The organism is Sphingomonas sp. 10B4, from assembly GCF_035019905.1.
GTDB classification, from domain to species: Bacteria; Pseudomonadota; Alphaproteobacteria; order Sphingomonadales; family Sphingomonadaceae; genus Sphingomonas; species Sphingomonas glacialis.
The window spans coordinates 1-56,407 of the sequence record NZ_JASJVC010000019.1 but is presented as its reverse complement, the minus strand read 5'-3'; the positions used below and the strand labels follow the sequence as shown (position 1 = coordinate 56,407).

Sequence of the window (56,407 nt, the reverse complement as noted above, 5' to 3'; positions counted from 1 at the left end):
TGCGAAGTGTGCCGGCGGCCGGTCGCGGCGGATGCGTCGGTCGCGGCGCTGCTCGGGTTCGAGCCGGGTGCGATCGTCTATCAGGCGGTCGGTTGCGAGCAGTGCCAGGGGACGGGCTATAAGGGCCGCGTCGGCGTCTATGAGGCGATCCGCATCGACGAGACGGTGCGGCGGCTGATCAACGATGGCGGCGACGAAGCGCTGATCGCGCGGCATGCGTTCCTGCATGCGCCGACGCTGGGGTCGGCGGCGCGGCAGTTGGTGCGCGACGGGGTGACGACGGCGGAGGAAGCGGTACGCGTTTCCAGGCGCGACATGGCCGATGCCGAGGCGCCGATGGTCGTGCCGGAGGTGGCGGGTGAGTAAATCCCTCTCCCTGTGGGAGAGGGAGGGAGCCGCCGTCAGGCGGCGGAAGGGTGAGGGCAGCCCACGCCGGTTGGCCGCGCTGCCCTCACCCGTCCTCGCTTCGCTCGGCCACCTTCTCCCGATGGGAGAGGGGTAGAAGATGCCTGACTTCGATTACCTCGCGATCGACACCAAGGGCCGCGAAACCCGCGGAGCGATCGCCGCACCGTCGATCGATGCCGCGCGCGTGCTGCTCGACCGTCGCCGGCTCTATGTCGTCAAGGTCGAACCCGGCTCGGGGCGCCAGCCCAAGGGCAAGCCGCTCCTCTCCGACCTCCGCCTGGGCTCGAAGAAAATGAGCACCAAGCAGCTCACGCTCTTCACCCGCCAGCTCGCCACGCTCAACCGCGTCTCGCCGCTTGAGGAATCGCTGCGCACGATCTCGCGCCAGACCGAGCAGCCGCATGTCCGCGCGATCGTCGAATCGGTCCATTCAGGCGTCGTTGAGGGTCGCCGCCTGCACGAGGCGATGGCGCGCGAGGGCAAGAGTTTCCCCTCGCTCTACCGCGCGATGGTGTCGGCGGGCGAGAGCTCGGGCTCGCTCCCCGTCATTCTCGAACGCCTCTCGGTGCTGCTCGAGCGCCAGGCCGAGATCAACGGCAAGATCATCACGACGCTTGCTTACCCCGCGGTGCTCGCGGTGGTGGCGATGGCGGTCGTCACCGCGCTGATGGTGTTCGTCGTCCCGCAGGTGGTCGAGCAGTTCGACACCGTCGGGCAGCAGCTCCCGTTCCTCACGCGCGTCGTTATGGGGCTCTCGAACTTTATGGTCGGCTATTGGTGGGCGATCCTGCTCGTCATCCTGCTCGCCGGCTTCGGATCGTGGCGCGCGCTCAAGAATCCGCGGATCAAGCTCGGCTTCGACACCTGGATCCTCAAGCTGCCGCTACTCGGCCGCCTGTTCCGCGATCTCCACGCCGCGCGCATGGCGCGCACGCTCGCGACGATGGTGGCGAGCCGCCTGCCGCTGCTCGAAGGGCTGACGCTAACCGGCAGTACGATCCACAACCTCCGCCTCAAACAAGCATCGGACGAGATCATCGAATCGATTCGTGGCGGCGGCAGCCTGTCGGCGGCGATGCGCCGTGCGGGCGTCTTTCCGCCGCTGCTGACGTATCTGGCTGCATCGGGCGAGACCGCGGGGCAGCTCGACGACATGCTCGAACGCGCGGCGGAGTATCTCGAGCGCGAGTTCGATCGTTTCACCACGACCGCGCTGTCGCTGCTCGAGCCGATCATCATCGTCGTGATGGGGGGTGTCGTCGCGACGATCGTGCTATCGATCCTGCTGCCGATCCTGCAGCTCAACACGCTTGCCGGACAATGAGGTTTGTTATGTCTGAAGTTTCCCAAGCCCCCGTCACCCCGGACTTGATGCGGGGTCCAGGCGAGACCGCCGACGTTGCGCTCGACGCCGAGCGTCTCGCGTCGATGCCGGATCACGTCCGGCATGACGACGACGGGGAATCGGGCTTCACGCTGATCGAGCTGATGGTGGTGATCGTCATCATCGGGCTGCTCGCCGCGATCGTCACCTACAACGTCCTGCCGCTCGGCGACAAAGGCAAGATCGTCAAGGCCAAGGCCGACATCTCGACGATCGAGGGCGCGCTCGATCTCTACAAGCTGCAGAACGATTCGTACCCCTCGACCACCGATGGCCTGCAGGCGCTGGTCTCGGCCCCCGCGGACGCCGATGCGTCGAAGTACCAGCGCGGCGGCTATATCAAGAAGCTGCCGGTCGATCCGTGGGGCAAGCCGTATCTCTATGCGGCGCCCGGCGCACATGGCGAGGCCGATGTCTGGACGCTCGGCGCGGACAAGAAGGAAGGCGGCGAGGGCGTCAATGCCGATATCGGCAGCTGGCAGTAATCGCCGGAAGGGCGAGCGCGGCTTCACGCTGATCGAGCTGATGGTCGTCGTCACGATCATCGGCCTCGCCAGTGCAGCCGTCGTGTTCGCGCTGCCCGATCCGCGCGGTCGTCTCGCCGACGAGGCCGCGCGCTTCGCGACGCGGACCAGCGCCGCGCGCGATCTTGCCGTGGTCGGGGCCAAGCCGATCAGCGTGTGGGTCTCGCAGGGCGGCTACGGGTTCGACGAGCGGGTGGACGGCGCATGGGTCGCGATGGCCGAGAAGCCGCTGCGCGTGACGCAGTGGGGCAAGGGCACGCACGCGCTGCCGAGCGGCGACGGAACGCGCGACCGCATCCTGTTCGATTCGACCGGCGGGACCGATCGCCCGCTCGACGTGACGCTCGAGCGCAGCGGACAGAGTGTCGTCGTCCATGTCGGCAATGACGGCAAGGTCCGCATCGGTGGCTAAGCCCCGCGGCTTCACGCTGATCGAAATGATGGTCGCGCTCGCGGTGTTCAGCCTCGCCGCGCTCGCGCTGATCCGGCTCGAGGGCGCGACGATCCGCGGCGCCTCGACGCTCGACACGACGCTGCTCGCACAGACGGTCGCACGCAATGTCGCGATCGAGGCGATGACCGACGCCAAGCCTCCGACGATCGGCGCGGCGAGCGGTGTCGAGAGCAATGGCGGGCGCGCGTGGAGCTGGACTCGCAGCGTCCAGCCGACCGGCGACATCCGCGTGCTGCGGATCGACGTCACCGTGCGCGATCCGGCGGGGCGGCAGGCTGGGCATCTGACCGTGGTGCGCGACGGGACGCGCGCGCCATGACGCCCGCGACCGACGATGCCGGCTTCACGCTGGTCGAGGTGATGATCTCGCTGCTGATCTTCGGCTTGCTCGCCGCGGCGGGGGTGGCGCTGTTGTCGTTCTCGGTCCGCGCGCAGACCGCGACGGGCGTGAAACTCGACGACGTCTCGGCGATGAACCGGCTCGGCGCGATCCTCACTGCCGATCTCGCGCAAGCGACGCCGCGCCCGACGCGCGGCGAGGATGGCCGCGTCCTCGCGCCCTTCACCGGCGAAGCGGGAGCGGCGGCAGCGCCGATGCTGCGGCTGGTGCGCAGCGGCTGGAGCAATCTCGACGGCACGCCGCGCGCGAGCGTGCAGAAGGTCGAATATGGCGTGGTCGACGGCGCGCTCGTGCGGACCGCCTATCCGATGCTCGACGGCGCGCCGCCGCTCCCGCCGACGCCGCTGCTGGCGCACGTCCGCCAGGTCGCGCTGCGCTACCGCGTCAAGGGCGCGTGGAGCGACCGCTGGACCGGCAGCCCGCAATCGCCGCTGCCCGACGCGCTCGAACTGCGCGTGGTGCGCGACAGCGGGATCGCGACGCGCCAGCTCTTCCTCGTCGGCACCGGCTATGGGAGGCGCGTCGATGACCGCGTCGGTTGAGCGCAAACCCTCCGAGCGCGGCGCCGCGCTGCTCACGGTGTTGCTGCTCGTCGCGGTGATCGCGGTGCTTGCCGGGACCGCGCTCGAGCGTTTGCGACTCGCCACGCGGCTCGGCGGCAACGCGGTCGCGCTCGACCAGGCGCGCGCCTATTCGTTCGCGGCCGAGACGCTCGCGGTCGTCAGGGTCAGCGAGTTGCTGCGCAAGAGCCCCGACAAGGTGACGCTGCAGGGCGGCTGGAGCGGCACGCCGTACCCGCTGCCGATCCCGAACGGCACCGCGACGGCAACGGTCGTCGACGGCGGCAATTGCTTCAATCTCAACAGCCTCGTGACCGAGACGCCCGCGAAAAGCGGCAGCTATTTCGCCTACACGCCAGCGCAACTCCAGTTTGCGCGACTGATTCGGCTGGTCGATCCCGCAGCGGCATCGCCCGAGGCGATCGCCGCTGCCACCGCCGACTGGATCGACAGCGACGATTCGCCGATCACCGGCGGCGCCGAGGACCGCGACTATCGTGGTGGCGCGCAGCCCTATCGCACCGCGAACACGCTGATGAGCGACCCGAGCGAGTTGCGCGCGGTGCGCGGCGTGACGCGCAGCGATTATGACAAGCTCCGCCCGTGGCTGTGCACCTTGCCCGTCGCCGCGCTGTCGCGGATCAACGTCAACACTCTGCTGCCGGAGCAGGCGCCGCTGATCGCGATGCTGCGGATCGGGCTTTCGCCCGAGGCGGTGCGGCAAGTCCTGCTCCAGCGCCCGCCTTTGGGCTTCGCGACGACGACGGCCTTCTGGGCGCAAAGTGCGGTGCGCAGCAGCACCGGCGACGATGCGCCGTCGCAGACCGACGTAAAGACGACATGGTTCTCGCTCAAGGTGCGCGTCGCGCTCGGCGGGGCCACGCTTGAGCAAACCGGACTGATCGACGCAACGGCGCTTCCCGCGCGGCTCGTATCGCGGCAATGGGGCGAGCCATCATGACACAAACGCTCGTCCTCTTCTTGCCCGCCCCCGATCTGCCGTGGCGCTGGCTGCGCATCGCGGGCGACACCGTCGCGGCGCGCGGCGAGGGCTTTCCGCTGCTCGCCGCCGATACGATGCTGGCGTGTGTCGCTGTCGCGCCGGCTGACGCGGTGACGCTGCATTGGGCCGAACTGCCCGATCGCTCGCTTGCCCAGTCGGTCACTGCCGCACGCATGCTCGCGGCGGATGCAAGTGCGGGCCCGATCGGCGATCTGCACGTCGCGGTCGGGCGCGAGGGGGAGGTCGTCGAGCGGCCGATCGGCGTCGTTGGCGCGCTGCAGATGCGCGCATGGCTCGATCTGCTGGCCGAGAACGGCGTCGATCCCGATGCGATCTTGCCCGCGCCGCTGCTGCTGCCACGGCCCGAGACGGGCTATCTGCGCGCCGATCTCGGCGGCGAGGGCGTGGTGCGCGGGGTCACGAGCGGGTTCGCCGATGAAGCTCGGCTGACCGAGCTTGTCACGGGCAGCGTCGCGCCGGTGGTCCTGTCGCGCGATGCGCTCGAGACCGCGATCGTTGCGGCGGTGGCGGCGCCGTCGCTCGATCTTCGCCAGGGCGCGTTTGCGCGCAAGACGCGCCGCGCGGTCGATTGGGCGCTTGTCCGCCGGCTCGGCTGGCTGAGCGCGGCGATCCTCGGCGTGACGCTGCTCATCACGATCGTCCAGCTGGTCAAATATTCGACCGCAGCGGATGATCTTGAACGCCGCACCGAACTGCTCGCGCGGACCGGGCTTGCGCGCGGCGAGGCGGTGAGCGACGCCGATCGCCAGTTGACCGCGCGGCTCGACCGGCTGCGCGGCGGCGGGCTGGGCTTCAGCCGGAGCACGGCGGCGGTGTTCGCGGCGATCCGCGCGACGCCGGGAAGCGAAGCGCACACGCTCGCCTTCGATCCGAATGGCACGGTGCGCGTCGGCGTCGGCGTCCAGAATGAGGGGCAGATCCTCGACCTGCAACGCCAGCTTGGCGCGAGCGGGTTCGACGCTACGCCGCAAGGCCAGTTCCAGGCGGTGAACGGCCGGCTCTCGGGGGAACTGACGGTGAAGCCACGATGACCGAGCGCGTCCTCATGTGGTTTCGCGCGCGCACGCAGCGCGAACAATATCTACTGCTGACCGGCGCGGTGCTCACGCTGCTGGTGCTGTGCTATTTTCTCGTCGTGCCGCTCGGCGATGCGCTCGAGTCGGCGAAGGCGCGGCATGCCGATGCGGTGATCGCGCTCGGCGAGACGCAGATCCGCGTCGATGCGGTCAAGGCGGCACAGACGCTGCGCGTCGCTCCGCTCGATGCTCCGCTCGAATCGGTGATTCGCGCGCGCGCCAACGATGCCGGCTTCGCGCTGGCGAGCGTCACGCCGCAGGGCAGCGACCGAGTCGAGATCGCGATCGGCTCGGCGCGACCCGGCGCGCTGGTCGCGTGGATTGCCGAACTCGAGGCGGCGGGGATTCTCGTCGACCGGCTCGCCACCACTGCTGGCGCCGACCGTACCGTGTCGGTGCAAATGACGTTGAAGGCGAAGGGCCAATGACGCGCTTTCGGTTGAAGACCGGCCCCGTCGCGCTGTTCGGCGCGGTGTTCGTCGTCGCGCTGCTCGTGCTGTTGCCGTTGCGCTTCGTGCTCGGGGCGTTCGAGCTCGAGCAAACGCGAGTCGCCGCGCGCGAGGCGAGCGGCAGCGTGTGGTTCGGGCATCTGCGAGAGGCGCAGGTCGGCAGCATCGCGCTCGGCGATCTGAGCGCATCGCTGTCGCCTTGGGCGTTGCTCGCCGGCCGGGCGCGCGTCGATCTCGCGAGTCCGGCGACGGGTGCGGACGCGACTCGCGCGATCCACGGCGCGATCAGCGTTTCGCGGCACGGCATCGGGCTCGACGACATGACCGCGAGCGTGCCCGCCGGTGCGGTGTTCGCGCCGCTGCCGGTTAGCGGGATCGATCTCGACGCCGTCACCATCCATTTCGTCAACGGCACGTGTGAGAGTGCTGAGGGGCGCGTCAAGGCGACGCTCGGCGCCGATATTGCAGGGATCAGCCTGGGGCAGGGGCTCACCGGCACCGCGCGCTGCGACGCAGGTGCTTTGCTGCTGCCGCTCGCGAGCCAGGCGGGGACCGAGCAGATCGCGTTGCGGCTGTGGCTGAACGGGCGGTTCCGCGCGGACCTCACGGTCAAGCCGAGCGACCCGAGCGCGGCGCAGAAACTCGAGCTGAGCGGCTTTCAACCGAGCCCGTCGGGGCATCGGCTGTCGATTGACGGTAAATTCTGAACGATCCATTCTTGACGCTGGCCCCTCGACCCCGCTAGGGGCGCTTCCTCTGCGGCGATCGTAGTTCAATTGGTTAGAGCGTCGGCTTGTGATGCCGGATGTTGCGGGTTCAAGTCCCGTCGGTCGCCCCACTTCTTTCAACAGCCAGGAATTTGTCCGTGACCACCGGCTGGGGCTTCCCCGATTTTGATGATCATGAGGGCGTGCACCTCTTCACCGATCCCGCTTCGGGGCTTCGCGCGGTCATTGCGGTTCATTCGACCAAGCTCGGGCCGGCGGCTGGCGGCGTGCGCTTCTGGCACTATGCCGATAGCGACCGCGCGATCACCGATGCGCTGCGCCTGTCGCGCGGGATGAGCTTCAAGAACGCGATGGCCGATCTCCCGATGGGCGGCGGCAAGGGCGTCGTGCTCGCGGCCAACCCTGGTGACAGCATCAGCCATGCTCAGCTCGAGGCGTTCGGCCGCGCGGTCGAATCGCTCGGTGGGCGCTATGTGACCGCCGAAGACGTCGGCATGTCCGAAGCGAGCATGAAGACGATCGCGACGATGACCAAGCATGTCTCGGGCCTCCCCGTCGCAGCCGGCAGCGCTGGCGGCGATCCCGGGCCGTACACCGCAATGGGCGTCTATCTCGGCGTCAAGGCAGCCGCACAGCGCGGGCTGGGCGCTACCGACATGAAGGGCGTGCGCGTCGCGATCCAGGGCGTCGGTAGTGTCGGCGGCGGGCTCGCCCGCTTGCTCGCCAAGGACGGCGCGGTGCTCACGCTCGCCGACGTCAATGCCGACCGCGCGAAGGCGCTTGCCGAAGAGCTCGGCGCGCAGACCGCTGGTGCCGACGAGATTCTCGGCGTCGAGGCCGACATCGTCAGCCCCAACGCGCTCGGCGCGATCCTGACTCCGGCATCGATCGCTGCGCTTCGCACCACGATCGTCGCAGGCGGCGCGAACAACCAGCTCGAGACCAAGGCCGAGGGTGCGGCCCTCCAGGCGCGCGGCATCCTGTACGCGCCCGATTACGTCATCAACGCCGGCGGCATCATCAACGTCGCGCTCGAATATCTCGGCCACGGCGACCAGGCCGAAGTCGAGACGCGTATCGCTCGCATTCCCGACCGGCTGGTCCAGGTGTGGGACGAGGCCGAGCGCACCGGCGCGCCGATTTCCGACGTTGCCGACACGATCGCACAGCGTCTAATCGGCCGCGCTTGAAGGCCGCCCACGCGGACGCCCTCGGGCGTCCGCTGAGGGGCGGTCTGGCATTGGCGCGACGGGCGTTATCGGTCAGAAGGGCCGGATGCCACAGCGTCTCGCCCTGACCTCGCTACTCGTTGCGGATTATGATCTCGCCATTGCCTTCTTCGTCAATGCGCTCGGGTTCGAGCTTCGCGAGGATACTGCGCTCGGCGATCAGAAGCGCTGGGTCGTCGTTGCGCCGCCGGGTAGTGCAAACGGGCTGCTGCTGGCGCGAGCCGTTGGCGAGGCACAAGTCAGCGCGGTCGGCAATCAGAGCGGCGGACGCGTGTTCCTGTTTCTTGAGACCGATGATTTTGCCCGCGACCATCATGCCTATACGCAGCGCGGCGTCCAGTTCGTCGAGCCGCTGCGACACGAGCCGTACGGTATTGTCGCGGTCTTCGAGGATCTGTGCGGAAACCGCTGGGATCTGATCCAGCCGATACGTTCTGGCCACTGACCCGTGGGTGTAGCGCCCGTGAAGCGGCGGCGCGCCCGCGCTTGTGCTTAGACCCCGCACTTGTGCTTAGACCCCGCACTTGTGCTTAGACGTCGCGCGCAATTCCCGTACAGCAGCCTGATGAACGCAAAGCAGACGCAATGAGTGGCTGGATCGGTTTGGCGCTGATCGGCGTCGTGGCCGCCGCAGCCTTATGGGCCAGCGGCGTGTCGCGCTCGCTGTGGACGCTGGTCGGCGCTGCCGTGATGCTCGGGGCTGCCGGATATGCGCTTCAGCAACGCGCCGGGCTTGGCGAACATCTGGCGGCGTCGGATGCGATCCCCGTGGCGGTCGCGCCGGAAATGGTCGAGCTGCGCGACGCGATGCTCGGTCGCTTTACCGGCGACGGCGCATATCTGATCGCGTCGGACGCGCTGATGCGCGCGGGCAGCCGGCGTAGCGGCGTCAATGTCATCCTGCTCGGCCTCAACCATTATCCGCGCAGCCTGACGCTGTGGACCGGGCTGGGGACTGCGATGGCGCAGCACGACGCCGCGATGTCCCCCGCGGCGCGGCTCGCGTTCGAGCAGGCGACCCGGCTCGCGCCAGACCATCCCGCACCAGCATTTTTTGAAGGGCTCGCCTACGCGCAGGCCAGGGACTATCGCACCGCGCGTCGCTATTGGGCGCGGGCGCTCAGCCTGGCGCCCGCTGGCACCTCGTATCGTCGCGAGATCGCGTTGCGCTTGGCGGCGCTCGACATGGTCCTCGCGCAGCTTGACGCAGCGGGCACGAAAAAGGGCGCCTTCCGCTAGGAAGGCGCCCCAAATCTTCAGATCCGGGCCGAAGCCCAGTGATCTTAGTTGGCAGCCTTGGCGACGTTGTCGGCCTTGGCTTCGCCCGCGTCACGGACGTTGTCGGCAGCGTCATGCAGTTCGTCGGCCTTGTTTGCCAGGACGTCCGAAGCAACCGCGTTCGAGGTGTTCGAAGCCATGTCGTCGATCATCGAAGCGTTGTTGTCGATGCCGTCGGCGATGACGTCAGCATTGTTTTCGATTGCAGCAGCTTCAGGGTTCTTGTTGCAAGCGGCGAGCGAGACCAGGCCGGCGGCGACGAGAACAAGGGCGATCTTCTTCATGCAATTGCTCCCAAGCAAATTAGCGCTTCGCAGCCGGCCCTATGCCGCCCGCGAAGGTCGGAGTCATAGCGCCCCGCTGCGGTGCGTCAATCGCAAATCGGCCATAGACGGGCGCTTCTGCCACCTTTCGGCCATATTTGCGACGAAGCGAGCGCGGGCTATTTCTTTGGCGTAACCGGGCCGATTGCCTCGGGCGCATCGGCGACGATCGCGAGCATTGTCGTCCAAGCCGCTACATTCTGACGCAATTGTTGCGGATCGATCCGCTCGAGCGTGTCCTCTGGCGTGTGGTGGTAATCGAAATAGCGCGTGCCGTCCTGGTTGAGGTCGATCGCGGCAACGCCGGTCGCCAGAGTCGGGCCGACATCGGTCCCGTCGCCCCCGATTCCGCTGCCGCGAACGATTCCGAGCGGCGCGAGCGCGGCGCCGAGGCGATCGCCGACGGCTTTGGCGGTCGCGGGGAGGTTGGTTTCGAATCGCCAGACGCGGTCGGCGCCGAAGTCGGATTCGGCCGCCAGTGCGTGCGTCTCGCCGGCATGTGCCTTGGCATAGGCGAGCCCGCCGAACCCACCGGTCTCCTCATCGCCGAACCAGACGACGCGGATCGTGCGGCGATGCCGGCCGCTGTCCATCACCCGCTTGGCGGCGGCGGTGGTGATCGCGACGCCCGAGGCGTCATCGATCGCGCCGGTGCCGAGATCCCAGCTGTCGAGATGCCCGCCGATCAGGATCGTGCCTGCCGTGGGATCGGTGCCGGGGACTTCGGCGACGACATTGCCCGACATGCGGGTCGGCACGAAGGTCGGCGTGAGGGTGAGGTGGAGCGTGACGGGCTTGCCGCGCTTGATCATCCGCTCGAGGTTGGCTGCATCGGAGACCGAGAGCGCGGCAGCCGGGATCGGGGCGACGCCCAGCGCGAAATTGGTGACGCCGGCGTGGGGGCCACGGCCGTGGTCCGATCCGATCGAGCGGATCACGATCGCGCTTGCGCCCTTCTGCGCAGCGATGCTCGGGCCAGCGCGACGCGCCTGGCCTTCGGGGCCATAGGCCGATCCGTCCTGATTGGCCTGCATCGCGTTCGAGACGAAGGCGATCTTGCCCTTAAGACTCCCATCGGGCGCTGCACGCAGGTCCGCGAGCGAGGGGAAGAAGGCGACCGGGAGCGTCAGCCCCTCGGCGGGCGTCGCGCCCGAATTGCCGAGCGCGGTCAGCCGCAGCGGCTGCGCGAACGGCGCGACCACCTCCGCCGTCTCGACGCCGCGGACCCAGACATTCTGCAGTTCATACGGTTCGATCCGCACATTCTTGAAGCCGAGGCTCTTGAGCTTCGTCACCGCCCATAGCCGCGCGCGCTCTTCCTGCGGCGAGCCGTCGGGGCGGGGGCCGACCTCGGTGGTGAGCCCCTCGACGATGTCATAGGCGATGTCGTCGCCCAGCGCCTTGTCGCGCAGCGCAGCGACTGCGGGATCGACCAGCGGGGCAGGGCGCTGGGCGAGCGCCGGGCCGGTGAGCAGGGTCGAGGCGAGCAGCAGGCAAGGGGCGAGGGCGCGAAGCTTGGTCAAGAAGGAGTCCCGTCTGTTTGCAAGGGGTTGATGGCGGCGACACCGAGCGAGGCGGCAGCGCGGACTTGGCGGATGTCGGTCGAGACGAGTGTAAGCCCGAGGCGTCCGGCAGTGGCAATGTGAATCGCGTCGGGAAGGCGCAAACCGAGTTGGAAGCGCAGCATGTAGCCCGTCGCGACATCGATATCGGATGGCGCGACAGTGGCGCGGGCCCAATCGGGAAGACGCGTGGGGAAATCGAGTAGCAGCGTCTGTGCTTTGGTAGGATCCAATTGCTGCATCCGGACCCGCCGACCGACCGCCGAGGCAAGCTCCCCAAAGCCGAAGTCGCTATAGCTGAGGCTGGGCTTGGTCGTCTCGATCCAATGCCGCACGCTGATCCAATCGGTATCGCGGAACACAAGCGTGCCCATCACGCTGGCATCGCAATAGTGGCTCAATGATCGTCCTCGTCCCGCATTTCGCGGAGCAGTTCGCCCCAGCTCTTCTCGAAACGCGGCATCGGGTGTTCAGCGTGGAAGCGCTCGAGTTCCGCGATGTCGATAGGCTGCGGTTCGCGAGCCGAGACGTCTGGCTCCCGCGCGGCAACGGTCGCCACCACCACGCCATCGCGCACGATCTCCACCGCGCCGTCGCGCTCGACCGCTTCGACCAGATCCGCGACGCGGCGATCATCCGAGATGTCGATCCGTTCCATCGCAACAGGCTACCGCACCCCGCCCACGTTGCCAACGCCCCCGCGCATCGCTATCTGCCACGCCAACAATCCACCATCTTTAACCCCGGAGTCCGCAGCCGATGGCCGTGCAGTACAGCTATGTGATGAAGGGCCTGACCAAGACCTTCCCCGGCGCCCCCAAGCCGGTGCTCAACAACATCTCGCTCCAGTTCCTGCCCGACGCCAAGATCGCGATCATCGGGCCGAACGGCTCGGGCAAGTCGACGCTGATGAAGATCATGGGCGGGATCGACCCCGAATTCACCGGCGAGGCGTGGGCGGCCGAGGGCATCAAGGTCGGCTATCTGCCGCAGGAGCCCAAGCTCGACGAGACCAAGGACGTGATCGGCAACGTGCGCGCCGGCGCGGGCCCAATCGGCGGGATGGTCGATCGCTATAACGAGATCGTCGCGATCATGGGCGATCCGCCCGAGGATTGTGATTTCGACGCATTGCTCGCCGAAATGGGCGACCTGCAGGAGAAGATCGACGCGGTCGACGGCTGGAGCCTCGACAACCAGCTCGAGATCGCGATGGAGGCACTGCGTTGCCCACCGGGCGACAGTTCGGTCACGAACCTGTCGGGCGGTGAGAAGCGTCGAGTCGCCTTGTGCAAGCTGCTGCTCGAAAAGCCCAACATCCTGCTGCTCGACGAGCCGACCAACCATCTCGACGCCGAAAGCGTCGCCTGGCTCGAGAACTACCTGCGCGATTATGTCGGCAACGTCATCCTCGTCACCCACGATCGCTACTTCCTCGATAACGTCGTGAACTGGGTGCTCGAGCTCGATCGCGGGCGCTATTACACCTACGAATCCAACTATTCGGGCTATCTCGAAAAGAAGGTCAAGCGGCTCGAGCAGGAGGATCGCGAGGAGCAGGGCAAGGCCAAGGCGATCTCGGACGAGCTCGCCTGGATGCGCCAGACCCCCAAGGCGCGCCAGACCAAGTCGAAGGCGCGTATCCGTGCGTTCGACGAGCTGATGGAGAAGCAGGAGAACCGCAGCGTCGGCAAGGCGCAGATCCTGATCCAGCTGCCCGAGCGTCTCGGTGGCAAGGTGATCGAGGCCAAGGGCCTGACCAAGGCTTACGGCGACAAATTGCTGTTCGACAATCTCGACTTCGTGCTGCCGCCAGGCGGCATCGTCGGCGTGATCGGGCCGAACGGCGCGGGCAAGTCGACGCTGTTCAAGCTGATCACCGGCCAGGAACAGCCCGATGGCGGTTCGATCGAGGTCGGCCAGACCGTCAAGCTCGGCTATGTCGATCAGTCGCGCGATGACCTGACGCCGTCGAACACGGTGTGGGAGGAAGTCTCCGACAAGCTCGAAGTGTTCCGCTTCGGCAAGCAGGAGCTCGGCACGCGCGCTTATGTCGGCGCGTTCAACTTCAAGGGCCAGGACCAGCAGAAGAAGGTCGGCCAGCTGTCGGGCGGTGAGCGCAACCGCGTCCATCTCGCCAAGATGCTCAAGGAGGGTGGCAACGTCCTCCTGCTCGACGAGCCGACCAACGATCTCGACGTCGAGACGCTGCGCGCGCTCGAGGAAGCGCTCGAGAGCTTCGCGGGCTGCGCCGTGGTCATCAGCCACGATCGCTTCTTCCTCGATCGCCTCGCGACGCACATCCTTGCGTTCGAGGGTGACAGCCATGTCGAATGGTTCGAGGGCAATTTCGAATCGTACGAGGAAGACAAGCGCCGTCGCCTCGGCGATGCGGCCGACCGCCCGACGCGGCTGGCCTACAAGAAGCTGACGCGCTGATCAGCGCGGTCGATGCGGCGGGCCCTAGAGGCTCGCCGTATCGACGCTCAACCCGACGATCGTCGCCGCTGCGATGACATCGCCGAACGCGACAGCGCAACGTTCGGCATAGAGGTCGCCGGTGGGCGACCACATCTGGTGGATCGTGCGCGCCTTGATATCGACCACCCAATATTCGGGCATCGCGGCGCGGGCATAGCTCGCGACCTTGCGGCGGATGTCGCTGCGCATCGTCGTGTCGGATACTTCGATGACGAGGTGCACCGATAGGAGCGGGACGAAGCCTTCGCCGCGCGGCTCGCTCGTCAGCACGATGTCGGGCTCTGGCACGTCGTGCCCCGACAGCGCGATGCTCGCCTCGACCAGCGGGCGCAGCGGCGAGCTGATCGCCCGCAGCGCCGCGCGGATCGCATCATACAATTCGATCTTGGCGAGCGCGTGCGGTCGATGCTGTGCGTTCACGAAATACACCCCCCCGTCGATCAACTCGGTGCGAGTGTAGGGGGCGAATGCTCCTGCTTGGTGAAGCAGCAGATAATCCTCGGCCCGCAGCCGGACTGGCAGCGGCGCGGTATTGAGGGGCGGCGCATCGCTCATGCGCCTAGAATAACACTGCTATAGGTTAAGTGCAGTTGCGAAATTGGCCCCGTTTCGGTGCAGTCCGCTAGGCGGTGAAGCGCTTGGTAAAGCCCTTTGGCGCGCGCTCGTCGGCGGGAAGCGTCTCGACATGGTCGACGCGCGAATGTTCGGATCCCTCGCGGCACGCCTCGGCCATCGCGACGACCGCTTCATCCTCGCCGACGACGAGCAATTCGACTCGCCCGTCGGTCAAATTGCGGACCCAGCCGGTGAGGCCCAGCTCCTGCGCCTTGCGCACTGCCCAATCGCGATACCCCGTCCGCTGAACCTTACCACTCACGAACACGCGTTGCATCGTCATTGTCTTGTACTGCTCCCGACACGGCGCGCTGGAATGACGCACGCCGGACCGGCGCTATAGCCGCGTCGATCGCGCAACGCACGACCATCGATCGCACGGCGCGCAATATTCGTCGCACGCCGCGCTTCACATCTTAGAGCGGCGCGCATCCAAGCTGATCGGGCCGGCTCCGGCCGCGGCGAGATACAGGAAGACGAAGCAATACAGCATCGCCGCTTCGCCACCGTTGGCGGCCGGAAAGACGCTCTTGGGGAAATGCGCGATGAAATAGGCGGCGGCCGACATGCCCGACAGCACGAACGCCACCGGCCGAGTGAACAGCCCGACCAGGATCAGCGCGCCCCCGCCGAGCTCGAGCACGCCGGCCACGGTCAGCAAGGGATTGAGCGGCATGGGGAAGGGCGGGATGCCGAAGAATTTGGAGCAGCCATGCTGGACGAAGCCGAGCCCGACGATGATCCGCAGCAAGCTGAGCAAGCGGGGCGACCAGAGAGGGGGGAGCGGCATCGGCAAGGGTCCTTTGATGGTCAGGGCCCAACCGTGTGCGGCGCACCACCCAGCGTCAATCGCCGGGGATGAAACGCTCGGTTGCCGGGTAGGTGATTGCCACCACTTCATACGCGCGCTCGCCCGCCGGCAGCAGTACGCGCCGCAGATCGCCGACCGCCGCGCCGCGGAGCGCCCGCGCGATCGGCGCGTTCCACCCGATCTTGCCCGCCGCGGCATCGGTCTCGTCGTCGCCGACCAGCGTCAGCACGCGCTCGACATCGTCGTCATCGACGATCGTCACGGTCGCGCCGAACCAGATTCGCGCGCGATCGGGCTGCTGGGCGGGGTCGATCACCTTGGCGGCTTTCATCCGCCGCGCGAGGAAGCCGAGCCGCCGGTCGATCTCGCGCAGCCGTTTGCGGCCGTAGATGTAATCGCCATTCTCCGAGCGATCGCCATTGCCCGCCGCCCAGGAGATGACGTCGACGAGCTTTGGCCGCTCCTCGCCGAGCAACTGGCGATATTCGGCGCTGAGCACGGCGTAGCCCGCGGGGGTGATGTAATTGGGTCGGTCGGTCATCAGGAAGGGTCTGTGAGCGGCGATCGGACTCGCTTGACCAACACGCTGCCGTTGCGCCGCTCTACGACAAATCCCGGGACTGTATCAATAAGGTCGGAAAGTCGCGAGAAACCATAGTTCCGCGCGTCGAAACTCGACCGGTTGCTGGCGCGCTGGCCAACCTCGCTGAGCGAGGCGAACCCCTGGGCGTCGCGTTTGGAGGCCTCATACGCGTCGATAAGCAGCCGCGTGAGACTCGTGTCGATCGAGGACTTGCCTTCCTTGGGCAGGATCGCCGGCGGGAGCGGCATCGGCATCTCGGCGACGGTCTTCTCTAGCGTTTCGACATCGATGAAGCGGTTGCACGCTTGCCGAAAGCCCTCCGGCGTGTTGGCGCGACCGAAGCCGTAGACTTGAAGCCCCTGCTGACGGATGCGTGTCACCAACGGACTTTGCTCCAATTGCCGTAGATCCGCCGGATGTTGACGGTGCCAAGATCTGCGAGCGCGGTCAGGACGGGGTCTATCGCTGTGTGGCTGGCGTTGTCAGCATCAATCAGCAGTGCAACGTTACCAGTGGGAATAAGGTCATTCATCGTACTATTCTAGACGCTTGCCATCGGCTGGGCCAGCCTCCGCGCTCAGCCTGGGATGCGCTTGCCCAGATACCAGCTGATCCGGTTCGACCCCGACGAGCGCGAGCGCGTGGGGTTCATCAGATCGTACACCACGGCATTCTCGAGCACGCGCTGGACGTAGTTGCGCGTCTCGTAGATCGGGATCGCCTCGATCCAGTCGAGCATGTCGACGCCGCCGCTGCGCGGGTCGCCATTCGCGCGGAGCCATTTGTTCACGTTGCCCGGGCCAGCATTGTACGCCGCGACCGCGAGCGGATAGCTGCCGTAGATGTCGTAGATGTGCCGGAAATAGGTTGATCCGACCATGATGTTATAGTCGGTATCGGTCGTCAGCGCCGCGGCATTGTATGCCAGGCCGAGCTTGCCAGCCTGGTCGCGCGCGGTGCCGGGCATCAGCTGCATCAGCCCGCGCGCGCCGGCATGGCTGATCGCGGCGCGGTCGAACTGGCTTTCCTGGCGCGCGATCGCATGGATCATCGTCCAGTCGTCCTGGCTCGCCACGGGCACGCGGACATTGGGGAAGCCGACGGTCGAATATTCGCTGAGGCCGTTCTGCAGCGCGCTGCGCCCGACCATCACGCCGAGATCGGGCCGCCCGAGCGTGCGCGACAGTTCGGTCGCCAGGACATGGTCGCTGTCGGTCTTGGCATCGAGCGCGATCTGGCGGACGAACGCGGTCTGGTCTTCCCAATTGCCGACCGTGCCGAGATATTGCGCCGCGCGCACCGTTTCGCGCGCGTAGAACGCCCCGCGCGTCGACGGGTCGACCGGGCGCAGCACCGGATCGCCCGGCGCGACGAGCGGCTGGCCGATCCGCTCGGCGGCGAGCTGACCGTAGAACAGATCGCGGAACGCCGCGGCGCGCGCGTAATAGCCGTTCGCCTCGTCGCGACGCCCGGCGGCCTCGGCGGCGCGACCGGCCCAATACAGGCCCTTCGATTGCGTCGTCGGGGTCTTCGAGGCGGCGGCGTAACTGACGAACAGCGGCACTGCATCCGCCGGGCGGGCGAGCTGCTTCAGTGCGGTGCGGCCCGCGAGCCAGGCAAGACTCGTATAATCGTCGCGCTCGCCATACGGCCGCGTGCTGACGTCGGTGCCGATCGGATAGGCATCGCCGAGCTTGCGCGCGATGTCATAGGCGAGCGAATTCTGCCCGTCATTGGCGGCGGCGCGCGCGTTGGTCAGCAGCACTTCGAACCATTGCTCGGCGCTGCCCGGCACGACTGCGAGCGCGGGGCGCTGTGCAAGCGAATTGCGCGCGCTGGCCGAGGCGCCGGTGTTGCGATACCAGATCGCCCGGTCGGCGATCCAGCCGGGATCGGTCGCGCCATAGGCCTGCGTCGCGATCAGCCGGTCGCCCGCATCGGGCGCGCTGGTGCGGAAGGCGAGCCGCGCGGCGAACACGCTTTGCCGCGCCGGGCTGGTCAGCATCAGCTGGCGCTGTGCCGCGGCGGTCGCGCCCTGCCACAGCAGCATGTCCATCCGCGCATCGTGATCGGCGGGCGACAGGGCACCGGGGAAGGTCGCGAGGATCTTGCTCTCGTCGGTGCTCGACAGCGTTCCCGACACCCAGGCGGCGCGCGCCGCGCTCGCCGCTTCGCCTTGCTGCCCCGTCGCGGCGAGCGCCTCGGCAAAGCGCGTCTTGCCCGCGCCGGTCAACGCGGGGAAGCGCCGGAAGAACGCGACCACGGTCGAGGGCGACCAGCCGCCAGAATCGAGCGCCTTCTCCGCCATCCGCCGCATCGCGGTCTCGCCGGGCCAGCCGGGGTGCGCGAGCAGGAAGCGGGCGTAGCTGTCGAAGCCGTAGCTCGACGATTGCTGGAGCGATTTCCACTCGGCGATCGACGCGGCGAGCGCGCTGTTGGTGGCGGTCGTGCCGGTCAGCACCTGCGTCGCGCGACCCCAGCCGAGCTGATCCTGCGCGTCGCCAGAGGTAACGGCGAGGGTCGAAATGCCCGCGAGCAGAACACCGGATTTGAAGAGCCATGCAATCATGTGGACAGACTATGCCTCCGGTCCGTATTTGTCCCGCGCATTACACCTCAAATGCGACGAAATTCGGTTCGCAGGAGCAATTCGCTATGTTTTCGGGATCGATCCCGGCGTTGGTCACGCCGTTCGCCGCTGACGGCAGTTTCGACGAGCGCGCCTATCGCGATTTCATCGAGTGGCAGATCGCCGAGGGCTCGGCCGGGCTGGTGCCGTGCGGCACGACGGGCGAGGCAGCGACGCTGACCGCCGAGGAGCATTTCGCGATCGTCGCGGTCTGCGTCGACCAAGCGCGCGGCCGCGTGCCGGTGTTGGCGGGCGCGGGGTCGAACGACACGCGCGTCGCGATCCACAACATCAAGGCCGCCAAGGCGGCAGGTGCCGACGCGGCGCTGATGGTCCCGCCCTATTACAACCGGCCCAATCAGGAGGGCATCTTCCGGCATTTCGAAGCGGTGGCGGGGTCGTGCGACCTGCCGATCGTGCTGTACAACGTGCCGGGCCGCACCGTGACCGACATTGCGGTCGAGACCGTCGCGCGGATTGCGCACGCCATGCCGAGCGTGATCGGCATCAAGGATGCGACGGGCGTGATCCAGCGCGTGTCGGCGCAGCGCGCGGCGTGCCCCGAGGGGTTCGAGCAGCTTTCGGGCAATGACGACATGGCGCTCGCGTTCAATGCGACGGGCGGGATCGGGTGCATCTCGGTGACGGCGAACGTCGCGCCGCGGTTGTGCGCGGAGTTCCAGGCGGCGTGCGGGGCAGGGGACTATACGCTCGCGCTCGAACTGCACGACCGGCTGTTCGCGCTGCACGTGTCGCTCTTCACCGATGCCTCGCCCGGGCCGGTGAAATATGCGGTGAACAAGGTCCGCCCGGATTTCCCGACGGCGCTGCGCCTGCCGATGACTTGGCCGAGCGAAGCGAGCCAGCGTGTGGTCGATGCAGGGTTGGCTGCGGCCGGGATCTAACGCCTCACACGATTGTCACCCCGGCCTTGTGCCGGGGTCCACCGTGCGGCAACGTTCACCGCATTACGATCGAGCGAACCCCGTGCGTCTATATTCTGGCGTCCCGGTACAACGGGTCGGTCTATGTCGGCGTGACGTCGAATCTAATTGGTCGCGTGCTCCAACATCGCTCCGGTACTTTCGACGGGCACACGAAGAGGTATGGGATACTCCGGCTCGTGTACTTTGAGGTCGCGGGAACGATGGAATCCGCGATCATGCGCGAGAAACAACTCAAGCGCTATCGCCGAGATTGGAAGCGGAACCTCATCGAATCTGAGAACCCTGCTTGGAACGATCTCGCGGTTGGCTTCGGTCTCGATCCACTACCGGCATGACGCCCGGCCCGGTGGACCCCGGCACGAGGCCGGGGTGACGGTGGGGGGTGTGGGCTCGAGCTCTTACGAAAAAGCCTCAATCCTTGGCGAAGAACCGGTCGATCACGCCCTGCGCCAGCCTTGCCGGGCGCATCGTCTCGACGTTGAGGCAGCACCAGCTCGACTTGACTTCGGCGAGCACGTCCTCGCCGCGCTTGATCACCGTCTCGTAGAAAGCGCGCGCGCCCTGCACCTTTTCGAGCAGCACCGTCGCGATCACCTCGTCGTCGAGGAAGGTCGGCTTGCGATAAGTGATCTCGTGCTTGAGCGCGACCCAGGCGTGCGTCGCCACCGCCTCGCTCGGCGCGAAGCGCTGCCAGTGGCTGACCACCGCGTCCTGCACCCATTTGAGATACGAGGCATTGTTGACGTGGCCCATGAAATCAATGTCGGCAGCGTCGATCGCGATCGGGAAGCTGTGGGTCGCGAATTTGGGAGCGGCGAAATCGGACATAGCGAAACTCTACACTGGATCGGGCAATCACGCGAGCGGCCATTGCACCCAAACCTTAAGATAGGGGCTTCGCGCGCGCTTTGCTTGCGCGCGTCGGCTAAATTGTCCGCATGGCTTTTGTTTCGTCGCGGCAACGCCTACATCGCGGCTCCCATGGCACGTCCGAAACCCCCGCTCTTCGAAAAGACCAAGATCGTCGCCGAGAACCGGCGCGCACGGTACGATTATTACATCGAGACGGTGTACGAAGCGGGAATCGCGCTGACGGGTACCGAGGTGAAGTCGCTGCGCAGCGGCACCGGCTCGATCGCCGAGAGCTATGCCGAGGTGAAGGACGGCGAGGTCTGGCTGATCAATTCGAACGTGCCGGAATTCAGCCACGGCAACCGCTACAACCATGAGCCCAAGCGCGTCCGCAAATTGCTTCTCAAGGAGCGCGAAATCAACAAGATGCACGGCGCGGTCAACCGCGAGGGCATGACGCTCGTGCCGCTGATGGTCTATTTCAACTCGAAGGGCCGCGCCAAGATCGAGCTCGCGCTCGCCAAGGGCAAGAAGGATCACGACAAGCGCGACTCGATCAAAGAGCGCGACTGGAAGCGTGAGCAGGGCCGGATCATGCGCGACCGTGGCTGATCGCGTGGCGCGCGGCGGACCCGTTGCCCGTGCGACGGGCTGGGCGCGCCGTCATGTGCCGACGCGCGACAGTATCGAGGCGAATCGCTTTCTCCGCCCCGTCTCGCACCGCATCCTTGCACCGTCGCTGTGGCGCTTCACGCGCCGCTCGGTGCCGCGCGGCGTCGCGCTCGGGCTGTTCACCGGCATCCTCTTTCCCCTGGCGCATATGCCGCTTGCCGCGCTGACCGCGCTACCGGTGCGCGCGAACGTGCCCGTGGCAGTCGGCACGACGCTGCTCCACAATCCGCTGACCACCGTCCCGCTGTTCTGGAGCGCGTACGAGATCGGCCATTGGGTGCTGCGGCTCGACCGCGATGTTCCCGGCGCGCCGATCGCGAGCAACGTCGCGGCGAATGCGAGCTGGCTGCACTGGCTGGTGTCGCATGGCGGCCCCGCGACCATCGTCGGGCTGGTGATCCTGGCGATCGGGCTCTCGGTGGCGGGTTACGGCGTGACGAGCCTCGTCTGGCGGCTGCGGATCGCACGGAAATGGCGCGCGCGCGCGCATCGCGGCGGGGCGACAAGAACGATTTGACTGGCCGTGTCATAGCGGTACAACACGCGGCAATACGGTTCAGGAAGGATACATTTGTATGCGGTTTTCGCTCCTAACACTCTCGCTGCTGGCATCGGCCGCTGCGGGGGGCGTAACCTACGCCCAGACGAGCAAGCCCAAGCCTGTCGTTGCGCCGAGCGCAAGCACCGGCGCCGAGATCGGTAGCTTCGGCATCGATACCGCCGGCATGGATAGCGCAGTAAAGCCCGGCGACGATTTCGCCAAATATGCCGGCGGCGCGTGGGAAGCCAAGACGCAGATCCCCGACGACAAGGCGACCTACGGGATGTTCAACGCGCTGGCCGATCGCTCGCTCGAGCGGACGCGCATCATCCTCGACAAGGCGACGCAGACGCCGGGCAACAAGATTGGCGATTTCTACGCGAGCTTCATGGACGAAGCCGCGGTCAACGCGAAGGGCATCGCGCCGATCCAGCCATGGATCGGCGAAATCAAGGCCGCCAAGGACAAGGCCGCACTCGCGACCGAGATGGCCAAGCTCCAGCAGCGTGGCGTCGGCGGCCTGTTCGGCGTCGGCGTCGGGCAGGACGACAAGGCTCCCGAGAACTATATCGTCCATGTCTATCAGGGCGGCCTCGGTCTCCCCGACCGCGATTATTATCTCAAGGACGACCCCAAGCTCGCCGACACGCGCACCAAATATCAAGCGTATCAGGCAACGATGCTCGGCCTTGCCGGGCAGGACAATGCCGCACAGCGCGCCGCCGCCGTGTTCGCGTTCGAGAAGACGCTCGCCGAGGCGCATTGGGACCGCGTCAAGTCGCGCAACGCCGATCTGACGTACAACAAATATCTCCCCGCCGACTTCGACGGCAAGGCCGCGGGCTTCCCGTGGGCGGCCTATTTCCAGGCGGCCGGGGCTGCGGGCCAGGCGAACTATATCGTCGGGATGCCGAGCGCGATCGCGGGTGAGGCCAAGGCGTTCGCCGATGCCCCCGTGCAGGTCGTCCAGGACTTCCTGATCCTGCGCACGATGCGCTCGTATGCGGGGTATCTGTCCAAGCCGATCAACGATGCCAATTTCGCGTTCTACGGCACCGTGCTGAGCGGCGCGCCGCAGCAGCCGGTGCGCTGGAAGCGCGGCGTCTCGACCGTGTCGGGCGCGCTCGGCGAAGAGATCGGCCAGCAATATGTCGCGGCTTATTTCCCGCCGGCATCGAAGGCGTCCGCCGATCAGCTCGTCAAGAACATCATCTCGGCGATGGGCACGCGGATCGACAAGCTGACCTGGATGGCGCCCGAGACCAAGGTCAAGGCGCACGCCAAGCTCGCCGCTTTCACCCCCAAGATCGGCTATCCGACCAAGTGGCGCGATTACACCGCGGTGCAGGTCAAGCGTGACGATCTCGTCGGCAACGTCGCCGCAGCGAACCAGTTCGAGTATCAGCGCGACCTGCACAAGCTCGGCCAGCCGATCGACCGTACCGAATGGGGCATGACCCCGATGACGGTGAACGCCTATGCCAACCCGCCGATGAACGAGATCGTCTTCCCGGCGGCGATCCTCCAGCCGCCGTTCTTCGACGCGAAGGCCGATCCCGCGGTCAACTATGGCGGCATCGGTGTCGTTATCGGCCACGAGCTCAGCCATCACTTCGACGATCAGGGCCGCAAGTTCGATCCGACCGGCGCCTTGAAGGAATGGTGGACGCCGCAGGACGTCGCGCGCTTCACCGCGATGACCGACCAACTGGTCAAGCAGTATGACGCGTACGAGCCGCTCCCCGGCCAGCACATCCGCGGCGGGCTGACGCTCGGCGAGAACATGGCCGATCTCGCTGGCCTCGCGCTTGCGTACGACGCCTATCATCGCTCGCTCGGCGGCAAGCCCGCGCCGGTGATCGACGGGCTGACCGGCGACCAGCGTTTCTACCTCGGCTATGCGCAGGTCTGGCGGATCAAGTTCCGCGAGCCCGCGCTGCGCTCGCAGTTGCTGAGCGATCCGCATTCGCCGGGTCCGTTCCGCACGATGGAAGTGCGCAACGTCGACGCCTGGTACGCCGCGTTCGGCGTAAAGCCCGGCGACAAGATGTACCTCGCGCCTGCCGAGCGCGTGAAGGTCTGGTAAAATGCCTGGAGGCCCCGGCGCAGCGCGCTGGGGCCTCCTTTTTCGATCGACTGCTTGTCGCGCATCGCGACCGATCCGCGGCGCCCCGCCGCTTAAGCCTTGACGCGGGCCGTGCAGCGCTCACAGCATGATGCGATGGTCCCGCTACCTGCGCCCCCCCACGCCACCGCCACACGCAGCGCCGCTCTGATTGCGCTCGGCTGTGGTCTGGCGGCCGCCTTGGTCATCCTCGGCATTCTCCACAGCCTTGTGATCGCTGCGGCTTTCGCCGCAGCGGCGCTCGTCGTGACAGGCGGGTTGATCGCAGCGCGCCGGCTGTTCCCGGCAACGGCCAGCACCGCGATCGAACCCGATTGGAGCGTTGCGCGCGCGCTCGCGGCAAGCAGCCCCGACGCGATCGCGGTGACCGACCGCGCTGGGCGGCTCGTCTGTGCGAACGACCGCTACGAAGCGCTGTTCGGCGGTTTTCCGACACCGCCCGGCCTGCCGCTCGACGCGGGCGGGGTCGATCGGCTCGGCAGCGCCGGGCGCGCGGCGTGGCGCGATGGCGCGGCGAGCGTCGATCGCCTGGTCGTCAAGGGCGCGGCGCTCTCGGCCGATGTCACGCGCGTCGGCGAGGACGAGAATCTGCTCGTCTGGCGCTTCTTCGCCTCGCAAGGGCTCGATCTCGCCAAGACGATGGAAAACCTCATCGCCGGTGCGACGGGCGACCGGCTCGGCAGCGCCGGGATCATGGCTGCGCTGATCAACCCCGACGGCCGGATCCGCGCCGCCAACCGCGTGCTGCGTTCGCGCGCGATGGGGCAGGAGGACGGCGCGATCATCGGGCGCGATTTCGCGCGTTTCCTCATAACCGACGCGCAAGGCATGGCGCGCTTCGAGCGCGAGGGGCTGACGCGCAATCCGTTGCGCGTGCTGCAGATCCCGTTCCTCGATGGCGAAGACGCGCCGATGCTCGTCGCGCTGATCGACGAAGAGGAAGGCCACGCCGCGATCGGCGAGAGCGCGAGCGCGCATATCCGCAGCCTCGTGTCGCTGATGCCGTTCGGCGTCGCGCTGATCGGCGGCGATGGCCGCTTCCTGCAGATGAACGACGCCTTCGCGCGCGCCGCCGCGGTCGATCCGGCGAGCCCGCCGATCTATCCGGGCGATCTGCTGGTGCGCGAGGACAAGGGCGTCGTCGCCGATGCGATCCGCCGCTTCGCCGGGGGCGCAACGCATTCGACCGACCTCGCGGTGCGGTTGAGGGACCATCCCGACGAACCCGTCGCCTTGTCGATCGCGGGCGCGCGGGGGCTGGGCGATTCGGCGGTACTGCTCAGCCTCAAGGACAATAGCGAGGAGACGCGGCTCAAGCGCGAGGTCGCGCAAGCGACCAAGATGCAGGCGGTCGGGCAGCTCGCCGGCGGCGTCGCGCACGATTTCAACAATATCCTCACCGCGATCATCGGGCATTGCGACTTGATGCTGATGCGCCATTCGCCCGGCGACAGCGATTATGACGACATCCAGCAGATCCGCGCCAATTCGAACCGCGCAGCGAGCCTGACGCGGCAATTGCTCGCCTTCTCGCGCCAGCAGACGTTGCGCCCGCAAGTGCTGCAGCTGCCCGACGTCATTTCCGAAGTCTCGACGCTGCTAAAGCGGCTGCTCGGCGAGACCGTCACGCTGACGGTGAAGCACGGCCGCAACCTGTCGCCGGTGCGCGCCGATCCGGGGCAGCTCGAACAGGTCGTCGTCAACCTCGCGGTCAATGCGCGCGACGCGATGATCGCCAAGGATCCGCGCGGCGTCGGCACGCTGACGATCCAGACCTACGCGGTCACCGCGGCGCAAGTGCGCAAGCTCGGCTCGGACATTCTGCCGGCCGCGGATTATGTCGTGCTCGAAGTGGCCGACACCGGCGGCGGCATTCCGCCTGACATCCTGCCCAAGATCTTCGAGCCGTTCTTCACCACCAAGGAAGTGGGGAAGGGCACCGGGCTTGGGCTGTCGACCGTCTACGGCATCGTCAAGCAATCGGGCGGCTGGATCTTCGCCGATACCGTCAAGAGCGGGCCCAAGGGCACATCGGGCGCAGTCTTCACGATCTATTTGCCGGTCCACACCGCGGGCGCGCTGGTCGACGCGACGCCGGCCAAGGCGCTCCCGCGCGAAAAGCCCGCCGATCTGTGGGGCAGCGGCACGATTCTGCTGGTCGAGGACGAGGACATGGTCCGCGCCGTCGCCGAACGCGCGCTCGCGCGGCAGGGCTATACCGTGCTCACCGCCGAGCATGGCGAGGCGGCGCTCGAGCTGCTGGCCCGCTGCGATCGCCCCGATCTGCTGATTTCCGACGTCATGATGCCGTTGATGGACGGGCCGACGCTCGTCCGCCAGGTGCGTGCGCGCTATCCCGACCTGCCGATCCTGTTCATGTCGGGCTATGCCGAGGAAACGATCCGCAAGTCGATCGATCTCGACAATGTTGCCTTCCTTGCCAAGCCCTTCTCGGTCCAGGAGCTCGCCGAGGCGACGCGCGACGTGCTTCGTGCGAAATGACTTGGCGGACGGCGTTCCAGGACGCTAAAGGCACACAATGAGCGCCCAGAGTATCCTGATCGTCGAAGACGAGCCCCTTATTGCCATGATGATCGAGGATTTCCTCGATGTGCTTGGTAAATCCGTCGCGGGCTCGGCCGATACCGTGGAGGGCGCGGTCGCGATCATCGCGGATGGCGGTGTCGATGCGGCGATCCTCGATGTCAATCTGCGCGGCGGCGAGAAGAGCTTTCCGATCGCCGAAGTGCTTGCGCAAAAGGGTATCCCGTTCGTTTTCGCCACCGGCGGATCGCACGATACCGTCGCCGAGCAGTTCCGCGACCGCCCGACCTTGCCCAAGCCGTTCACGATGGACGGCGTGTCGAAGGCGCTCGATGCGTTGGGCACCGCCAGCGCGGCTTGATTGAGGTTAGCCGAATAAACCCGGCTTGTTTGTGAACCGCGTGCAGACGCCATGAGTTACCCGCTCGACCTTTGATAGCGAGCGAGACCGACCCATGAGCAGCAACGATGAATCCTCCGTTTCCCGCCGGGCCGTCGTGGGCGGTGCTGCGCTCGGCGTCGCGACCGCTGCGACCGGCTCGGCCTTTGCCAAGACGCCAGGAACGCCCGCCGGGGCAGCGCCCGCGGCGGGGCTCAAGGATCCGCGGAGCGGGCCTAAGCCGCCGTTCGAAAAGCAGTCGCAGCCATGGCCCGGCCTGTCGTCGAAGATGACCCCCAAGCCCGACAATGGCGAGCAGAGCTATCGCGGCTCGGGTCGTCTGCTCGGCCGCAAGGCGCTCATCACCGGCGGTGATTCGGGCATGGGTGCGGCAGCTGCGATCGCCTATGCGCGCGAAGGCGCCGACGTCGCGATCAACTATCTCCCCGCCGAGGAGGAGGATGCGCGCGCTGTGGTCGCGTTGATCCGCGAGGCGGGCCGCAAGGCGGTCGCCATCCCCGGCGATCTGCGCAGCGAGGCCTTCTGCCAGAAGCTGGTCGAGACCGCGGTCAAGGAGCTTGGCGGGCTCGACATCCTCGTCAGCAACGCCGCGCGCCAGCAGACCCGCGCCTCGATCCTCGACGTATCGAGCGAGGATTTCGACGCGACGATGAAGACCAACATCTATGCGCCGTTCTGGATCATCAAGGCCGCGCTGCCGCATCTCAAGCCCGGCTCGGCGATCATCGGCACGACCTCCGAACAGGCGACCGACCCGTCGAAGGATCTCTACGACTATGCGATGACCAAGGCCGCGACGACGAACTACGTCCGCAGCCTGGCGAAGCAACTCGCCCCGCGCGGCATCCGCGTCAACGGCGTCGCGCCGGGGCCGATCTGGACGCCGCTCCAGGTATCGGGTGGCGCGACGATGGAGAAGCTCGAGAGCTTCGGCAGCATGACGCCGCTCGGCCGACCCGGCCAGCCCGCCGAGCTCGCCGGAATCTACGTTCTGCTCGCCGAAAACGGCGCCAGCTACACCACCGGCCACGTCTATGGCGCGGCGGGCGGCGGCGGGATGCCATAACCTGCGGTGTTAACCTGTCCTACGACCCTCGGAAAAGCACCGTCGTTCCACACTTGTTCTCACAGAACAAATGCGATACATCGCTGTCACGCATTGAACGCATGAGGCGTTCGGTCTAGCGACGGGAGCTACCAATGGCGGTATCTTTGAAGGTCATCGACAGCAAAATGGCAGCATCCACGGACAAGGCCGCCGAAAAGGCCAAGGACGAACGCGCAAAGGCGCTCGAGGCAGCGCTTGCGCAGATCGATCGCGCGTTCGGCAAGGGCTCGGCGATGAAGCTCGGGTCGAAGCAGACGATGCAGGTCGAGGTGATCTCCACCGGCTCGCTCGGCCTCGACATCGCGCTCGGCGTCGGCGGCTTGCCGCGCGGGCGCGTGATCGAGATTTACGGTCCCGAATCGTCGGGCAAGACGACGCTCGCGCTCCACGTGATCGCCGAAGCGCAGAAGACCGGCGGCACCGCAGCGTTCGTCGACGCTGAGCACGCGCTCGACCCAGTCTATGCCAAGAAGCTCGGCGTCAACATCGACGAGCTGATCGTCTCGCAGCCCGACACCGGCGAGCAGGCGCTCGAGATCGTCGACACGCTCGTTCGCTCGAACGCGATCGACGTGCTTGTCGTCGATTCGGTCGCGGCCTTGGTGCCGCGCGCCGAAATCGAAGGTGAGATGGGCGACAGCCATGTTGGTCTGCAGGCGCGCTTGATGTCGCAGAGCTTGCGGAAACTGACTGGCTCGATCAGCCGTTCGCGCTGCATGGTGATCTTCATCAACCAGCTGCGCATGAAGATCGGCGTGATGTACGGCAACCCCGAGACGACGACCGGCGGCAACGCGCTCAAGTTCTACGCCTCGGTCCGCCTCGACATCCGCCGCACCGGGCAGATCAAGGATCGCGACGAGATCATCGGCAACACGACGCGCGTCAAGGTCGTCAAGAACAAGGTCGCGCCGCCGTTCAAGCAGGTCGAATTCGACATCATGTACGGGCAGGGCGTGTCGAAGATCGGTGAGATCCTCGATCTCGGCGTCAAGGCCGGGCTGGTCGAGAAGTCGGGTGCCTGGTTCTCGTACGACAGCGTCCGCATCGGCCAGGGCCGCGAGAATTCGAAGACGTTCCTCAAGGAACATCCCGAAATGTCCGACCGGCTCGAAGCCTCGATTCGCGCGCGCACCGACAAGGTCGCCGAGGAAATGATGGTCGGCGGCGAGCCCGACGACGGGGACGAGCCCGAGATGTGAGATCCGTTCCGGGCCGGCTTGGTCCGGGGCAGGGAGCGGCGGCAGGGCTCGGCCGCGTTCTTTCTACAGGCGGCTTTGGTTGGTCGTCGCAAAACCGGGAAGGCCCGCCAGCAATGGCGGGCCTTTGCTATGGCGGGCTCGTCAACCGGCAGGCGCTTCACAGGATCAGGCGCCGATCGAAAACTACGCTATCGTCACCCCGGCCTTGTGCCGGGGCCCACCCCTCCGCCCGAGCAGCGTCCGATGTCGGACCGCCCCATGACGGTCGGGTCGTCGCGATGAGGCAAGCACCACGATGGTGCGACTTTAGTGCGACGTTCCGCGTTGCGCGTTACGATCGGTTGATCCTGTCCACCACCGGAGCGCGCGCATGACCCTCATCGTCCACCATCTCAACAACTCGCGCTCGCAACGCATCCTGTGGATGCTCGAGGAGCTCGGGCTGCCCTATGAGATCAAGCGCTACGAGCGCGACGCCAAGACGATGCTCGCCCCGCCCGAGCTGAAGCGCGTCCATCCGCTCGGCAAGTCGCCGATCCTCGAAGACAACGCCGCCGGGCAGACGCTGGTCGAGACCGGCGCGATCATCGACTATCTGGTCGAATATGCCGACGGGAAGCTCGGGCCGCCGGCGCACCGCGACGACGTGCTGCGCTATCGCCAGTTCCTGCATTATGCCGAGGGGTCGGTGATGCCGCCGTTGCTGCTGCTGCTCGTGCTCAATCGCATCCCGGTGATCGGCGCATCGGCGGCCAAGCGCGTCCAGCCGATGATCGACGTCCATCTCGATTATGTCGAATCCGAACTCGCCAAGCGGCCGTGGTTCGCGGGTGACCAGCTAACCGGCGCCGACATCATGATGAGCTTCCCGCTCGAAGCCGCAAAGAGCCGCGCCGGGCTCGACGACAGCCGGCCAGCGACGATCGCCTGGCTCGACAAGATCCATGCCCGCCCGGCCTATCAGGCAGCGCTCGAAAAGGGCGGACCCTACGCCTACGCGTGAAGACGGGGGCGACCCCCAATACCCGTCACCCCGGGCTCGTCCCGGGGTCCACCGTGATCCCGCTCCTGCCGTCGTAGCACGCGCGGCACCGTAGACCCCGCCACAAGGCCGGGGTGACCGCAGGAAGGAATGGTGCGGTAAGCGCTAAGCCCGATGCGGCGCGTGCGGCGGTTCGATCTCCGCCGCCTGCGGCTCGCCGAGCGCGCCCTCCCACTTCGCCACCACGGTCGTTGCCACCGCATTGCCGACGACGTTGGTCGCCGAGCGGCCCATGTCGAGGAACTGGTCGACCGGCAGGATCAGCAGCAGCCCCGCCTCGGGGATCCCGAACTGCCCCATCACCGCCGCGATCACGACGAGCGACGCGCGCGGCACGCCGGCGATCCCCTTCGAAGTGATCATCAGCACGAGCAGCATCACGATCTGCGTGCCGAGCGGCAGATCGATCCCGTAGACCCGCGCGATGAACAGCGTCGCAAAGGTCATGTACATCATCGACCCGTCGAGGTTGAACGAATACCCCAGCGGCAGGACGAAGCTCGAGATCCGCCGCGGCACGCCGAAGCGGTCGAGCGCCTCGAGCGTGCGCGGATACGCCGCCTCGGACGACGCGGTCGAAAACGCCAGCAGGATCGGCTCGCGGATATAGCGCGCGAGGCCAAAGGCGCGCGGCCCGATGAACACGAACGCCGCGCCGAACAGCAGCAGCCAGAGTGTCGCCAGCCCTAGATAGAAGCCACCGACGAACAGCCCGAGCGACCACAAGATCCCAAGGCCATTCACCGTGATCGTCGCAGTGATCGCCGCGAACACCGCAATCGGCGCGCAGCGCATCACGTAATCGGTGATCTGCAGCATCATCGCGGCGAGCGCCTCGGCGCCGCGCACGATCGGTTCGCCCTTCTCCCCGATCGCGGTCAGCGCGACCCCGGCGAACACCGAGAACAGCACGATCTGGATGATCTCGTTGGTCGCCATCGCCTCGACGATCGACGAGGGGACGATATGCGTGATGAAGTTGGTAAGGTTGAACGCCTTTTCATCGAGCCCGACCGAGGCGGCGGGCGGCGGCAGCTTGAAGCCGAAGCCCGTTCCCGGCGCGACCAGGTCGATCACCGCCTCGATCCCGTGGAACAGCAAAAGCCCCAGCGAGAGCGAGACGAGCGAGGCGGTGACGAACCACGCCATCGTGCGGCCCCCGACGCGGCCGAGCGCGGCGATGTCGCCCATATGCGCGATCCCGACGACGAGCGTCGAGAATACGAGCGGCGCGATGATCATCTTGATCAGCCGCAGGAAGATCGTCGTGACGATCGAGAAGCCCGCACCGATGTCCTTCAGCCGCGCGGTCGCTGCGGGGGTGCCGTCGGCGATCTGGAAATGGATCGCCCAGCCGACGATCAACCCGAGCACCAGCCCGATCAGGATATCGCTAGTCAGCCGTTTCGCCACGTGTCGCCCCGTTTTGGTCTTTCCCGTTCATCAAGGGGAGAATGCGCGCCCGGTCAAGCGCGCACCGCCACGCAAGGCGTTGCGAGGCGCTGGCTGGGCTGGCAGACACGTGCCTGAATTGGGGAGTGCGAGCATGGCCGATCAGAACCGAACCGCGTCGACTTCAGGCAGCCCGATCACCCGTCGCGCGCTCGTCGGCGCCGCCGCGGCGCTCCCCATTCTGTCGGCGGCCGTCGTCCGCGCGGCTGCGCCCGACCTTTCGGGCCTGCGCTCGCTGACCACCGCCACCGCGCCGATCGGCCCGGCCGAACGCCGCGCCCGGATCGAGCGTGCGCAAGCCCTGATGCGCGCCACCGGCCTCGGCGCGGTGCTGATCGAATCGGGCTCGAGCTTGATCTATTTCACCGGCGTCACCTGGCACCGCAGCGAACGCCTCACCGCGGCGATCCTGCCGGTCGAGGGCGAGCCGTGCATCGTCACGCCGTTCTTCGAGGAACCCTCGGTCCGCCAGACGCTCGGCGTCCCAGCAGAAGTCCGTGTCTGGCAGGAGGATGAGGATCCCGCCAAACTCGTCGCCGGTTTCCTGCGCGACCGTAAGCTTAGCGGCCGGCCGATCGGGATCGAGGAGACGGTGCGCTACTTCGCGGTCGACGGCCTCGCGCATGCGCTGCCGGGCGCGAAGATCGTCAGCGCCAACCCGGTCGTGCGCGGCGTGCGGATGCGCAAGACCGCCGCCGAGATCGCGCTGATGCAGGCGGCAACCGACGTCACCATCGCCGCGTATCGCTGGACCTGGCCGCGCGTCGAAAAGGGCATGAAGCCCGCCGACGTGGCCGCGCTGATGAACGCCGCGACGGTGCAGCTCGGCGGCGACCCCGAATTCGCGCTCGTCCTGATCGGCCCCGCCGCCGCCTTCCCGCACGGCAGCCGCGACCCGCAGATCGTCGCCGACGGGCAGGTCGTGCTGATGGACTGCGGCTGCGCGGTGCAGGGCTACCAATCCGACGTCTCGCGCACCTTCGTCTACGGCGCGGCGAGCAAGGAGCAGCGCACGGTGTGGGAGCAGGTCCGGACCGGCCAGGCGAAAGCCTTCGCCGCGGCGCAGCTCGGCACACCGGCAGGCGCGGTCGACGATGCGGTCCGCGCCTATTACACCTCGCTCGGCTACGGCCCGCGCTACGCGCTCCCCGGCTTTCGCACCGCACCGGCCACGGCATCGGGCTCGACGGGCACGAGCCGGTCAACCTCGTTCACGGCGAGACGACCAGGCTGGCCGAGGGGATGTGCTTCTCCGACGAACCGGGTCTGTATCTGCCGGGCAAGTTCGGCGTCCGGATCGAGGATTGCTTCCACATGACCGCGGCGGGGCCGAAATGGTTCAGCGTCCCGCCGTCCTCGCTTGATGCGCCATTGGGCTAAAGGGGCCACAAGATGATGCCGATGCATCGCGGATTGGCGGCAGGCCTGATCGCCGCGCTCGGGCTGGCAGCGGGAGCGCTCGCATCGAGTACCGCGCCCGCCGAACCCGTCGCGGTCAGGACCTTCGGCGTCTGGCAGCCACCGGCCGGGACGAAGCAAGTCCCGCTCTGGCCGCACGGCGCCCCCGACATGGCTGGCTTCGCGCTGCCGCCCGAGCACCGCGAGACGAGCACCAATCCGCACCGCTTCGAAGGGCGCCCAGTGACGGGCGTGTTCAACGTCTCGACACCGACGCTCACCCTGTTCCGGCCAGGCCGTCCCGGCTCTGGCGCTGCCATGCTGGTCTTCCCCGGCGGCGGCTTTCAGGTGCTGGCGATCGACCTCGAGGGCACGGAGATCTGCGACTGGATGACCGCGAAGGGGATTATCTGCATCCTAGTCAAATACCGCGTGCCTAAGACCGACACCTATGGCGACGGCGATTGCCACTGCCAGGTTACGCCAAAGGTGCTCCGCGCGTTGCAGGATGCGCAGCGTGCGATTCGGACGGTCCGCGCCCGCGCCGCGGAGTTCGGGGTAAACCCCGCCAAGATCGGCGTGATCGGTTTCTCCGCGGGCGGCTACCTCGTCGCGCAAACGAGCAATATCTTCACGCCCGCCTATCGCCCAGTTGATGCGATCGACCGTGTCAGCAGCCGACCCGACTTCGCGATCGCCGCCTATCCCGGGCATCTCTGCATGCGCGACACGCGCTTCAACCCAACGATTCGGGTGACGAAACGCACCCCGCCGACCTTCATCGTGCAGAACTGGGATGATCGCACCGACGCGGTCTGCAACAGCACGATGTATGCGCGCGCGCTCGATGCAGCCGGTGTGCCGGCCGAACTGCACCTCTTTGCAAAAGGCGATCACGCTTTCGCGCTGCGTCGCACCGGGCACCCGGTCGACATGTGGCCGTCGCTTGCCGAACGCTGGCTCCACGAGATCGGAATCCTGTGATCGCGCCAAGACCAACCGCCCCCCCCCGGCTTGAGCTAAGCCGCGCGCTCGCCTAAGCCACGGCGCATGACCCAGCCTTCGCTCTCGATCCCGGTTTCCACCAACGACATCCGTCGCAGCTTCTTCGACTATTTCGCGGCCAACGGCCACGCCAAGGTCGCCTCGGCGCCGCTCGTGCCGCAGAACGATCCGACGCTGATGTTCGTCAATGCCGGGATGGTGCCGTTCAAGAACGTCTTCACCGGGCTCGAATCGCGGCCCTATGTCACCGCCACCTCGTCGCAGAAGTGCGTGCGCGCCGGCGGCAAGCATAACGACCTCGACAATGTCGGCTATACTGCGCGCCACCACACCTTCTTCGAGATGCTCGGCAATTTCTCGTTCGGCGATTATTTCAAGGAGCGCGCGATCACGCTCGCCTGGAATTTGCTGACCAGGGAATGGGGGATCGACCCGAACCGGCTGACCGTCACCGTCTATCACACCGACGACGAGGCGTTCGACCTGTGGCGCCGCATCGCCGGACTCCCCGAAGAGCGCATCATCCGCATCGCGACCAACGACAATTTCTGGTCGATGGGCGACACCGGCCCATGCGGTCCGTGCTCGGAGATCTTCTTCGATCATGGCGACCACATTCCCGGTGGTCCTCCCGGCAGCCCCGACGAGGATGGCGACCGCTTCGTCGAGATCTGGAATCTCGTCTTCATGCAGTTCGAGCAATCGGCCGACGGCACGCGCACCGCGCTGCCCAAGCCGTCGATCGACACCGGCATGGGGCTCGAGCGCGTCGCGGCGGTGCTGCAGGGCGTCCACGACAATTATGACACCGATACGTTCAAGGCGCTGATCGGCGCCTCGGTCGCGCAATCGGGCGCGGCGTTGACGCCGAGCACGCAGGCGAGCCACCGCGTGATCGCCGATCACCTCCGCTCGTCGGGCTTTCTCGTCGCCGACGGCGTGCTGCCGTCGAACGAGGGCCGCGGCTATGTGCTGCGCCGGATCATGCGCCGCGCGATGCGCCACGCGCATTTGCTCGGCGCGAAGGAGCCGTTGATGCATCGGCTCGTGCCCGCGCTAGTGGCGGAAATGGGCGCGGCGTACCCCGAGCTCGTCCGCGCACAGGCGTCGATCGAATCGACGCTGCTGCAGGAGGAAACGCAGTTCCGCCGCACGCTGGTCAACGGCCTGCGCCTGCTCGACGAAGCGACTGCGAGCATGGAAGCGGGCGCGACGCTGCCCGGCGAGACCGCGTTCAAGCTCTACGACACGTTCGGCTTCCCCTACGATCTGACCGAGGACGCTCTCCGCGCACAGGGCTTCGGCATCGACCGCGCGGGCTTCGACACCGCGATGGCCGAGCAGAAGCGCGCCGCGCGCGCCGCCTGGAAGGGCTCGGGCCAGCGCGCCTCCGATGACGTGTGGTTCGACATCGCCGAGGCGACCGGCAGCACCGAATTTATCGGCTACACCGCCGAGGAAGGCGAGGGCCAGGTCGTCGCGATCGTCAAGGACGGCGCGCGCGTCGAGCGCGCCGTTGCGGGAGAGAGCGTCGAGATCCTGTTCAACCAGACCCCTTTCTACGCCGAGAGCGGCGGTCAGGTCGGCGACACCGGCACGCTCACCGCGCCGGGCGTAGTGGGCCAGGTCGAGGATACGCGGAAGTATCTCGGTCGCCTGTTCGCGCACGCCACCACGATCACGGAAGGCGAGATCGCCGTCGGTGACGCGCTCCACTTGACGATCGACCGCGCGCGCCGCGACCGTATCCGCGCCAACCACAGCGCGACGCATCTGCTGCACGAGGCGCTGCGCCAGCGGCTCGGCCTCCACGTCGCGCAGAAGGGCAGCCTGGTTGCGCCCGAACGCCTGCGCTTCGATTTCTCGCAGCCGAGCGCGATCGACGCCGCCGCACTCGCCTTGGTCGAGGCCGACGTGAACCACCACATCCGCGGCAACTCGCCCGTCGCGACGCGGCTGATGACGCCCGACGAAGCGATCGAGGAAGGCGCGATGGCGCTGTTCGGCGAAAAGTACGGCGACGAAGTCCGCGTCGTGTCGATGGGGACCGCCAAGGAGGACGGGGTCGACAAGACCTACTCGCTCGAGCTGTGCGGCGGCACGCACGTCCGCGCGCTCGGCGATATCGGCCTGTTCGCGGTGGTCGGCGAAGGCGCCGTGTCCTCGGGGATCCGCCGCGTCGAGGCACTCACCGGAGAGGCTGCGCGCGCCTATTTCACCGGCCGCGACGAGAAGCTCCGCGAAGCCGCGACCGCGCTCAAATCGTCGCCCGATGAAGTGCCGGCGCGCGTCGCCGCTTTGGTCGAAGATCGCCGTCGCCTCGAGCGCGAACTCGCCGAGGCCAAGAAGGCGCTCGCGCTCGGTGGTGGGGCAGGGGCGGCGCCCGCTGGTCCCGAGATGATCGGCGACGTCGCGTTTCTCGGCCAAGTGGTCGAGGGGCTCGACCCGAAGGGCTTGCGCGGCACGGTCGACGACATGAAACAACGCCTCGGCTCGGGCGTCGCGATGATCGTCGCGGTCAATGACGGTCGCGCCTCGGTCGCGGTCGGCGTCACCGCCGATCTGGTGGCGACGCGCAGTGCGGTCGATCTGCTCAAGATCGCCGTCGCCACGCTCGGCGGTCAGGGCGGCGGCGGTCGCCCGGACATGGCGCAAGGCGGCGGCCCCGATGGCGCCAAGGGTGGCGAGGCGGTCGACGCGGTCAAGGCGGCGCTGGCGGCGTAACGCCAGCCGTCCCGCCCCACCTCCAGCGTCGTCGCGCCCTCAGTCGAGCGTCGTCTGCACGCTCGCCAAGAGCGCGGGCGGGATCTGGTCGGGCAGGGCATCGACCGTCTCGGTCCCGCCTGCGCCAACCCGCGTCAGACGATAGAACAGGTTGGCGTCGACCCGCGCTTGCGCGGCAAACAGCCGGTCGAGCGCCGCCTGATCGGCCGCCGACAAAGCCGACCAGTCGAGCCGGCCGCGCTGATGGACGTGGCTCGCCGGCCCTCCCGCACCAACGAATCCGCCAAAGCCTTCGATCGAAATCTCACGCATCGCGATTGCCTTGATTGGGAGGGCCGCGGGCCGACCGGGATTACAAGCCGACAGCAGTCCAAGCAGCGTCGACAGCGTTATGGACCGTAGGATCATTGGGGAACAGGCTCGTCGAAAGTTTACGGGTGCGGGCGGCGAATTTGGACATCGTCATATTGGGCATCGGCGGCGCGGTGGTCAGTGCCGTGTACCAGACCTTGCCGGCTTTTTCCCACGAATGCCCGCCAATCGCCTGGGCCGCCTTGTAGAAGGCGAGATTGGGCGGGCCGCTCGAATAATGCGGATCGAGGTTGCCGATGCCGGGATAATAATGGTCGGGCTGCGGCGCCATTGCGTGCGGGCTCTTGGGGGCCGCCATGTCGCGCAGGCAGGTAAAGCCCTTCTGCTTGGAGAGCGGCCCCATGATGTCGGCGCCGATCAGCCAGTCGGCCTTGGTGACGACCTGCTTCTTCTCCCATTGGCGGAACATCGATCCGAAGACGTCGGACATGCTCTCGTTAAGCCCGCCCGCCTCGCCCGAATAGGCAAGGCCGAGGCTGTGCTGGGTCACGCCATGCGTCAGTTCGTGCGCGATCACGTCGTCACCCAGCGTGAAATCGAGGAAGATCTGGCCGTCGCCATCGCCGTACGTCATCTGCGCGCCGTTCCAGAAGGCGTTGTTGTATTTCACCCCGTAATGGACCGACGAGACGAGCGTCATGTGATTGCCGTCGATCGAATCGCGCTTGAAATTGTCCCAATAGAATTTCGCGACATTTTCCGATTCGACATAGGCGCGCTTGATCGGACCGTCGGGCGACGACGCCGGATTGGCGACCTGCACCCCGGGCAGCGCCGTCGTGTGGTGACAATCGAAGACGTGCGCGGCGGGAAGCACGTGCGGCAGCGGAAACGGGATCGGCGGGCGCGGCAGGGGCAGCCGCAGCGCGGTCAGCGTCAGCGCGGCGTTCTGCTGGCGCAACGCGCGGATCTGGCCGCTGATCTCGGCGGTGTGATGCAGCGCCTGGCGCGCCGCGTCGGACAGTTCGGGATCGGATGCGAAGCGGAGCAGGATGTCTTCTGGAATGATGCAGCAACCACACGTCATGATGTCCCCCTGGGCGATGATGATGCGACGACGCGATCACAGGCGCAGGACGGCGGGCCGGCGATTCTCTCCCGACGCGGGTGTCCGGTGCCGGCAGCGGAGGCTGTCGGATCGAGTCGATCGGGGAGAGGTTCGGCAGCGCGAGCGTTGGCGCTGCTCCTGGTCGCATCATGCGGCGGGCCGCGTCAAAGCCGGTTGCATCGGTTTCGGATGCGCTCGCGCGTGTTGAGCGCGTTTGCCGTTGATCGAGCCGGCGGGATGTGGTCCCAAACCGCTGCAATTGCCATCAAACGATGGCGGTTTGCCCTCAGTCGATCGCGGCGCGATTAGCGGCGTTTCGGATCAACGCGCGGCGGGGCCGCACGTCGGCGTCAGGCCGGGCTACTTTCGGTACGGATGATGCCGCGCACCCGCTTGAGCCGCGGCAGGACTTCCATCTCGGCCGCCGCCTTGATCTCCTGGCGCAGTTCGTCGCGCTTTTCGTGGATCGAGGCGATCACGGGCCCGACCGCGACGCCGAGATCGGTGAGCACAGCCTCGGCCAGTTGCAGCGAGCTTTCGAGCGTCTCGGGCACGGCATCGCTCGCCCCGGCCTTGTAGAGCTGCGCGGCATGCGCGGTATCGCGTGCGCGCACGATGATCGGCAGATCGGGCACCCAGCCGCGCACTCGCCGCGTCATCGACACGCTCAGCACCGGGTCGTTCATCGTCAGGATCAAGGCCTTGGCGCGCCCCAGATTGAGTCGGTCGACGAGCTCGGGACGGACCACGTCGCCGAAAATCACCGGATATCCCTCGGCGCGCGCTGCGGTCACTGCGTCGATGTCAGCCTCGACCGCGACATAGGGCTGGCCGTGCACCGCGAGCATGTCGCACACCATCCGACCGACGCGACCGAAACCGATCACAACCGTGCCCGGCCCCTCCGGCGAAATCTCCGCCTCAGGCAAGGTGTCGCCGCGGAGCTCGATCCGCTTCGCCGCGCGCTTGCCGAGCATCGCCAGCAGCGGCGTGATGGTGAGGCCGATCGCGGTCACCGTCTGCCAGAAGCTGGTAAGTCCAGGCGCCAGCAATTGCGCCTGTCCCGCTGCGCCGAGCACGATCAGCGTGGTCTCGGACGGGCTGCCCATCAGCACGCCGGTTTCCGCGGCAACCCCGCCACCCAGACCCGAAAGCCGCAGCAGCGCGAAGGTCACCACCGCCTTGATCGCCACGACCGCCGCGATGCCGAGCAGATAGCTGCTCCAATCCGCGAGGATCGCGCCGATATCGACACTCATTCCGACGGTGATGAGGAACACGCCGAGCGCGAGGCCCTTGAACGGCGCGGTCATAACCTCGACTTCACTGTGATAGTCGGTCTCGGCGATCAGCAGTCCAGCGAGCAGCGCGCCGACGATCGGCGAAAGGCCGGCGGCGGTGGTCGCCAGGCTCGCGGCGATCACGACGAGCAGCGAGGCGGCGAGGAACAGTTCGGGGCTTTTGGTGCGTGCGGCTTGCGCGAACAGCCGCGGCAGCAGCAAGCGCCCGCCCACGAACAGGATCGCGACCGTCAGCACCGCGAGCCCGCCGACCTTGACGAATCCGGCCCAGCCCGCCGCCGCCGCCATCGGCCCGAGCGCACCGAGCACGAAGATGATCGGGACGAGCGCGAGATCCTCGAACAGCAGCATCGCGAATGCGGTGCGCCCGACCGGGCTCGCGGTCCCCGCGATCGGCAACACCAGCGCAGTCGACGAGAGGGCAAGCGCGATCCCCAGCGCCATCGATCCCGTCCAGGCCAGCCCCATCAGCAGGTGCAGGCCGGTTCCGAGGATAATGCCCGACGCGATCAGCTGCGCGGCGCCCGTACCGAAGACCAATTGGCGCATCGACCATAAGCGCTTGAACGACAGCTCGAGCCCGATCGAGAACAGCAGCAACACGATGCCGAACTCGGCGAAGGGTTCGATCGCGTGCGGGTCGGAGATCGTGATGTGGTACAACCAGGGGTAGCTCTTGACGAGCGCACCGAGCCCGAATGGCCCGACGAGCAGGCCGACGAGAATGAAGCCGATGACCGGACTGATGTTCGCGCGGGCAAATGCCGGAATGACCAACCCCGCGGCGCCGAGGATAACGAGCGCGTCGCTGAAGCCGGAAGAGAGAAGGGGAGATGCCATGCAGCCGTTAGACCAGCTTGCGGCCGCTTTGTCAGCTTATGCCTGACACAGATGTGCTGATTATCGGCGGTGAACCGGCCGGTAGCATCATCCGGTTGTTGGTTGCGGGCCGCTGAGGTCGGCCGATTGTGCTCCGAAGGCAGCGCGATTAACTGCGCGATCGTTGTTGTCGCGCCGCCCGATACCTGACGACCGTTCGGAGCAAGGAGCTCGGGGTGCAAGCAGGACGCTCGCAACCCCGGGGCTCCTCATCTCCGGGAACGCCGGTATCAGCCGGTGATCTCGCCCATCTTGGCTTCGAGGTTGACGCGGACCTGCTCGAAGAACTGCTCCGTCGTCATCCACGGCTGCTCCGGGCCGATCAGCAGCGCGAGATCCTTGGTCATATGACCGTCCTCGACCGTCTGGATGCAGACCTTCTCGAGCGTCTCGGCGAACTTGGTCACTTCGGGCGTACCGTCGAACTTGCCGCGATACTTGAGGCCGCCGGTCCAAGCGAAGATCGACGCGATCGGATTCGTCGAGGTCGCCTTGCCCTGCTCGTGCTGGCGGAAGTGGCGCGTGACGGTGCCGTGTGCGGCTTCCGCCTCGACCGTCTTGCCGTCGGGCGTGAGCAGCACCGAGGTCATCAGGCCGAGCGAGCCGAACCCTTGAGCGACCTGGTCCGACTGGACGTCGCCGTCATAGTTCTTGCACGCCCAGACGAACTCGCCGTGCCACTTGAGGGCGGACGCAACCATGTCGTCGATCAGGCGATGCTCGTAGGAGATGCCCGCATCCTTGAACTTGTCCTTGAACTCGGTCTCGAAGACCTCGGCGAACAGGTCCTTGAAGCGGCCGTCGTAATATTTGAGGATCGTGTTCTTGGTCGACAGGTAGACCGGCCACTTCAGGTTGAGGCCGTAATGCATCGAGGCGCGTGCGAAGTCGCGGATCGAGTCGTCGAGGTTGTACATCGCCTGCGCAACGCCCGACGACGGGAATTGGAACACCTCGCGGTCGATGACCTTGCCGTCATCGCCTTCGAACACGAGCCGCAGCTTGCCGGGGCCGGGCACGAGGAAATCGGTCGCGCGATACTGATCGCCGAATGCGTGACGACCGACGACGATCGGGTGCGTCCAGCCCGGGATCAGGCGCGGGACGTTCTTGATCACGATCGGCTCGCGGAAGATCGTGCCGCCGAGGATGTTGCGGATCGTGCCGTTGGGCGACTTCCACATCTTCTTGAGGCCGAATTCCTCTACGCGCTGCTCGTCGGGGGTGATCGTCGCGCACTTAACCCCGACGCCGTACTTCTGGATCGCCTTGGCGCTGTCGACGGTGATCTTGTCGTCGGTGTTGTCGCGGCTCATCATGCCGAGGTCGTAATATTCGAGATCGATGTCGAGATAGGGGAGGATCAGGCGCTCGCGGATCCACTGCCAGATGATCCGCGTCATCTCGTCGCCATCGATTTCCACGACGGGCGTCTTTACCTTGATCTTCGCCATTTCCGCTCTTTCCTGAAGGGAGGTTTGGGGAGCGTCTAGGAGCATGGCGCGCGGTGATCAACCCGCACCCGGTCCAGGGCGGAGCGCTTTGGGTTCGCGATTGTCGCAGCGAGGGGGGTGAGCTACAGTTTCCGGCATGATACCATCCGACAAGCTGAACCCGTCCGCCGAAGCCGTGAAATGGCGCGTTCCCGATCTGCACCCCGAGGGGCGCAAATATGTCGCGATCGCGCTGCTGATCGCCTTCCTCGCGTGGGTGTTCGTACCCATCCTGACGTGGCCGCTGCTCGGGCTCGCATTGTGGGTCGCCTTGTTCTTCCGTGATCCGGTTCGTGTCACGCCGTCGGGCGAGGGTCTGATCATTTCGCCTGCCGACGGCTTGGTCTCGATGATCGAACGCGTGGCCGTTCCGCGCGAGCTCGCCGGGCCGAATGGCCTCGGCGACGCGCCGCTGATCCGCGTTTCGGTGTTCATGTCGGTGTTCGACGTGCACATCAATCGCACCCCGATCGCCGGCACGGTCAAGCAGGTGGTGTATATCTCGGGCAAGTTCGTCAACGCCGAGCTCGATAAGGCGAGCGAGGACAATGAGCGCCAGCATATCGTCGTCGAGGGTCGCGACGGCCGGCGCATCGGCTTCACCCAGATCGCCGGGCTGCTCGCGCGGCGGATCGTTCCGTTCGTCAAGCCAGGCGACATGATCGCGGCGGGGCAGCGGATCGGTCTCATTCGCTTCGGCAGCCGGCTCGATGTGTTCCTGCCCGATGATTGTGCGTGCCAGGTCGTCCTCGGCCAGCGCAGCGTGGCTGGCGAGACGATTCTCGGGCGCATCGGCGGCACCGTCGCAAGCGGGATCGCGCAGTGATCGAGCGTGTTTCAGCGTCACCTGTGCGGTGGTCTTCGCCTGCCATTCGCGTCGAGCGTGTCGAAGCGTTGCCTGCTACATCGCCGAATGTGCGTTCGTGCGCGGCTGAACGCGTCAGCATTTCGCGGATAATGTCCGCCGGCCTGCCGGGCATCGCCGCATGACCACGCCCCTGCGCCGCACCGCTGCGCGCGGCCTGCCATTGCGGGCCGTCGCGCCCAACGCGGTCACCGCCTTGGCCTTGTGTTCCGGGCTTACCGGGATTCGCTTCGCAATCGCCGAGCAGTGGGAAACCGCTGTGCTGATGGTGATGATCGCCAGTGTGCTTGACGGGATCGACGGCCGGATCGCGCGGATGGTTCGCGGCGAGAGCCGGTTCGGCGCTGAACTCGATTCGCTGTCCGACGCGATTTCATTCGGCGTCTCGCCCGCGCTGATTCTCTATTTATGGTCGCTCAAGGAAGTACCGCGCTTCGGGTGGCTCGTCGCGTTGGTGTTCGCGGTGTTTTGTGCCCTGCGGTTGGCACGCTTCAACGCTGGCATCGATGTCGCCGAACAGCCGCACAAATCGGCTGGTTTCCTCACCGGTTCACCGGCGCCGGTCGGCGCAGGGCTCGCGATGTTGCCACTCTATCTGTGGTTCTGGACCGGCCTCGATCTGTGGCGCTCGCCGTTCATCGTCGGGCCGTGGGTCGCGTTGATGGCGATCCTGATGGTGTCGAGCGTCGCGACCTTCAGCTGGTCGTCGCTCAAACTGCGCACCAATATCCGCTTCGAGGCGATCGCAGTCGTCGTGTTGCTCGGCGCGGCGCTGATTTCCGCGCCATGGCACACGCTCACGTTCCTGTGTGCCGCCTATCTGGCGACGGTGCCGTTCAGCATCGCCGCCTATGCAAAGGTCAAGCGGCAGCGCGCAGCTTCGGCCGGGCTACCGCCGACACCGTCCGCATCCGCGCCCGAAGCCGAGGTTCGCTGACGATCCAAACTGGAGGTCGCGTCGCCATCGGATCTACACCGTCGCGGAGCAACGCAACGATCCGCGGCAAGGCCGGCACAAGCGTCAACCAGAACACCGCAACGCTCGCTGCCAGCGCGCTTGCAAAAACCAGGAAACCGATAACAGCCATCGTTTATCTCCGTCTATCACGGTGAAGCGTCATGAAGTCGCAACATCCTTAAGGCGTTCGGGTTCCCCGTTCCGCTCTCGAGCATGGTATGTTCCGTTTCCGTTCTGCGTGTCAAGTCGTGTTCCGGGTTGATTGTTGGGGCAAGCTCGGCTAACGGGGCCGCCTTCACACCGCATGGGAAGCACATATTGCCGGTGTCCGTCCGGGGTTTCACCCTGGATCCACGGATGACTCGCTTCCCAGAGGCACAACCGGAAAGGACCTATGTTATGGCGGCACCAGTCGTCTCAATGCAGCAATTGCTCGAAACGGGCGCACACTTCGGCCACCAGACGCATCGCTGGAACCCGAAGATGAAGCCTTACATCTTTGGCGACCGCAACGGTGTCCACATCCTCGATCTCTCGCAGACCGTTCCGCTCTTCGCGCGCGCGCTCGAGTTCGTCTCGGCGTCGACCGCCGCTGGCGGCAAGGTCCTGTTCGTCGGCACCAAGCGCCAGGCGCAGGAGCCCGTCGCTGACGCCGCTCGCCGTTCGGGCCAGCACTTCGTCAACCATCGCTGGCTGGGCGGCATGCTCACCAACTGGAAGACCATCTCGGGTTCGATCAAGCGCCTCAAGACGCTCGAAGAGCAGCTCTCGGGCGACACGCACGGCCTCACCAAGAAGGAAGTCCTCCAGCTGACGCGCGAGCGCGACAAGCTCGAGCTCAGCCTCGGCGGTATCCGCGACATGGGCGGCATCCCCGACGTGATGTTCGTGATCGACGCGAACAAGGAAGAGCTGGCGATCAAGGAAGCCAACACGCTCGGTATCCCCGTCGTTGCGATCCTCGATTCGAACGTCTCGCCCGACGGCATCGCATTCCCGGTTCCGGCGAACGATGACGCCAGCCGTGCGATCCGCCTGTATTGCGAAGCGATCGCGATCGCCGCGACGCGCGGTGGCAACGAGCAGATGTCGCGCCGTCAGGACATCGGTTCGATGGAAGCGCCGCCCGCCGAGGAAGCGCTGACCGTGGCACCGGAGGCTCCTGCCGCCGAGATCACGCCGGCATCGGACGCAGCCCTGCAGGCCGAAATGGTCGCCGAGGCCGAGCGCCAGATCGACGCGTAAGCGTCACCGAACTGACCTATGGGCGGGGTAGGGCTTTTCGCCCCGCTCCGCCTATATTCGTATCTACAGACAAGAGGATTTTCACATGGCCGAGATCACTGCAGCAGCGGTTAAGGACCTGCGCGAAAAGAGCGGCGCGGGCATGATGGACTGCAAGAAGGCGCTGACCGAAGCGGCTGGCGACATGACGGCGGCGATGGATTGGCTGCGCGCCAAGGGCCTCGCTGCTGCCGCCAAGAAGTCGAGCCGCACCGCGGCAGAGGGCCTGATCGGCGTTGAAGTCAACGGCACCAAGGGTGCGGCGGTCGAAGTCAATTCGGAGACCGATTTCGTCGCGAAGAACGACCAGTTCCAGACTTTCGTGCGTGACGTTACCGCAGTCGCGCTCGCGCTCGGCGACGATATCGAGATGATCAAGCAGGCCTCGATCGGCGAGAAGACCGTCGAAGAGACGCTGACCAGCAACATCGCGACGATCGGCGAGAACCAGAACCTGCGTCGCGCCAAGCGCCTCGAAGTGACCTCGGGCGCGATCGTGCCGTACATCCACAACGCAGCCGCTCCCGGCCTCGGCAAGATCGGCGTGCTCGTCGCGCTCGAGAGCGAAGCTGGCGAGGACGTGCTCCTCCCGCTCGGCAAGCAGATCGCGATGCACATCGCGGCAGCCTTCCCGCTGGCGCTCAACGAGGACGGCCTCGACCCCGAGATCGTCGCGCGCGAGCGTGCGATCGCGACCGAAAAGGCTTCGGAGAGCGGCAAGCCCGCCGAGATCGTCGCCAAGATGGTCGACGGTGCGATCGCGAAGTACTGCAAGGAAAACGCGCTCGTCAGCCAGCTGCTGGTGATGGACGGCAAGACCAAGATTTCGGACGTCGTCGCCAACGCTGCCAAGGCCGCCGGCAAGTCGATCGAGCTCAAGGACTATGTCCGCTTCCAGCTCGGCGAAGGCATCGAGAAGGAGTCGAGCGACTTCGCAGCCGAAGTCGCTGCCGCTTCGGGCGTTCCGCAGCAGCCGGCCGCGTAAGCGATTCGGTTTCGCCTTCGGGTGATGCGATAAAGGGCAGGGGCCGCGCCGGATGGTGCGGCCCTTGTTACGTCGGGAACCCGTCCTCCCCGCGAAAGCGGGGATGACGCTGCCTGGCCCGGGCCGAGAAGAAGAAGCGGGACCCTCGCTTTCGCGAGGGTGACGGAAGCGGGGGCACGCCCACATCCGCGCCGACCCGAGCACTCTGCACGGTTTCCGCGCTTCCAATCATCCGGCGTCGCCGATAAGGTCCGCGCCGCACCGCCCGCTGGCGGACCAAGCCCATTGCAGTCTGGATTCTCGTGACAATCGCCCACAAACGCATCTTGTTGAAATTATCGGGCGAAGTCCTGATGGGCTCGGGCGGCCTGTCGATCGACCCCGACGTCATCGCGCGCGTCGCGGCCGAAATCGCCGATGTGAAGCACCAGGGCTACGAACTCTGCGTCGTCGTCGGCGGTGGCAACATCTTCCGCGGCATCTCGGGCGCGGCACGCGGCATGGACCGCGCGACCGGCGATTACATGGGCATGCTCGCGACCGTGATGAACGCGCTCGCCGTCCAGAATGCGCTCGAGCAGATCGGCGTCGAGACGCGCGTCCAGTCCGCCATCCCGATGGCGTCGGTGTGCGAGCCCTTCATCCGCCGCCGCGCCGAACGTCACCTCGAAAAGGGGCGCATCGTGATTTTCGCCGCCGGCGTCGGCAGTCCGTTCTTCACCACCGACAGCGGCGCAGCCCTCCGCGCTGCCGAAATGAAGTGCGACGCGCTCTTCAAGGGCACCTCGGTCGACGGCGTCTATGATGCCGACCCGAAGCTCGTGCCGACCGCCAAGCGCTACGACACCGTCAGCTACGGCACCGTGCTCGCGCAGGACCTCAAGGTGATGGACGCCAGCGCGATCGCCTTGTGCCGTGACAACAATATTCCGATCGTCGTCTTCAACATCCGTCAGTCGGGCAACCTTGCCGCGGTACTGCGCGGCGAAGGCGTCTCGACGACCGTTCAGCATATCAAGGGAAACTGATCCATGGCCGCGTATGACAAGGCTGATCTCGAACGCCGCATGGCCGGCAGCGTCGAATCGCTCAAGGGCGATCTCAGCGGGCTGCGCACCGGCCGCGCCTCGACCTCGTTGCTCGATCCGGTGACGGTCGAAGTCTATGGCGCGCAAATGCCGCTCAACCAGGTCGCGACCGTCTCGGTGCCCGAGCCGCGGATGATCTCGGTCCAGGTATGGGACAAGATGAACGTCGGCCCGTGCGACAAGGCGATCCGTTCGGCCGGGCTCGGCCTCAACCCGATCGTCGACGGCACCACGCTGCGCCTGCCGATCCCCGATCTGACCGAGGAGCGCCGCAAGGAGCTCGCCAAGCTCGCCGGCAAATATGCCGAGGATGCGCGCATCGCCGCGCGCAACGTGCGCCGTGACGGGATGGATTCGCTCAAGGTCGACGAGAAGAAGGGCCTGTTCGGCGAGGACGATCGCAAGAAGCTCGAGACCGAAGTCCAGAAGCTGACCGACAAGACGATTGCCGGCATCGATGCCGCGGCATCGGCCAAGGAAAAGGAAATCCTGGGCAAGTGAGGCCGTTCGCCGCCCGGGCTGCCGATCCTGCGACCGTGGCCGGGGTGCTCCCGCGCCACGTCGCGATCATCATGGACGGCAATGGTCGCTGGGCCAAGAAGCGGCATCTGCCGCGGATCGCCGGGCACCGCCAGGGTGTCGAGGCAGTCCGCCGCGTCGCGCGCGCGGCGCGTGCGATGGGGATCGAGGCGCTGACGCTCTATGCCTTCTCGAGCGAGAATTGGCGGCGGCCGGAAGAGGAAGTCAGCGACCTGATGGGTCTGCTGCGCGTCTTCATCCGCAGCGATCTCGACGAGATGGTGCGCGACAATGTGCGGCTTCGCATCATCGGCGACTATCGCCGCTTTACCCCCGATCTCGTCGAGCTGATCGACACCGCCATCGCGCGCACGTCGGTCAATACCGGGCCGATCCTCGTGATGGCGCTCAATTACGGCGCGCAGGCCGAGATCGTCGAAGTCGCCCGGCGCATGGCGGAGCGTGCTCAGGCCGGCACACTCGACCCCGCGACGATCGACGCGGCGATGTTCGAGGATGAACTCGACACGCGCGACTTGCCGCCGCTCGATCTGTTGATCCGTACGTCCGGCGAAGTTCGGCTGTCGAATTTCCTGCTGTGGCAGGCGGCCTATGCCGAATTGCTGTTCGTCGACACGCTCTGGCCTGAATTCGATGCCGAGACGCTGGCTGGCGCGATCGCGACCTTCGGACAGCGGCAACGGCGGTTCGGCGGCCTGTGACCGCCGTCCCCAAGGCGGCCGGCCCGTCGAATCTTACACTCCGGATCGTTGTCGGATTGGCGCTGATCGCTGTTGCGCTGGGCGCGATCGTGTTCGGCAGCATCGCGTTCTGGCTGCTGTGCGTCGTGCTCGGCTTGTTCATGATGGCCGAGTGGTCCGATCTGCAACATGCGCCGCCACACACCAAGCGGCTCGCGCAATATGCGCTGTCGGTGCCGCTGGCGATCATGATGCCGGTGGTCGGGGCAGGGGCGGGGTTCCTGTCGCTTGGCCTGTTGGTTGGCGCGGCGTTCTTCGTCGTGATCGTGACGCGGCTCCCCGGCCTCGCGCGTGGCGTGCTGTACGTCGGGCTGCCGATCATGGCGCTGCTGCTGATCCGGCATCAGCGCGAGGGCGTGGTGCTCACGCTGTGGGCGCTGGCGCTGGTCTGGGCATGCGACATCGGCGCCTATGCTGCGGGACGCGCGATCGGCGGGCCCAAGCTCGCCCCGGCGATCAGCCCCAACAAGACCTGGGCCGGCCTCGCCGGCGGCGTTGCTGCGGCGAGCCTGTTCGCCGCGGCGATGCATTTTTACTATGGCCTGCCGCTTCGCCTGACGCTGGCGACGCCCTTGCTCGCCGTGCTCGCACAGGCGGGCGATCTTTATGAAAGCTGGCTCAAGCGCCAGGCGGGCGTCAAGGATAGCGGTACGCTGCTTCCCGGCCATGGCGGCGTGCTCGATCGCCTCGACGGTCTGGTGCCCGTCGCCCCCGTCGCGGCGCTGCTGATCCTGTTACCGAAAGTCTATTGGTGGTGAAGACGATTACAATTCTCGGCGCGACCGGTTCGATCGGTACGTCGACGCTCGATCTGATCGAGCGCGAGCCCGACCGGTTCGCGGTCGTTGCGTTGACCGCGAATTGCGACGTCGCGCGGCTTGCCGCCGCCGCGATCCGCACCAATGCCAAATTCGCGGTGGTCGCCGACGAAAGCTGCCTGCCCGAACTGCGCGCGGCGCTTGCCGGGACCAATATCGGGTGCGGCGGCGGGCGTGCCGCGGTGCTCGAGGCGGCGAGCATGGGTGCCGACATCACGATGGGCGCGATCGTCGGCTGCACCGGGCTCGAGCCGGTGATGGCGGCGATTGCTGGCGGCAAGACGGTGATTCTGGCCAACAAGGAACCGCTGGTTTCGGCGGGCGAGGTCGTTCTAGCCGCCGCAGCCAAATCGGGCGCGACGCTGCTTCCTGCCGATTCCGAGCACAATGCGATCTTCCAATGCTTCGACGCGGCGCGCCCGGAGCGCGTCCGGCGGATCATCCTGACATGCAGCGGTGGACCGTTTCGCGAATGGTCGACCGAGCAGATGCGCAGCGTCACGCCCGAACAGGCGGTCGCGCATCCGAACTGGTCGATGGGCGCGAAGATCTCGGTCGATTCGGCCACCTTGTTCAACAAGGGGCTCGAACTGATCGAGGCGGCGCGGCTGTTCCCGGTGCCGAACGACGCGATCGAGATCGTGATCCATCCGCAATCGGTGATCCATTCGCTGGTCGATTATGTCGACGGCTCGGTGCTGGCGCAGATGGGCCCGCCCGACATGCGCGTGCCGATCGCCTCGTGCCTCGCCTGGCCCGACCGGATGGCCACGCCGATGGCGCCGCTCGATCTCGTCGCGATCGGCCGGCTCGATTTCACCGCGCCCGATCCGGTCCGCTTCCCGGCGTTGCAACTGACGCGCGATGCGCTCAACGCGGGCGGCGCGCGCTCGGCGATCCTCAATGCGGCCAACGAGATCGCGGTCGCGGCTTTTCTCGCCCGCGAGATCGGCTTCCTCGAAATTGCCGCAATCGTCGCCGATACGCTCGAGGGCTATGATCCGGCCGCGCCGGCGACGTTGGAAGACGTGCTCGTGGTCGATGCCGAAGCGCGCAGGATGGCGCGCCGGTATGTCGGGTCGCGCGGCGGGGCGGCGAGAGGGGCGAACGTGAAGGATATCTCGGTTTGAGCCAATCCCCAGGCCTGTTGCTTACCGTCCTCGCTTTTGCGCTCGTCATCGGGCCGCTCGTTTTTCTGCACGAACTTGGACACTATCTCGCCGGGCGGCTGTTCGGCGTGAAGATCGACGCATTTTCGATCGGCTTTGGCCACGAGCTGTTCGGCTGGACCGACCGCCGCGGAACGCGCTGGAAGTTCAGCGCGCTGCCGCTCGGTGGCTATGTGAAGTTCGCGGGCGATCTCAACGCCGCCAGTGCCCCCGATCCGGCATGGCTCGAACTTCCGCCCGAAGAGCGCGCGCGGACTTTGCAGGCGCGTCCCGTGTGGCAGCGCGCGATCGTCGTCGCAGCGGGGCCGATCACCAATTTCATCGTCGCGATCATCATCCTTTCGGGATTTGCCATGACCTTCGGGGTCGACCGGACGCCGTCCGTCGTCGGTCTGGTCAGCCCCGGCAGCGCCGCGTCGACGATCGGCATGCAGCCGGGTGATCGCATCACCGCGCTTGGCGGACGCCCGATCGCGACCTTCAACGATGTCGCGCAATTCGCCATGCTACGCCCCGGCGAGCGTGTGATGGTCAGTTACGTCCGCGGCGGAGCAACCGTCGAGCGCGAAGCCGTGCTCGGAACCGCGACCGAGCGCGATCGCTTCGGCAACGAATTCAAGAAGGGCTTGCTCGGGATCGGCCCGACCGCACCCGTCGCTCGCCCCGTCAGCTTGCTCGAGGCGCCCGCGTTCGGCGTCGCAATGACGGGCAAGATCCTGCGGACAACGCTCGACGGCCTGGGCCAGATCATCACCGGGCGGCGCTCGGTCGATGAACTTGGCGGGCCGCTGCGCATTGCCAAAGTGTCGGGCGAACAGCTCGCGCTCGGCTGGCCCGACCTGATCTTCCTAATCGCCGGGGTTTCCATTAATCTCGGATTCATCAATTTATTGCCAGTCCCTCTGCTCGATGGCGGGCACCTGTTCTTTTACGCGATCGAGGCGATCCGGCGCAGGCCCGTGACGCCGGCAATCCAGGAATGGGCGTTTCGCGGCGGGCTGGCGGCGATTCTCGCGCTGATGATCATGGTAACGATCAACGATCTCGGCGCATTTGGCCTCTGGAAGTCGCTGACCGGCTTGATCGGTTGACGCTTGTAAGGCAGGGCGGGCCGACGATTTATCGGCCACGCGGAATTTTCTCCGATTTGGGGTGGGATGTGACAGCGATCAAGGTTTCCAATTTCGGCGCACGGGCCACCGCCGTGTTGCTCGCCGGCACGATGCTGACGGGCGTTCCGCTCGCGGCGTCGGCGCAGACGACGGGCCAGCCCGCCGCTGCTCCCGCGCAGGCCACACCTCCGGTCGTGGCTGCCGCCGCGCCGGTCGTGTCGCGTACGATCAAGTCGATCCGCGTCGAAGGCGCGCAGCGGCTCGAGCCAGAGACGGTGCTGTCCTATACCAAGCTGCGGACGGGGCAGGCGTTCACCAACGAGACGCTCGATCAGGCGATCAAGGATCTCTACGCGAGCGAACTGTTCGCCGACGTGATCATCGCCGGCGCCGATACCGGCGAGCTGGTGCTGCGCGTTCGTGAGAACCCGGTGATCAACCGCGTCATCTTCGAGGGCAACAAGCGGCTCAAGGAAGACAAGATCAAGAAGGAGGTGAAACTCGCCCCCCGCCAGATCTTCACGCGCACCGCGGTCCGGCAGGACGTCGCACGGATCGTCGAACTGTATCGTCGCCAGGGCCGCTTCGCTGCGGTCGTCGAGCCGAAGATGGTCAGCCTCGACCAGAACCGCGTCGACGTGATCTTCGAGGTATCGGAAGGCCCGAAGTCGAAGGTCCGCCAGATCAACATCCTCGGCAACGAGGTCTATTCGGACAGCAAGCTGCGCGAGCAGATGGCGACCAAGCAAGCGCGCTTGACCACGCTGCTGAGCTCGAACACGAGCTATGATCAGGATCGCCTGGCATACGACCAGCAGAAGCTGCGCCAGTTCTACCTGACCGAGGGCTATGCCGACTTCAAGGTGACCTCGGCGGTCGCCGAGCTGACGCCCGACAAGAAGGACTTCATCATCACGTACGTGGTGGAGGAGGGTAAGCGCTACAAGTTCGGTGATATCACCGTCGACAGCGACATCCGCGACTTCGACAATAAGAAGCTCGCCGCCAACCTCGGCATCAACAAGGGCGATTGGTACGACGCCAAGAAGGTCGAAACCGCGATCGATTCGCTGAGCGAAGCGGCCGGCCTGTTCGGGTACGCGTTCACCGAAGTGAACCCTGATTACGCGCGTGACAAAGACACGCTGACGATGGGGCTCAACTTCCACATCGCCGAAGCCAAGCGTACCTATGTCGAGCGGATCGACATCAACGGCAACACGCAGACGCAGGACAAGGTCGTCCGTCGCGAGATCCGTTTGTCGGAGGGCGATGCGTTCAACAGCTTCCAGGTCAAGCGCTCGCAGGACCGCATCAACTCGCTCGGCTATTTCCAGGACAAGTTCGAGATCAAGCAGACGCAAGGGTCCTCGCCCGACCGCGTCGTGCTGACCGCGAACCTCGAGGAGAAGTCGACCGGCGAGCTGTCGCTGTCGGCTGGCTATTCGAGCCTCGAACGCTTCATCATCCAGGCTTCGATCCGCCAGCGCAACTTCCGCGGCAAGGGCCAGGAACTGCGCGCGAGCGTCAACTATTCGACCTATTCGAAGTCGGTCGAGCTGGGGTTCACCGAACCGTATCTGTTCAACAAGAACATCGCGATCGGTGGCGACATCTTCCGGCGCGATTACAACGCGTTCAACTACACGCTCAATAACCAGCGCCAGACGACCTATACGCAGGTTTCGACCGGCTTCCAGATTCGCTCGGGCGTGCCGCTGACCGAATATTGGCAGCTCGCCGGCCGCTATGGCCTGTCGTACGATCAGGTCGGGTTGGACAAGTCGACCTATTATACCGACAGCAATTTCGACGGCATTCGCGGCAACTCGTCCAACGACGGGTGCGATCCGCTTCAGGCCGGGCGCTATCTGTGCGATGCAATCGGAAATCGCTGGACGTCGTCGGTCGGCTATTCGCTGATCTATGACAGCCTCAACAGCCGCTTGCGGCCGACCGCGGGGCATCGATTCATTTTCAGCCAGGATTTTGCCGGGCTCGGCGGTGACGTGAAGTATATTCGTACCAAGTTCGAGGGGTCGAAGTTCTTCAACATCGGCAGCGGCTTCATCGCGTCGGCCAACGTCGAGGGCGGCTATATCAAGTCGCTCGAAAAGAGCCGTGGCATCGGCATCGACAATGTCCGCATCACCGATCGCTTCTATCTCGGCGAGCCCGATTTCCGCGGCTTCGACATTCGCGGCGTCGGCCCGCGCGTCCAGCGGCAGAGCTACACGACCGATGCGGCGGGCAATCAGACGCTCGTCACCGATCGAACGAAGTTGCTGGCGGACGACGCGCTCGGCGGGCGTGCCTATTATCTCGGCAAGCTCGAACTCGAGATTCCGCTTGGCGCGGGCGCGCGCGAGCTCGGTTTGCGGCCGTCGATCTACGTCCAGGCGGGTGCGCTGTTCGGAATCACATCGCCAGTGCTGCAGGGCAGCCAGTTCCCGACGCAGATCGACCCCGTGACCGGCCGTGTGACCTACCTGCCGTTAATTACGCAAAACTACGCGACGAACGGCAGCCCGCTCTACGTCGTGCCGACGACCGATGCAACGAACCCGGGTTCGGCCACGACCTGCGCAGTCGGCTATTCGTCGACGATCGGTGGGGCGTGCACCGGGACGTCGACCAATGTCGCCTCGACCAGTTCGAACGCGCCGTTCAAGGAAACCTTCGGTGGCGATTCGCCGCGGCCGCGTATTTCGGTCGGTGCGGGCGTCAACTGGAACTCGCCGTTCGGTCCGCTGCGGATCGATCTTGCTTATGCGTTGCTCAAGGATAAGAGCGACGACTCGAAACTCGTTACTTTCAACGTAGGGACACAGTTCTGATGAAGACGTACCAGAAGCTCATGCTGGGTTGCGCGGCGATTGTGCCGGCGCTCGCGATGGCGAATTCGGCATTTGCACAGGCCAATGGCGTGGCGATCTCCGATCCCGAGACGGTGATCCTGACCGCGAAGGCGCTCGACGCCGCCAACCAGTCGATCAGCACGACCTACAAGGCGCAGCTCGACCAGGCGAGCGCACGCCAGGCTGCGCTGCAGACCGAAATGGCAACGCTCGGCGCGCCGCTCGACACCAACAAGGACAAGCGCCTGTCGGACGAGGAAATCGCCGCTGCCCAGGCTGCGCGCAACCCGATCCTCGCCAAGATGGAAGCCGCGCAGAAGACCGCGCAGGCCGAGTCCGCACGTCTCAGCGCACCTGCGACGCGCGCCCAGGCCTGGGCGATCGAGCAGATCTCGCAGAAGTATTCGGCTGCGGTGAAGACCGTCGTCGATTCGAAGAAGATCAGCTTGCTGCTCTCGGCCAATTCGGTCCAGTACAGCGCGCCGGCAGTCGACATGACCGACGAGATTAAGGCAGCCCTCGACGCCGCAAACCCGACAGTGTCGATCACGCCGCCCGCCAACTGGCAGCCGAGCCAGCAGACCGCGCAGCTGCAGCAGCAGTTCCAGCAGCTCGTCTATCTCTCGGCCGTGCGTCGCGCGCAGGCGCAGCAGGCTGGTGGCGCCGCCGCAGCACCGGCTGCCGGCGCCAAGGCGCCATCGGGCCGCTGAGCCCGATGAGCGATAGCGAAAGCAGGGGCCCGCTTGGCCCGCTCGATATCGGGCGGGTCATGGCGGCGCTGCCGCACCGGTATCCGATGCTGTTGGTCGACCGTGTCGAGGAACTGATCCTCGACCGGTCGATCACCGCCATCAAGGCGGTGACGATCAACGAACAGTTCTTCCAGGGGCATTTCCCGGGGCGGCCGATCATGCCGGGCGTGCTGATCGTCGAAGCGATGGCGCAAGCCGCCGGGATCCTTGCCGTCGAATCGCTCGGGCTCGCCGGCTCGGGCAAGCTCGTCTATTTCATGGCGATCGACGGCGCGAAGTTTCGTAAACCGGTCGAGCCGGGCGTGCTGCTCAAGCTCGAGGTCGAATTCGTCCAGAAGCGCTCGAGCGTCTGCAAGTTCGCAGGCCGCGCGACGATCGACGGGCAGCTCGCCGCCGAAGCCAATTTCACCGCGATGATCGCCGATCCGCCAAAGGCGTAATGGACGCGCTGACCTGGTTCGGTTTGTTGGCCGTGTCGGCGATGCTGGTCTGCTGCGCCTTCGAGCAGCGCTCGTCCTGGTGGGTGCTCGGCTTTGCCGGGGCCTGCGTGCTCGGGTCGACCTACGGCTTCCTGCAGGGGGCCTGGCCGTTCGGCGGCGTCGAGGCGATCTGGTCGCTGATCGCGCTGCGCCGCTGGTGGGGATTGCGGGGCGGTTGAGTTTGCAAAGACCGCTGCGCCCTGCTAGTGGCCACGACCTCGCTGCTGGTCGGTAACCAGCGGCTCTTCGGAGATTTAGACGTGAAAAAAGGCATTCACCCCGATTATCACACCATCACGGTGCAGATGACCGACGGCACGCAGTTCCAGACCCGCACCACTTGGGGCAAGGAAGGCGATCTGATGACGCTCGACATCGATCCGCTGGCGCATCCGGCATGGACCGGCGGGCGCGGCACGATGCTCGACGCAGGCGGTCAGGTCGCGCGCTTCAACAAGCGTTTCGGCGCGATGTCGTCGATCGGCAAGAAGTAAGCATTGCGACCAGCGCCGCACGGCGCTGCGCGGATCGAGCCGGCTCGTTCCCCATCACGGGGAGCGGGCCGGTTCTGTTTTGGGGCCACGGAAAATCGCCGCGGGGCAGCATCGCTAACCGCGCTTTAACGATACCGGCATAGGATTTCGTCTCCCGCGAATGGCGCGGGAAGGAACCGCCGATGATCGCCGCCGAATTCGAACCCGCCGTCAGACCCGATCGCCGTCGCAGTCCGCGTTCGCCGATCTCGCTCGATGCCAAGATGGGCCGCGGCGGTCTCGATCGCGCCTTGTGCAAGGTGACCGACGTCTCGCTGCACGGCGCCAAGATCCACACCTATTCGCCGATGACCAAGGGGGCGATGATCTGGCTGACGTTGCCCAAGATCGGCCAAATCATCGCGACGATCATCTGGGCCGACGAATATCAGGCGGGTTGCCAATTCCGCGAGCCGCTCGACGATGTCGCGTTCGCGCGGTTGACGGACCGGACGCTCGAACTGGCGTGACTTTGGCTGGCTTATCGTCAGCTACCATAAGTTTTGATCGATGCACGTCCGAGACAGTAATTACCCACCCCCTTGTCAAACCGGGCAGTCCGTGATTCATCCTGTTTATGAAACGTGAGGAACTCGAGGGGCT

57 protein-coding genes, 1 tRNA gene and 2 pseudogenes (1 of these 60 cut by a window edge) are annotated in these 56,407 nt (G+C 66.2%); 44 read left to right on the top strand and 16 right to left on the bottom strand.

From position 1 onward, the window contains the following. The 14 genes from QN347_RS08145 to QN347_RS08080 all read left to right on the top strand — a co-directional run. Window positions 1–366 carry the 3' end of a GspE/PulE family protein gene (locus QN347_RS08145; protein WP_322164197.1) on the top strand. Its footprint begins 1,176 nt before the window's first position, so the window shows 366 of its 1,542 coding nt (coding positions 1,177–1,542); its start codon lies beyond the left edge, outside the window; the stop codon is at window positions 364–366. Between the two features lie 139 nt (window positions 367–505). Further along, on the top strand, window positions 506–1,732 hold the full coding sequence (gspF, locus tag QN347_RS08140) for a type II secretion system inner membrane protein GspF (RefSeq protein ID WP_322163587.1): 1,227 nt from the start codon (window positions 506–508) through the stop codon (window positions 1,730–1,732). 104 nt (window positions 1,733–1,836) lie between these two features. Further along, the gene (gspG, locus tag QN347_RS08135) at window positions 1,837–2,277 is read left to right on the top strand and encodes a type II secretion system major pseudopilin GspG (protein WP_322164198.1); all 441 of its coding nucleotides are present in this window, start codon (window positions 1,837–1,839) and stop codon (window positions 2,275–2,277) included. Further along, on the top strand, window positions 2,252–2,728 hold the full coding sequence (locus tag QN347_RS08130) for a GspH/FimT family pseudopilin (RefSeq protein ID WP_322163589.1): 477 nt from the start codon (window positions 2,252–2,254) through the stop codon (window positions 2,726–2,728). Before gspG ends, QN347_RS08130 begins: the two co-directional genes overlap by 26 nt. Then, on the top strand, window positions 2,691–3,089 hold the full coding sequence (gene gspI / locus QN347_RS08125) for a type II secretion system minor pseudopilin GspI (protein WP_416194498.1): 399 nt from the start codon (window positions 2,691–2,693) through the stop codon (window positions 3,087–3,089). The genes QN347_RS08130 and gspI overlap by 38 nt, the downstream gene beginning before the upstream one ends. Next, window positions 3,086–3,712 (top strand): type II secretion system minor pseudopilin GspJ, encoded by a 627-nt coding sequence (gene gspJ, locus QN347_RS08120; RefSeq protein ID WP_322163592.1) that lies wholly within the window; start codon window positions 3,086–3,088, stop codon window positions 3,710–3,712. The genes gspI and gspJ overlap by 4 nt, the downstream gene beginning before the upstream one ends. Next, window positions 3,696–4,691 (top strand): type II secretion system minor pseudopilin GspK, encoded by a 996-nt coding sequence (gene gspK, locus QN347_RS08115; RefSeq protein WP_322163594.1) that lies wholly within the window; start codon window positions 3,696–3,698, stop codon window positions 4,689–4,691. Before gspJ ends, gspK begins: the two co-directional genes overlap by 17 nt. Continuing rightward, entirely contained in the window at window positions 4,688–5,785 is a 1,098-nt protein-coding gene (gene gspL, locus QN347_RS08110; RefSeq protein ID WP_322163596.1) for a type II secretion system protein GspL, read from the top strand. The genes gspK and gspL overlap by 4 nt, the downstream gene beginning before the upstream one ends. Continuing rightward, window positions 5,782–6,258 carry a type II secretion system protein GspM gene (gspM, locus tag QN347_RS08105; protein ID WP_322163598.1) on the top strand — a complete coding sequence of 159 codons (477 nt, stop codon included), beginning with the start codon at window positions 5,782–5,784 and terminating at the stop codon, window positions 6,256–6,258. The genes gspL and gspM overlap by 4 nt, the downstream gene beginning before the upstream one ends. Further along, window positions 6,255–6,986 carry a type II secretion system protein N gene (locus QN347_RS08100; protein WP_322163600.1) on the top strand — a complete coding sequence of 244 codons (732 nt, stop codon included), beginning with the start codon at window positions 6,255–6,257 and terminating at the stop codon, window positions 6,984–6,986. The genes gspM and QN347_RS08100 overlap by 4 nt, the downstream gene beginning before the upstream one ends. 54 nt (window positions 6,987–7,040) lie before the next feature. Then, window positions 7,041–7,117, top strand: a tRNA-His gene (locus QN347_RS08095). 27 nt (window positions 7,118–7,144) lie between these two features. Then, on the top strand, window positions 7,145–8,197 hold the full coding sequence (locus tag QN347_RS08090) for a Leu/Phe/Val dehydrogenase (RefSeq protein ID WP_189674859.1): 1,053 nt from the start codon (window positions 7,145–7,147) through the stop codon (window positions 8,195–8,197). Window positions 8,198–8,282: 85 nt separating this feature from the next. Beyond that, on the top strand, window positions 8,283–8,681 hold the full coding sequence (locus QN347_RS08085) for a VOC family protein (RefSeq protein WP_322163602.1): 399 nt from the start codon (window positions 8,283–8,285) through the stop codon (window positions 8,679–8,681). 140 nt (window positions 8,682–8,821) lie between these two features. Next, window positions 8,822–9,475, top strand: coding sequence for a hypothetical protein (locus tag QN347_RS08080; protein WP_322163604.1), 654 nt, complete (start codon window positions 8,822–8,824; stop codon window positions 9,473–9,475). Between the two features lie 44 nt (window positions 9,476–9,519). Here QN347_RS08080 and QN347_RS08075 read toward each other — a convergent pair whose 3' ends face one another. From QN347_RS08075 to QN347_RS08060, 4 genes are all read right to left on the bottom strand, one after another. Beyond that, complete coding sequence (locus QN347_RS08075) at window positions 9,520–9,798, bottom strand: hypothetical protein (RefSeq protein WP_133188568.1); 279 nt, start codon at window positions 9,796–9,798, stop codon at window positions 9,520–9,522. A 158-nt stretch (window positions 9,799–9,956) separates the two neighbouring features. Then, window positions 9,957–11,360, bottom strand: a complete 1,404-nt coding sequence (locus QN347_RS08070) for a M20/M25/M40 family metallo-hydrolase (protein ID WP_322163606.1) — start codon at window positions 11,358–11,360, stop codon at window positions 9,957–9,959. Continuing rightward, window positions 11,357–11,800 carry a type II toxin-antitoxin system VapC family toxin gene (locus QN347_RS08065; RefSeq protein WP_322163607.1) on the bottom strand — a complete coding sequence of 148 codons (444 nt, stop codon included), beginning with the start codon at window positions 11,798–11,800 and terminating at the stop codon, window positions 11,357–11,359. Before QN347_RS08065 ends, QN347_RS08070 begins: the two co-directional genes overlap by 4 nt. After that, entirely contained in the window at window positions 11,797–12,057 is a 261-nt protein-coding gene (locus tag QN347_RS08060) for a hypothetical protein (RefSeq protein ID WP_189674855.1), read from the bottom strand. The genes QN347_RS08065 and QN347_RS08060 overlap by 4 nt, the downstream gene beginning before the upstream one ends. A 101-nt stretch (window positions 12,058–12,158) precedes the next feature. On the opposite strand from QN347_RS08060, the gene ettA reads away from it, so the two are divergent. Then, window positions 12,159–13,838: an energy-dependent translational throttle protein EttA gene (gene ettA / locus QN347_RS08055; RefSeq protein WP_133188560.1), complete on the top strand. Its 1,680-nt coding sequence runs from the start codon at window positions 12,159–12,161 to the stop codon at window positions 13,836–13,838. Between the two features lie 24 nt (window positions 13,839–13,862). Here ettA and QN347_RS08050 read toward each other — a convergent pair whose 3' ends face one another. From QN347_RS08050 to QN347_RS08025, 6 genes and pseudogenes are all read right to left on the bottom strand, one after another. After that, window positions 13,863–14,435, bottom strand: a complete 573-nt coding sequence (locus tag QN347_RS08050; protein WP_322163609.1) for a Uma2 family endonuclease — start codon at window positions 14,433–14,435, stop codon at window positions 13,863–13,865. 67 nt (window positions 14,436–14,502) lie between these two features. Next, window positions 14,503–14,772: an acylphosphatase gene (locus QN347_RS08045; protein WP_323494009.1), complete on the bottom strand. Its 270-nt coding sequence runs from the start codon at window positions 14,770–14,772 to the stop codon at window positions 14,503–14,505. A 132-nt stretch (window positions 14,773–14,904) separates the two neighbouring features. Then, window positions 14,905–15,285 (bottom strand): DoxX family protein, encoded by a 381-nt coding sequence (locus QN347_RS08040; RefSeq protein ID WP_322163613.1) that lies wholly within the window; start codon window positions 15,283–15,285, stop codon window positions 14,905–14,907. 55 nt (window positions 15,286–15,340) lie between these two features. Beyond that, window positions 15,341–15,847, bottom strand: coding sequence for a transcription elongation factor GreB (gene greB / locus QN347_RS08035; protein WP_322163615.1), 507 nt, complete (start codon window positions 15,845–15,847; stop codon window positions 15,341–15,343). After that, window positions 15,847–16,421, bottom strand: a pseudogene (locus QN347_RS08030) (NYN domain-containing protein). Before QN347_RS08030 ends, greB begins: the two are co-directional and overlap by 1 nt. A gap of 45 nt (window positions 16,422–16,466) precedes the next feature. After that, complete coding sequence (locus QN347_RS08025; RefSeq protein ID WP_322163617.1) at window positions 16,467–18,458, bottom strand: lytic transglycosylase domain-containing protein; 1,992 nt, start codon at window positions 18,456–18,458, stop codon at window positions 16,467–16,469. Window positions 18,459–18,544: 86 nt separating this feature from the next. Between QN347_RS08025 and dapA the strand changes: the two genes are divergently transcribed. Further along, a complete protein-coding gene (gene dapA / locus QN347_RS08020) occupies window positions 18,545–19,423 on the top strand; it encodes a 4-hydroxy-tetrahydrodipicolinate synthase (protein ID WP_322163619.1) in 879 nt (292 codons plus the stop codon). 68 nt (window positions 19,424–19,491) lie between these two features. After that, the gene (locus QN347_RS08015; protein ID WP_416194526.1) at window positions 19,492–19,800 is read left to right on the top strand and encodes a GIY-YIG nuclease family protein; all 309 of its coding nucleotides are present in this window, start codon (window positions 19,492–19,494) and stop codon (window positions 19,798–19,800) included. A 76-nt stretch (window positions 19,801–19,876) separates the two neighbouring features. On the opposite strand, the gene QN347_RS08010 is transcribed toward QN347_RS08015, so the two are convergent. Continuing rightward, window positions 19,877–20,293: an acyl-CoA thioesterase gene (locus QN347_RS08010; protein WP_133188542.1), complete on the bottom strand. Its 417-nt coding sequence runs from the start codon at window positions 20,291–20,293 to the stop codon at window positions 19,877–19,879. Window positions 20,294–20,446: 153 nt separating this feature from the next. Between QN347_RS08010 and smpB the strand changes: the two genes are divergently transcribed. From smpB to QN347_RS07970, 8 genes are all read left to right on the top strand, one after another. Beyond that, window positions 20,447–20,929, top strand: coding sequence for an SsrA-binding protein SmpB (gene smpB / locus QN347_RS08005; protein WP_010186783.1), 483 nt, complete (start codon window positions 20,447–20,449; stop codon window positions 20,927–20,929). After that, entirely contained in the window at window positions 20,922–21,506 is a 585-nt protein-coding gene (locus tag QN347_RS08000) for a DUF2062 domain-containing protein (RefSeq protein ID WP_189674847.1), read from the top strand. Before smpB ends, QN347_RS08000 begins: the two co-directional genes overlap by 8 nt. A gap of 58 nt (window positions 21,507–21,564) precedes the next feature. Next, complete coding sequence (locus QN347_RS07995; protein ID WP_189674846.1) at window positions 21,565–23,616, top strand: M13 family metallopeptidase; 2,052 nt, start codon at window positions 21,565–21,567, stop codon at window positions 23,614–23,616. Between the two features lie 135 nt (window positions 23,617–23,751). Continuing rightward, window positions 23,752–26,157: a response regulator gene (locus tag QN347_RS07990; RefSeq protein ID WP_322163622.1), complete on the top strand. Its 2,406-nt coding sequence runs from the start codon at window positions 23,752–23,754 to the stop codon at window positions 26,155–26,157. 37 nt (window positions 26,158–26,194) lie between these two features. Then, window positions 26,195–26,560, top strand: coding sequence for a response regulator (locus QN347_RS07985; RefSeq protein WP_189674844.1), 366 nt, complete (start codon window positions 26,195–26,197; stop codon window positions 26,558–26,560). Window positions 26,561–26,654: 94 nt separating this feature from the next. Beyond that, window positions 26,655–27,665, top strand: a complete 1,011-nt coding sequence (locus QN347_RS07980; RefSeq protein ID WP_189674843.1) for an SDR family oxidoreductase — start codon at window positions 26,655–26,657, stop codon at window positions 27,663–27,665. A gap of 134 nt (window positions 27,666–27,799) precedes the next feature. Further along, the gene (gene recA, locus QN347_RS07975; RefSeq protein WP_029625358.1) at window positions 27,800–28,909 is read left to right on the top strand and encodes a recombinase RecA; all 1,110 of its coding nucleotides are present in this window, start codon (window positions 27,800–27,802) and stop codon (window positions 28,907–28,909) included. Window positions 28,910–29,279: 370 nt separating this feature from the next. Further along, a complete protein-coding gene (locus tag QN347_RS07970; RefSeq protein WP_322163625.1) occupies window positions 29,280–29,912 on the top strand; it encodes a glutathione S-transferase in 633 nt (210 codons plus the stop codon). 144 nt (window positions 29,913–30,056) lie between these two features. On the opposite strand, the gene QN347_RS07965 is transcribed toward QN347_RS07970, so the two are convergent. Beyond that, window positions 30,057–31,364 (bottom strand): dicarboxylate/amino acid:cation symporter, encoded by a 1,308-nt coding sequence (locus tag QN347_RS07965; protein WP_322163626.1) that lies wholly within the window; start codon window positions 31,362–31,364, stop codon window positions 30,057–30,059. A gap of 133 nt (window positions 31,365–31,497) precedes the next feature. Between QN347_RS07965 and QN347_RS07960 the strand changes: the two are divergent. From QN347_RS07960 to alaS, 3 genes and pseudogenes are all read left to right on the top strand, one after another. Next, window positions 31,498–32,783 (top strand): annotated as a pseudogene (locus tag QN347_RS07960) (M24 family metallopeptidase). A 12-nt stretch (window positions 32,784–32,795) separates the two neighbouring features. Then, complete coding sequence (locus QN347_RS07955; RefSeq protein WP_323494008.1) at window positions 32,796–33,785, top strand: alpha/beta hydrolase; 990 nt, start codon at window positions 32,796–32,798, stop codon at window positions 33,783–33,785. A gap of 66 nt (window positions 33,786–33,851) precedes the next feature. Then, a complete protein-coding gene (gene alaS, locus QN347_RS07950; protein ID WP_322163630.1) occupies window positions 33,852–36,530 on the top strand; it encodes an alanine--tRNA ligase in 2,679 nt (892 codons plus the stop codon). Window positions 36,531–36,569: 39 nt separating this feature from the next. Here the strand turns inward: alaS and QN347_RS07945 are convergent, their stop codons facing one another. From QN347_RS07945 to QN347_RS07930, 4 genes are all read right to left on the bottom strand, one after another. After that, window positions 36,570–36,842, bottom strand: coding sequence for a hypothetical protein (locus QN347_RS07945; protein WP_133188520.1), 273 nt, complete (start codon window positions 36,840–36,842; stop codon window positions 36,570–36,572). A 40-nt stretch (window positions 36,843–36,882) separates the two neighbouring features. Beyond that, window positions 36,883–37,929 (bottom strand): M4 family metallopeptidase, encoded by a 1,047-nt coding sequence (locus tag QN347_RS07940; RefSeq protein ID WP_322163633.1) that lies wholly within the window; start codon window positions 37,927–37,929, stop codon window positions 36,883–36,885. 371 nt (window positions 37,930–38,300) lie between these two features. After that, entirely contained in the window at window positions 38,301–40,091 is a 1,791-nt protein-coding gene (locus QN347_RS07935; protein ID WP_322163634.1) for a cation:proton antiporter, read from the bottom strand. A gap of 269 nt (window positions 40,092–40,360) precedes the next feature. Beyond that, complete coding sequence (locus QN347_RS07930) at window positions 40,361–41,584, bottom strand: NADP-dependent isocitrate dehydrogenase (RefSeq protein ID WP_322163636.1); 1,224 nt, start codon at window positions 41,582–41,584, stop codon at window positions 40,361–40,363. A 136-nt stretch (window positions 41,585–41,720) separates the two neighbouring features. Here QN347_RS07930 and QN347_RS07925 point away from each other — a divergent pair, with 136 nt between their 5' ends. The 16 genes from QN347_RS07925 to QN347_RS07850 all read left to right on the top strand — a co-directional run bounded on the left by QN347_RS07925 (window position 41,721) and on the right by QN347_RS07850 (window position 56,274). After that, entirely contained in the window at window positions 41,721–42,449 is a 729-nt protein-coding gene (locus tag QN347_RS07925; protein WP_322163638.1) for a phosphatidylserine decarboxylase, read from the top strand. A gap of 160 nt (window positions 42,450–42,609) precedes the next feature. Then, window positions 42,610–43,425, top strand: a complete 816-nt coding sequence (locus tag QN347_RS07920) for a CDP-alcohol phosphatidyltransferase family protein (RefSeq protein ID WP_189674834.1) — start codon at window positions 42,610–42,612, stop codon at window positions 43,423–43,425. Window positions 43,426–43,845: 420 nt separating this feature from the next. Then, window positions 43,846–44,691, top strand: coding sequence for a 30S ribosomal protein S2 (rpsB, locus tag QN347_RS07915; protein ID WP_189674833.1), 846 nt, complete (start codon window positions 43,846–43,848; stop codon window positions 44,689–44,691). 85 nt (window positions 44,692–44,776) lie between these two features. Next, window positions 44,777–45,715, top strand: a complete 939-nt coding sequence (gene tsf, locus QN347_RS07910) for a translation elongation factor Ts (RefSeq protein ID WP_322163640.1) — start codon at window positions 44,777–44,779, stop codon at window positions 45,713–45,715. Between the two features lie 353 nt (window positions 45,716–46,068). Next, window positions 46,069–46,743, top strand: a complete 675-nt coding sequence (pyrH, locus tag QN347_RS07905) for a UMP kinase (RefSeq protein WP_322164200.1) — start codon at window positions 46,069–46,071, stop codon at window positions 46,741–46,743. Between the two features lie 3 nt (window positions 46,744–46,746). Beyond that, complete coding sequence (gene frr, locus QN347_RS07900; protein ID WP_322163642.1) at window positions 46,747–47,304, top strand: ribosome recycling factor; 558 nt, start codon at window positions 46,747–46,749, stop codon at window positions 47,302–47,304. Between the two features lie 35 nt (window positions 47,305–47,339). Further along, on the top strand, window positions 47,340–48,044 hold the full coding sequence (locus QN347_RS07895; RefSeq protein ID WP_133188499.1) for an isoprenyl transferase: 705 nt from the start codon (window positions 47,340–47,342) through the stop codon (window positions 48,042–48,044). Beyond that, entirely contained in the window at window positions 48,041–48,841 is an 801-nt protein-coding gene (locus QN347_RS07890) for a phosphatidate cytidylyltransferase (RefSeq protein WP_322163645.1), read from the top strand. The genes QN347_RS07895 and QN347_RS07890 overlap by 4 nt, the downstream gene beginning before the upstream one ends. Further along, complete coding sequence (locus QN347_RS07885) at window positions 48,838–50,031, top strand: 1-deoxy-D-xylulose-5-phosphate reductoisomerase (RefSeq protein WP_322163646.1); 1,194 nt, start codon at window positions 48,838–48,840, stop codon at window positions 50,029–50,031. The genes QN347_RS07890 and QN347_RS07885 overlap by 4 nt, the downstream gene beginning before the upstream one ends. After that, the gene (locus QN347_RS07880) at window positions 50,028–51,161 is read left to right on the top strand and encodes a M50 family metallopeptidase (protein WP_189674828.1); all 1,134 of its coding nucleotides are present in this window, start codon (window positions 50,028–50,030) and stop codon (window positions 51,159–51,161) included. Before QN347_RS07885 ends, QN347_RS07880 begins: the two co-directional genes overlap by 4 nt. Before the next feature lie 68 nt (window positions 51,162–51,229). Next, window positions 51,230–54,019, top strand: coding sequence for an outer membrane protein assembly factor BamA (gene bamA / locus QN347_RS07875; protein WP_416194499.1), 2,790 nt, complete (start codon window positions 51,230–51,232; stop codon window positions 54,017–54,019). Continuing rightward, window positions 54,019–54,750, top strand: coding sequence for an OmpH family outer membrane protein (locus tag QN347_RS07870; RefSeq protein ID WP_133188491.1), 732 nt, complete (start codon window positions 54,019–54,021; stop codon window positions 54,748–54,750). The genes bamA and QN347_RS07870 overlap by 1 nt, the downstream gene beginning before the upstream one ends. A gap of 5 nt (window positions 54,751–54,755) precedes the next feature. Then, window positions 54,756–55,232, top strand: a complete 477-nt coding sequence (gene fabZ, locus QN347_RS07865; RefSeq protein WP_133188489.1) for a 3-hydroxyacyl-ACP dehydratase FabZ — start codon at window positions 54,756–54,758, stop codon at window positions 55,230–55,232. Continuing rightward, entirely contained in the window at window positions 55,232–55,450 is a 219-nt protein-coding gene (locus QN347_RS07860; RefSeq protein ID WP_322163650.1) for a hypothetical protein, read from the top strand. The genes fabZ and QN347_RS07860 overlap by 1 nt, the downstream gene beginning before the upstream one ends. An 81-nt stretch (window positions 55,451–55,531) precedes the next feature. Further along, a complete protein-coding gene (gene rpmE / locus QN347_RS07855) occupies window positions 55,532–55,765 on the top strand; it encodes a 50S ribosomal protein L31 (protein WP_010186706.1) in 234 nt (77 codons plus the stop codon). 182 nt (window positions 55,766–55,947) lie between these two features. After that, window positions 55,948–56,274 carry a PilZ domain-containing protein gene (locus QN347_RS07850; protein ID WP_133188485.1) on the top strand — a complete coding sequence of 109 codons (327 nt, stop codon included), beginning with the start codon at window positions 55,948–55,950 and terminating at the stop codon, window positions 56,272–56,274. Window positions 56,275–56,407: the final 133 nt, after the last annotated feature.

Bases quoted from the DNA above. Each gene is read 5' to 3' on its own strand.
- gspF (WP_322163587.1), top strand. From the start codon at position 506: ATGCCTGACTTCGATTACCTCGCGATCGACACCAAGGGCCGCGAAACC.
- greB (WP_322163615.1), bottom strand. From the start codon at position 15,847: ATGACCGACCGACCCAATTACATCACCCCCGCGGGCTACGCCGTGCTC.
- QN347_RS08075 (WP_133188568.1), bottom strand. From the start codon at position 9,798: ATGAAGAAGATCGCCCTTGTTCTCGTCGCCGCCGGCCTGGTCTCGCTC.
- rpsB (WP_189674833.1), top strand. From the start codon at position 43,846: ATGGCGGCACCAGTCGTCTCAATGCAGCAATTGCTCGAAACGGGCGCA.
- alaS (WP_322163630.1), top strand. From the start codon at position 33,852: ATGACCCAGCCTTCGCTCTCGATCCCGGTTTCCACCAACGACATCCGT.
- QN347_RS07970 (WP_322163625.1), top strand. From the start codon at position 29,280: ATGACCCTCATCGTCCACCATCTCAACAACTCGCGCTCGCAACGCATC.
- gspI (WP_416194498.1), top strand. From the start codon at position 2,691: ATGTCGGCAATGACGGCAAGGTCCGCATCGGTGGCTAAGCCCCGCGGC.
- QN347_RS08080 (WP_322163604.1), top strand. From the start codon at position 8,822: ATGAGTGGCTGGATCGGTTTGGCGCTGATCGGCGTCGTGGCCGCCGCA.
- gspL (WP_322163596.1), top strand. From the start codon at position 4,688: ATGACACAAACGCTCGTCCTCTTCTTGCCCGCCCCCGATCTGCCGTGG.
- frr (WP_322163642.1), top strand. From the start codon at position 46,747: ATGGCCGCGTATGACAAGGCTGATCTCGAACGCCGCATGGCCGGCAGC.
- QN347_RS08130 (WP_322163589.1), top strand. From the start codon at position 2,252: ATGCCGATATCGGCAGCTGGCAGTAATCGCCGGAAGGGCGAGCGCGGC.
- QN347_RS08045 (WP_323494009.1), bottom strand. From the start codon at position 14,772: ATGCAACGCGTGTTCGTGAGTGGTAAGGTTCAGCGGACGGGGTATCGC.
- QN347_RS07945 (WP_133188520.1), bottom strand. From the start codon at position 36,842: ATGCGTGAGATTTCGATCGAAGGCTTTGGCGGATTCGTTGGTGCGGGA.
- QN347_RS07860 (WP_322163650.1), top strand. From the start codon at position 55,232: ATGGACGCGCTGACCTGGTTCGGTTTGTTGGCCGTGTCGGCGATGCTG.
- QN347_RS08025 (WP_322163617.1), bottom strand. From the start codon at position 18,458: ATGATTGCATGGCTCTTCAAATCCGGTGTTCTGCTCGCGGGCATTTCG.
- tsf (WP_322163640.1), top strand. From the start codon at position 44,777: ATGGCCGAGATCACTGCAGCAGCGGTTAAGGACCTGCGCGAAAAGAGC.
- QN347_RS07930 (WP_322163636.1), bottom strand. From the start codon at position 41,584: ATGGCGAAGATCAAGGTAAAGACGCCCGTCGTGGAAATCGATGGCGAC.
- fabZ (WP_133188489.1), top strand. From the start codon at position 54,756: ATGAGCGATAGCGAAAGCAGGGGCCCGCTTGGCCCGCTCGATATCGGG.
- QN347_RS08100 (WP_322163600.1), top strand. From the start codon at position 6,255: ATGACGCGCTTTCGGTTGAAGACCGGCCCCGTCGCGCTGTTCGGCGCG.
- QN347_RS07990 (WP_322163622.1), top strand. From the start codon at position 23,752: ATGGTCCCGCTACCTGCGCCCCCCCACGCCACCGCCACACGCAGCGCC.
- pyrH (WP_322164200.1), top strand. From the start codon at position 46,069: ATGGGCTCGGGCGGCCTGTCGATCGACCCCGACGTCATCGCGCGCGTC.
- QN347_RS07870 (WP_133188491.1), top strand. From the start codon at position 54,019: ATGAAGACGTACCAGAAGCTCATGCTGGGTTGCGCGGCGATTGTGCCG.
- QN347_RS08040 (WP_322163613.1), bottom strand. From the start codon at position 15,285: ATGCCGCTCCCCCCTCTCTGGTCGCCCCGCTTGCTCAGCTTGCTGCGG.
- QN347_RS07995 (WP_189674846.1), top strand. From the start codon at position 21,565: ATGCGGTTTTCGCTCCTAACACTCTCGCTGCTGGCATCGGCCGCTGCG.
- gspK (WP_322163594.1), top strand. From the start codon at position 3,696: ATGACCGCGTCGGTTGAGCGCAAACCCTCCGAGCGCGGCGCCGCGCTG.
- QN347_RS07985 (WP_189674844.1), top strand. From the start codon at position 26,195: ATGAGCGCCCAGAGTATCCTGATCGTCGAAGACGAGCCCCTTATTGCC.
- ettA (WP_133188560.1), top strand. From the start codon at position 12,159: ATGGCCGTGCAGTACAGCTATGTGATGAAGGGCCTGACCAAGACCTTC.
- QN347_RS07940 (WP_322163633.1), bottom strand. From the start codon at position 37,929: ATGACGTGTGGTTGCTGCATCATTCCAGAAGACATCCTGCTCCGCTTC.
- QN347_RS07955 (WP_323494008.1), top strand. From the start codon at position 32,796: ATGATGCCGATGCATCGCGGATTGGCGGCAGGCCTGATCGCCGCGCTC.
- QN347_RS08085 (WP_322163602.1), top strand. From the start codon at position 8,283: ATGCCACAGCGTCTCGCCCTGACCTCGCTACTCGTTGCGGATTATGAT.
- QN347_RS08010 (WP_133188542.1), bottom strand. From the start codon at position 20,293: ATGTCCGATTTCGCCGCTCCCAAATTCGCGACCCACAGCTTCCCGATC.
- QN347_RS07850 (WP_133188485.1), top strand. From the start codon at position 55,948: ATGATCGCCGCCGAATTCGAACCCGCCGTCAGACCCGATCGCCGTCGC.
- recA (WP_029625358.1), top strand. From the start codon at position 27,800: ATGGCGGTATCTTTGAAGGTCATCGACAGCAAAATGGCAGCATCCACG.
- gspM (WP_322163598.1), top strand. From the start codon at position 5,782: ATGACCGAGCGCGTCCTCATGTGGTTTCGCGCGCGCACGCAGCGCGAA.
- smpB (WP_010186783.1), top strand. From the start codon at position 20,447: ATGGCACGTCCGAAACCCCCGCTCTTCGAAAAGACCAAGATCGTCGCC.
- QN347_RS08050 (WP_322163609.1), bottom strand. From the start codon at position 14,435: ATGAGCGATGCGCCGCCCCTCAATACCGCGCCGCTGCCAGTCCGGCTG.
- gspJ (WP_322163592.1), top strand. From the start codon at position 3,086: ATGACGCCCGCGACCGACGATGCCGGCTTCACGCTGGTCGAGGTGATG.
- QN347_RS07920 (WP_189674834.1), top strand. From the start codon at position 42,610: ATGACCACGCCCCTGCGCCGCACCGCTGCGCGCGGCCTGCCATTGCGG.
- QN347_RS08060 (WP_189674855.1), bottom strand. From the start codon at position 12,057: ATGGAACGGATCGACATCTCGGATGATCGCCGCGTCGCGGATCTGGTC.
- dapA (WP_322163619.1), top strand. From the start codon at position 18,545: ATGTTTTCGGGATCGATCCCGGCGTTGGTCACGCCGTTCGCCGCTGAC.
- QN347_RS07925 (WP_322163638.1), top strand. From the start codon at position 41,721: ATGATACCATCCGACAAGCTGAACCCGTCCGCCGAAGCCGTGAAATGG.
- QN347_RS07935 (WP_322163634.1), bottom strand. From the start codon at position 40,091: ATGGCATCTCCCCTTCTCTCTTCCGGCTTCAGCGACGCGCTCGTTATC.
- gspG (WP_322164198.1), top strand. From the start codon at position 1,837: ATGCCGGATCACGTCCGGCATGACGACGACGGGGAATCGGGCTTCACG.
- QN347_RS07980 (WP_189674843.1), top strand. From the start codon at position 26,655: ATGAGCAGCAACGATGAATCCTCCGTTTCCCGCCGGGCCGTCGTGGGC.